The following is a 57671-nucleotide window of genomic DNA, read 5'->3' on the forward strand; positions in this document are numbered from 1 at the left end:
TATGTCGGCGGCGTCATCTACGACGTCATGGCCCACCACGGCGTCCCGGGCAACAGGGCGGAGGTGCTGCGCTCCACCTACCTCCCGCGGTGGCGTGCGGGGGGTCTCGAGGCCGCCGTCGTGCAGGTCTCGAACTGGTCGTCCATCAACGCCTACTTCGCGGAGATCAGCCGGTCCGAGGGCGAGATCACGTACTGCAGGACGCGGGCCGACTTCGACAACCGCCCGGAGGGATCGTTCGGCCTGTTCCTCTCCCTGGAGGGCCACGGGTCGTTCGCGGGCGACTTCGAGGCGCTGCACACGCTGGCCGAACTCGGCATCACCACCTTCACGTTCTCGCACAACCTGCAGAACCTGCTGTGTACCGGCAGCAACGAGCGCTTCGGCGAGGGCGGGTTCAGCCACCTCGGCAAGCAGACGCTCCAGGAGCTCGAGTCGTCGCCGATGATGATCGACCTCGTCCACATGTCGCGGGCGTCGTTCTGGGACGCGTTGGACCTCTACGACGGCGATCTGTTCGTGTCGCACTCCAACGCCGACGCGCTCTGCCCGCATCCGCGGAACCTCACCGACGAGCAGATCAAGGCGGTCGCCGAGCGCAACGGCACAATCGGGCTCAACACCTTCCGCGGCTACGTGTCGCCGGAGCCGCTGAAGGCCACGCTGTCCGACCTGCTCGACCACGCGATGTACATGTACGACATGGTGGGGCCGGAGCACCTCAGCATCGGCGCCGACTACTGCGAGTCGCCGGTCGAGATGCTGCTGCCCGTGCTGGACATGATCGACCCCGACGGCGCCCACGGCATCAAGGGTCGCGGCCGCGAGCTGTACACGTACGGCCCGGAGGGCCTGGAGGACGCCAGCAACCTCGGCGCGATCGCCACCGGCCTCGCCGAGCGGGGCCTGACCCCCGACGAGGTCGACCTGGTCTGCGGGGAGTCCTACCTGCGGATGCTCGAGCGGTCGCGCCCGTCGAAGCCCTGATGGACGCCGCCGACGCCGGCCTGACCGGCCCGGAACTGGGTGCTGGCGGGCCTCGCCCGGAACCCGGTGGTGGCATGCCCCGCCCGGTTTGGGTGGGTGGCCCACCCTACGGGCGGGCACCGACAACCTCGCAGCGGCGGCCGCCGCTGCCGTCGCGGTCACCGAGCGACGAGCCGGCCGTGCTCGACGGTGTGGGATCGCTGCCGGATGTGGGTGCCGTTGCTGTTGTCAGGGCGACAGTGCTGCCACCCATCAGGTGCAGTGATCTCACACCGTTGCTGCTGGCGCGACGGACCGATGAGCCGCGGCATCGTCGTGCTGTGGCCATGTGGAGGCGCGCTGTCGCCGCAGCGACCTCGCGGAAGCTTGGTGCACTGGTTCAGGCACGCCGTTGCGGCTCGCCGCGCCGGATCAAGCCGGACCCTGAATGGTCACCGTTCAACGTGCCGAGGCGTGCCGGGTCAGTGGGCAGTCGCCGCAGTAGGCGCCGGGCCGGGCTCGGTAGAAGAGGCAGCAGCTGCGCCGCCGGTACGTGCTCGGGTCGAGCCGGCCGGCCAGCAGCGGGTGAGCGAGCGCCTCCTCGGCCAGCGACATCGACGCGGGGCCCAGGACGGTGCCTGCGCCACGCACGGCCGACGCGGCGTTGCCCCACAGGGCGCCGGGAGCGATCCAGGCGGCTCCAGGCGCGGACCAGCGGCGTCAGCTGCCGGTCGACCACCTCCTCGGCGGGCGTCGCGCCGAGGCGCGGCGCGCGGCAGTGCAGCGTCAGCGTGCCCCGGGAGCTGGACCAGCCCAGGGCGCCGGGGTCCAGGTCGAGACCGCGGCCGGTGAGCTCGGCGGTGCCGATGGCGAGACACCACAGCCGGGAGGCGTAGCCGAGGAAGAGGGCGGAGACGGCGACGCGGACCTCGGCGGCGCCGATCCGCCGGCCCAGCTCGCCGATCAGCGCGACGGCGACGTCGGGGTCACGCAGGTCAGCGGTGGGGCGGCCGCCGGCCTCGGCTCCGACGCGCACGACGTAGAACGGCGTGCGGTCGCGGACCCGGCGCACCACCGCCTCCGCGTCGCCCATGGGTGTCTCCCTTCAGGCCCACTGCACTAGCTCAATCTAAAGCACACACTATTGACGCTCTATTGCCATAGTCGTACAGTCCAAACACCGCCGATCCCTGGGAGACATCGATGCCGGAAGCCGCGACCACTGAGCCCACCGCCGCCGAGACCGACAAGGTCGCGGACGCCAAGCCGCTGGAGGACCAGCAGTTCGTCAGCCAGCACGCCGTCACCATCGGCGGCGAGCGGATCCAGTACACGGCGAAGACCGGCCGCATGGTCATGCACGACGACGACGAGCAGAGCAAGCCGAAGGTCGCCATCTTCTACACCGCCTACCTGCGCGACGGCGTGTCGTCGACCCAGAAGCGTCCGCTGGTGTTCGTGTGGAACGGCGGCCCGGGCTCGTCGACGATCTGGCTGCACATGTACAGCTACGGCCCGCGCCGCGTCGTGTTCGAGGGCGACCCGCTGGTCGATGTCTCGCGCTGGGAGCTGCGGGAGAACGAGCACTCGCTCCTGGACGTGGCCGACCTGGTGTTCCTCGACCCGCCGAGCACCGGCTTCAGCCGGACCGCCCCCGGCGTGGATCCCAAGGAGTTCTACGGGATCGAGGTCGACGCCGCCGTGGTCGGGGACTTCGTGCTGGAGTTCATCGCGCGTGAGGGCCGCGGCGACAGCCCGATCGTCCTGTTCGGCGAGAGCTACGGGACGCTCCGGGCGCCGGCGGTGGCCGACTACCTGCAGCAGGGACCCGGACTGTTCGTCGACGGCGTCATCCTGCTGTCCTCGCTCATGGACGTGGCGGGAACGACCTTCGGCGTCGGCGTCAACAACGGCCCGGTCGGCCAGCTCCCCAGCTACGCCGCGACCGCCGTCTACCACGGCGTCATCTCCGGCGACCTGACGACGGTCGTCGCGGAGGCCGAGGACTTCGCCCTGAACGACTACTCGGTGGCCCTGCTGAAGGGCAGCCGGCTCACCGCCGCGGAGGAGCAGCGCATCGCCAACCGGCTCCACGAGCTGACCGGCATCTCGGCCGAGTACTTCCTCCGGGCGAACCTGCGGGTGACCCTCTGGCGGTTCATGAAGGAGCTGCTGCGCGACCGGGGACGCACCGTCGGCCGGCTCGACACCCGCTTCACCGGCGTCGACTCCGACTCCGCCGGCGAGGCGTTCGAGAACGACCCGAGCTACACGGCGCCGACCGGCGCGGCGACGGCCGCGCTGACCAAGTACCTGCGGTCCGATCTCGGCTGGGAAGCCGACCGGCCGCTGCTGTACCGGCACATCCGGCCGCGCTTCAAGTGGAAGCACCGCGAGAGCGAGCAGATGGGGATCTGGACGCCCCAGCTCGAGGTCGCCACGCTGCTGCGCGGAGCGATGTACCGCTCACCCAACCTCAAGGTGTTCCTGCTCAGCGGCTACTACGACCTCGGCACGCCGTTCTTCCCGGCCGAGCTGACGTTCGACCACCTGCGTCTGCACCCGGACGTCGCGCGCAACGTCACCAAGAAGCGCTACGAGTCCGGGCACATGATCTACCTGCATGAGCCGTCGCTGGCCCAGACGCGCGCCGACCTGGTGGAGTTCCTCACCTCCGTCCGGACAGGCATCGGTGCATGACGGCCGGCGCGCTGTCCGCGGCGGACGTGTTCGCGCCGGCCAGGGCGTTCAACTGGCTACGCGGTGACGGCGACGCCCTGCTGTGGACCGAGACGAGACCGGCGGAGGCCCGCACGGTCGTGGTCCGCTGGGAACCGGGGGCGGAGCCGGTCGACCTCACCCCGCCGGGGCGGTCGAGCAGCAACATCGTCGGTTACGGCGGCATCCCGTACGGCGTCGCTCCGGACGGCGAGGTGCTGCTGTGCGACAGCGAGGACCAGCGCATCCACAGCGTGCGGCGCGGCGTCGCCGTGACACCGGCGGCGCCCGGCAAGACGGTCCGATGGAGCGACTTCGTGGTGAGCGGCGAGCACGTCTACGCCGTCCGCGAGAAGCACCACGACGACGGCCGCATCGCCAACGAGCTGGTGCGGGTCCGCCTGGACGGCGCCGGGGACCCGGTCGTCCTCGACGGCGGCCACGACTTCGTGGGTTCGCCCCGGGTGTCGCCCGACGGGACCAGGATCGCCTGGATCACCTGGGACCACCCGCAGATGCCGTGGGACGGCACGCAGCTGTGGGTCGCCGATCTCACGTCCGCGGGCCTCGTCACGGCGACGCGCGTCGCCGGGTCCGCCGCCGAGTCCGTCCTGGAGCCCACCTGGACGCCGGACGGCGAGCTGCTCTTCCTCAGTGACCGCACCGGCTGGTGGAACGTCTACCAGCACGGCGCCGCGGGAGTCCTGGCCGGCATGGAGGCCGACATGGGCGGGCCCGTGTGGTTCCTCGGCCTGCGCAGCCTCGACGTCTTCGCCGACGGGCGGCTGGTGGTGAAGTGGACGATCGACGGCGTCGAGCACCTGGGCGTCCGGCACCCCGACGGCCGGCTGGACGAGATCGCGACGCCGTACACGCAGTTCGTCTCGCCGACCGTCGTCGGCGACCGGATCGCCGTCATCGCCGCCGGATACCGGCACGCTCCCGCGGTGGTCCTGCTCGACCCGGCCGCCGGCGGCGCCGGCGAGGTGGTGCGCGACAACGGCACCCAGGCGCCCGAGACCATCGCGGTGCCGGAGGCGATCACCTATCCGACGACCGACGGGGCGGTGGCGCACGCCTTCTGGTACCCGCCCACCGTGCCGGTCGACGGCCCGCCGCCGCTGATCGTCAACTGCCACGGCGGCCCCACCGGCCACGTCGTGCCGGTGCTCGACCTGCGCCAGCAGTACTGGAACAGCCGCGGGTACGGCTACCTGGAGCTCAACTTCCGCGGTAGCAGCGGGTACGGACGCGCCTACCGCGACGCTCTCAAGGGCACCTGGGGCGTGGTCGACGTCGACGACGCCGTGGCGGGCGCCGAGTACCTCGTGGCCAAGGGACTGGCCGACGGGTCGCGGCTGGTGATCCGTGGCCTCAGCGGCGGCGGCTGGCTGACGCTGTGCGCCATGGCCTTCCGCGACGTGTTCGCGGCCGGCGGCAGCATGAACGGCGTCGCCGACGCCTACAAGATGGCGACGGACACCCACAAGTTCGAGTCCCGCTACCTCGACTCGCTGATCGGCCCGCTGCCGGAGGCGAAGGACCTCTATGCCGAGCGGTCGCCGGTCACGGCGGCCGAGCACATCACGGCACCGCTGATCCTGCTGCAGGGAGAGGCCGACAACGTGGTCCCCGCCGACCAGGCCGAGGCGATCGCCGTCGTGCTGCGTGAGCGCGGCGTCGACCACGAGCACCACGTCTACGCGGGCGAGGGCCACCTGTTCGCGAAGGCCGAGAACCTCGTCCACGCGCTCGAGGCCGAGCGTGACTTCTACGCCCGCGTCCTGGCCGCGGCGGGCTCGTCAGCGCCAGAAGGAGGAACGAGATGATCAACATCTACGTCGGCCCCACCATCGCGCACGTGATGTCGGGCCACAGGGCCGACCCGCACGCCCAGATCCTGCGCGAGAACTACCTCGAGTCGTGGCGGGCCGGCGGCCTGACCGGGGCCATCATGCAGGTCTCCGACTGGCCCACGGTCGGCATGCTGCTGTCCGAGGTCCGCGGCTCGGAGGGCGAGATCACGTTCTGTACGTCCAGGGCCGACTTCGACAACCGTCCCGAGGGGTCGTTCGGCCTGTTCATGTCGTTCGAGGGGTACGGCCCGCTGGTCGGCGACTTCGAGGCGCTGGAGACGATGTCCCAGTTGGGCGTCACCACGTTCACGTTCTCGCACAACATGCAGAACCTGCTGTGCACCGGCTGCAACGAGCGCTTCGGCGAGGGCGGGTTCAGCCACCTCGGCAAGCAGGTGCTCAAGGAGCTGAAGTCGCTGCCGCTCATGGTGGACCTCGTCCACATGTCCCGGGGGTCGTTCTGGGACGCGCTGGACATCTACGACGGCGACATCTTCGTCTCCCACGCCAACGCCGACGCCGTCTCCCCGCACCGGCGCAACCTGACCGACGAGCAGATCAAGGCCGTGGCCGCGCGCAACGGCGTCATCGGCATCACCACCTACCGCGGCTACGTCACCGAGGACCCCTACCGGGCGACGCTGTCGGACGTGCTCGACCACGCCATGCACATCTACGACCTGGTCGGCGCCGAGCACCTGGCGATCGGGGCGGACTACTCGGGCTCGCCCATGGAGATGATCTCGGCCGGCCTCAAGCAGGCCGACCCGGACAACGCCTACGGCCTGAACGAGATCGGCCCGGACGTCTACGCCGTCGGGCCCGAGGGCATGGAGGACGCCAGCCGCCTCGGCAACCTCGTCGGCGGCCTCGCCGAGCGCGGTCTGAGCCAGGCCGAGCTGGACCTCGTCACCGGCGGCTCCTATCTGGCGATGCTCGAGCGGGCCCGGCCCGAGACGGCGAGGTGAGCACCTCATGGCCGCACCGAGGGTGATCGACGTCGAGGAGCTGTTCGCCGACCCGGAGTTCTCCGGCGCGTCGATCTCGCCCGACGGGAAGCGCCTCGCCTACCTGGCGCCGTGGAGCGGGCGGACCAACGTCTGGGTCCGCGGCGTCGACGAGGAGCACGAGGACGCCGTGTGCGTCACGCACGACGCGCGCCGCGGCATCAAGACCTACTACTGGACCGACGACCCGCGGTGGCTGCTGTACCTGCAGGACACCGACGGCAACGAGGACTGGCACCTCTACCGGGTGGACCTCGACGCGCCGGACGAGCCGGCCGTCGACCTGACGCCGCTGCCGCCCGGGTCCCGGGTCATGGACGTGTCGCCGCTGTCGTCGCTGCCGGGCACGGTCGTGGTGTCGATGAACCGGCGGCACATGTTCGTCGACGCGTTCCGGGTCGACATCGCCACCGGTGAGACGACCCTGCACCGGGAGAACCCCGAGTCCGCGGGGCACTTCCTGTTCGGCCGGGCGGGCGAGGTCTTCTACTCGCGGATCGCCGAGGCCGGCGTGTGGGAGTTCTCCGCGGTCGACGAGCAGACGGGCGAGCTGCGCCCGTTCCACCGGATCGGCGGCCCGGAGTATCCGATGGGCGTCTACCCGGCGCACGTCGCGGCCGACGGGAAGGGCCTGCTCGTCGGCGTCTATCAGGGCACCGACGACCTGCGCCTGGTCCGGGTCGACGCCGGGACCGGCGCCGAGACCGTGGTCGCCGCGATGGACGGACACAGCCTCTGCACCATGGGCTACGTCTCGCGCACCTATCCGCCCACCCTGTTCACCAGCCGGCGCACCGGCGAGGTCCTGGCCGCGCGGTTCGTGGGCGAGCGGCCGGAGCTCCTGGTGCTCGACCCGCACTTCGCGGACGTGTACGCGGAGCTGTCGAAGCTGTCCGACGGTGTGCTGGCGGCGGTCTCGTCGGACGAGACGGAACAGCGGTGGGTCGCGACGTTCGCGCACGACCGGGAGCCGGGCCTGACCTACTACTACGACCACGGCACGCGGGAGAGCCGGCTGCTGTTCCGGCCCCACCCGCGGTTTGACCCGGCGGAGCTGGCGCCGATGACACCGGTCGCGTTCGCGGCGCGTGACGGGCTGCCGCTGCACGCGTTCCTCACCCTGCCCGTCGGCGTCGAGCCCACCGGCCTGCCGCTGATCGTGAAGGTGCACGGTGGGCCCTGGTGCCACGACTCGTGGGGGTTCGACCCGCAGATCCAGTTCCTGGCCAACCGCGGCTACGCCGTGCTCCAGGTCAACTTCCGCGGCTCGTCCGGGTACGGCGCGAAGCACATCACCGCCGCGATCAAGGAGTTCGCCGGCGCGATGCACGACGACCTGATCGACGCGGCGAACTGGGCCGTCGAGCAGGGCTACGCCGACCCGGCCCGCATCGGGATCTACGGCGGGTCCTACGGCGGCTACTCGACGCTCGTCGGCGTCACGGTCACCCCGGACTTCTTCGCTGCGGCCGTCGACTACGTCGGCATCTCCAGCCTGCCGAACTTCATGCGCACGCTGCCGGAGTTCCTGAAACCGCTCATCGGCAACAGCTGGTACCGCTACGTCGGTGACCCCGAGGACCCGGCGGACGAGGCCGACATGCTCACGCGCTCGCCGATCACCATGGTCGACCGCATCCGCACCCCGCTGCTGGTGGTCCAGGGCGCCAACGACTCCAGGGTCGTCAAGGCGGAGGCCGACAACATCGTCGGCGCCCTCCGTGAGCGAGGGGTCGCGGTCGAGTACATCGTCGCCGACGACGAGGGCCACGGGTTCCAGAACCCCGAGAACCTCGTCGGCATGTTCCGGGCCATGGACCGCTTCCTCGCCGAGCACCTCGGCGGGCGGTCGGCATGAACGCCCCCGGGCTGATCCAGGTCGAGGAGCTGTTCGCCGACCCGGAGTTCTCCGGCGCGTCGATCTCGCCCGACGGGACGCGCCTCGCCTACCTGGCGCCGTGGAGCGGGCGGACGAACGTCTGGGTCCGCGGCATCGACGAGGAGCACGCCGGCGCGGTGTGTGTGACGCACGACGGCCGGCGCGGCATCCGGCGCTACTTCTGGACCGACGACCCGCGCTGGCTGCTGTACCTGCAGGACACCGACGGCAACGAGGACTGGCACCTGTATCGGGTGGACCTCGACGCGCCGACGGAGCCCGCGGCGGACCTGACGCCCATGGCGCGCGGGTCGCGGGTGATGCACGTCGAACCGTTCAAGGCCGTGCCGGGCAGCGTCCTCGTGTCGATGAACCGCCGGCCGCTGGACGTCGACGTGTTCCGCATCGACGTCGCCACCGGCGAGACGGTGCTGCACCGGGAGAACCCGGACCGCAGGGGCGGGTTCGTCTTCGGGCCCGGCGGCGAGGTCGTCGCCCAGTCGCAGGCCGGCGACGGGACGTTCGAGTACCACGCCGTCGATGCCGCGACCGGGCACCGGCGGCTGTTCCACCGGCAGGACGGTCCGGAGCACCCGCTCGGCGTCCACCCGGCCCGGATCACCCCCGACGGCGGCGGCCTGCTCGTCGGGTCGTACCAGGACTCCGACGACCTGCGGCTGGTCCGCGTCGACATCGCGACCGGCGAGCAGAGTGTCGTGGCCGGCTTGCCCGGGCTCAGCCTGTGCGTCGCCGAGGCCGTCTCACCGGCAGCGCCGCCGACCCTGTTCACCAGCCGGCGCACCGGTGAGGTGCTGGCGGCCCGGTTCGTCGGCGACCGTCCCCTGATCCACGTGGTGGACCCGGGGTTCGCCGACGTGTACGCGGCGCTGTCGCGGCTCTCGGACGGGGTACTGGCCGGGTTGTCGTCGGACGACTCGGAGCGGCTGTGGGTGGCGACGTTCGCCCACGACCGCGAGCCGGGCCTGACCTACCTCTACGACCACGGCACCGGCGAGAGCCGGCTGCTGTTCCGGCCGTATCCGCGGCTGGACCCCGCCGCGCTGGCACCGATGACGCCCGCCGCGTTCGCGGCGCGGGACGGGCTGCCCCTGCACGGCTTCCTCACCCTGCCGGTCGGCGTCGAGCCCACGGGCCTGCCGCTGGTGCTGTTCCTGCACGGCGGCCCGTGGTTCCACGACGTGTGGGGCTACAACCCGACCGCGCAGTTCCTGGCCAGCCGCGGCTACGCCGTGCTCCAGGTGAACTTCCGCGGGTCGTCGGGCTACGGCCGGCGGCACATGACGGCGGCCATCAAGGAGTTCGCCGGCGCGATGCACGACGACGTCATCGACGCCGCGGACTGGGCGGTGAAGCAGGGCTATGCCGACCCTGCGCGCATCGGCATCTTCGGCGGCTCGTACGGCGGGTACTCGGCGCTCGTCGGCATCACGGTGACGCCGGACTACTTCGCCGCGGCGGTCGACTACTGCGGCATCTCCAGCCTGCCGAACTTCATGCGCACGCTGCCGGAGTTCCTGCATCCGCAGATGGTGAACAACTTCCTGCTCTACTGCGGCGACCCGGCCGACCCCGAGCAGGAGGCGGACCTGCTGGCCCGCTCGCCCATCACGATGGTCGACCGGATCCGGACGCCACTGCTGGTCGTCCAGGGCGCCAACGACGTCCGCGTGGTCAAGGCGGAGTCCGACGCCATCGTCGAGGCGCTGCGCTCCCGCGGCGTCGCCGTCGAGTACCTCGTCGCCGATGACGAGGGGCACGGCTTCCAGAACCCGGAGAACGTCATGACGATGTTCCGCACCGTCGAACGCCACTTCGCCGAACACCTGGGCGGCCGCGGGGAGGCACAGCCGTGAACGATCCCGGGTACGACGTCATCGTCGTCGGCGCCGGTTCCGCGGGCGCGGCACTGGCCTCCCGGCTGACCGAGGACGACGGCCGCCGGGTGCTCGTCCTGGAGGCCGGTCCCGACTACCGGTCGGCCGACGCGCTCCCGGAGATCCGCAGCATCGAGCCGATGATCGTCCAGCCGACCGCGACCCTGCTGAACACGCACATGTTCCCGGGGCTGCTGGCGGCCCGGACGCCTGCGCAGGACCGGCTGCCGTACGCGCGCGGCCGCGGCGTCGGCGGCAGCTCCGCGGTCAACGGGCTGTTCGCGATCCGGGCGACCGTCGAGGACTTCGACGGCTGGGCCGCGCGGGGCTGCGCCGGCTGGGGCCACGACGACGTCCTGCCGCTGCTGCGCCGGCTCGAGAACGACCTGGACTTCGGCGACGAGGCGTACCACGGCGGCGACGGGCCGATCCCGATCACCCGTCCGCGGCACGAGGACTTCGCCGCCGTCGACGCGGCCGTCGACCAGGCCGCCCGGAGGCTGGGCCACCCGTGGGCGCCGGACCACAACGCGCCGGGCTCGACCGGGGTGTCGCCCTACGCGCTCAACAGCTTCGGCACCGTCCGGGTCTCGACCAACGACGGGTACCTCGAACCGGCGCGCGACCGTCCCGGCCTGCGGGTCGTGGGCGACACGCTGGTCGACCGCATCCTGTTCAGCGGTAGCCGGGTCACCGGCGTGCGGGCCATCGTCGCCGGTGAGCCGGTCGAGTTCCGCGCCGCCGAGGTCGTGGTGGCGGCCGGCGCCATCCACTCGCCGGCGGTGCTGCTGCGCTCGGGCGTCGGCCCGGCCGGCGAGCTGCGCGACGCCGGCGTCGATCCCGTCGCCGACCTTCCGGTCGGGCGCGGCCTGCAGGACCATCCGAGCATCGCGCTGGGCCTCGGTCTGCATCAGGAGGTCGACTACCGCGGTGTGCCCATGCGCGGCCAGGTCTGCGTCCGGTTCACCACCGGCGTCGGGGGCGAGGTCAACGACGCCATGATCGCGGTGACGGGCGCGCTGGGCCTCGGCGTGCCGGCCGCCGGCGTCGTCGGCTGGGTCAACCGGGTCACCTCGACCGGATCGGTCCGGCTGGCCTCCACCGACCCGGCCACCGACCCGCTGGTCGACTTCGACCTGCTGTCCCACCCCGACGACCTGCGCAGGTTCCGCGCCGTGACCGACGAGTTGCGGTCCTTCGCCGCGCAGCCGGAGTTGCGGTCGATCGCGTCGGCGATGAGCCTCAGCGGTGTCGGCTCCGTGAGCGCCGATCCGGCCGAGACCATGTCCGACGACGAGTTCGCGCGGTTCGCCCTCGCCGCCGTGTCCGACACGGTGCACGCGACCGGATCGTGCCGCATGGGCGCGCCCGGCGACCCGGATGCCGTGGTCGACCCACACGGCCGCGTCCTCGGCGTCGACGGCCTGCGCGTGGCCGACGCGAGCATCCTCCCGTGGGTGCCACGGGCGAACACCAACCTGACCGCGATCCTCGTCGGCGAGAAGGTCGCGGCATCGATGCGTGACGGGAGCACCTCGTGAGCGGCCACGACTGCACGATCCGGGAACTCGTGGGCACGACGGCCGCGCTCCCGGCGGACACCCTGGACCCGGTCCTGACCGACGCCGACACCGGGCGGGAACTGCACCCGCAACTGGCCAGCTCCGCCGCGAGCGTCGACGCGGCCCTGGCCACCGCGTGGGCCGCGCACACCGACGGAACCTGGTTCGGGCTGCCGCGTGCGGAACGCGCCGCGGCCCTGCGAGCCCTGCGCCTCGAGCTGCAGGCCCGCGTCACCGACATCGCCCGGGCCGACGCCCAGGACACGGGGGTGCCGCAGGCGACGATCACCGCGTTCGCGGGCGCCGTGGCGATGCTCCTGGATGCCGGCGCGGCGCAGATCGAGGAGGGGTTCGGCCACGCCGAGCAGGCCACGTCGGCCGGTGCGAGCGACCAGTGGCGGCTGCCGTGGGGCCCGGCCGCGGTGTTCCTCCCGTGGAACGCCCCGGCCCACCTGGCGATGGTCAAGACCGCCGACGCCCTGACGGCCGGCTGCCCGGTGATCATCAAACCGTCGGAGTGGGCGCCGCACTTCACCGGGATCTTCGCCGAGGCGGTCCAGGCGACCCTGCCCGCGGGTGTCGTGCAGATCGTCCACGGCGGCAGCTCGGTCGGTGCCTCCCTGGTCAGCGACGAGCGCGTCGCCGCCGTCTCCTACACCGGCGGGGTGGCCGGTGGCACCGCCGTGGCGCAGGCCTGCGCGGCGCAGCTCAAACCCGTCGACCTCGAGCTGTCCGGCAACAACCCGGCCGTGGTGCTTCCGGGTGAGGACCCGGCGACGGTGGCCGAGCACGTCGTCACGGCGATGCTGACGCTGAACTCGCAGTACTGCGTCGCGCCGCGACGGCTCATCGTCCCCGAGGCAGAGGCGCAGGGATACCTGGCCGCGTTCGCGACCGCCCTCGGCGCGGTGACCATCGGTGTCACGGCCGACCCCGCCACCCAGCTGGGTCCGCTGGCACACGAGCCGCATCGCCGCCGGGTCGAGGAGCAGCTCGCCCAGTTCGCCGCGCGCGGCTGCGAGGTGCGCCGATACGGGAAGGTGCCGGAGTCCGGGGGCCACTTCGCCGCGCCGGCCGTGGTGCTCGCCGACGGTGCCTCGGACCTCCGCGAGGAGATCTTCGGACCCGCGCTGCTGGTCCGGACGTATCGGGATCTGGACGAGGCGGTCACCATCGCCAACGACCACTCCTACGGCCTGGCCGGCTACGTGTTCGCCAGTGATCGCGATGCCGCCCGTGCCGTGGGCCGCCGGTTGCGCGCCGGCCTGGTGCGGTTGAACTCGCCCTACGGTCCGCCTGACTCCGACCCCGTGATGGGCATGTGGGGCAGCAGCGGTATCGGGCAGATCGGATCAGGTCAGGGGCCGCAGTTCTTCAGCGGCGCCCGGTACGTCGGATGACCCGAGGAGTGGATATCGTGACCATGGATCTTGCCGCCCGCTACGCCCGGGCCGAGGCACTGCTGCCGCACCACTTCAAGAAGCTGGTCGACGCGCCGCGGGTGAGCCCGGTCTGGATCCGCGACACCGAGACGTTCTGGTACCGCAGGACGACGGCGAACGGGTCGGAGTTCGTCCTGGTCGACGCGGTGGCAGGCACGAAGAAGCCGGCGTTCGACCATGCCCGGCTGGCGAAGTCGCTCAGCGGTGTCGTCGACGACGACGTCGATCCGGCCGCGCTGCCGTTCGTCGCGATCGACCTCGTCGACGAGGCGGTGCAGGTCGTCGTCGGCGACAAGCGCATCGAGGTCTCACTCGACACCTATGCGGCGATCGTCGTCGGGCCGGCCCACCCGGCCGAGGTCCGCTCTCCCGACGGCCGCTGGTCCGTGGGCGCGCGCGACCACAACCTGTACGTCCGCGACACGTCGACCGACGAGGAGCGGTGGCTCACCACCGACGGCGTCGAGTCCTACTCCTACGGCTCGATGAACGACGCGGTCGCGTCGCGGGTGATGCAGGAGAACCTCGGCTTCACCCTGCCGCCGCAGGTGGTGTGGTCGCCGGACTCGACCCGGTTCGTCACCCACCGGCTCGATCAGCGCGGCGTCGAGCTCATGCACCTGGTCCGCTCCACCCCCGCCGACGGCGGGCGTCCCAGGCCGATGAGCTACCACTACCCGTTGGTCGGCGACGAGAAGATCGCCACGGCCGAGTTCCTCGTCGTCGACGTGGCGACGGGGAAGGGGACATGGTCGACGGCTGGACCGATCCCGACACCGTTCGTGCCGACGATCGCCTACGGGTTCCTCTGGTGGAACGACGACGGCACCAAGATCCACTGGGTGTGGGGCGACCGTGGCGACACGACGTCGAGGGTCCGCGAGCTCGACCCGGCGACCGGCGCGGACACCGTGCTCGTGGAGGAGACCAGCCAGACCCAGATCCTGTACGCGCCCCACCACCACGAACGCAACGTCACCGTCCTGGAGACGGGGGAGGTGCTGCTGTGGTCCGAGCGCAGCGGCTGGGGCCACCTGTACCTGCACGCCCCCGACGGCGCGGTCACCACCGTCACCTCCGGTGACTGGCTGGTCCGCCGGATCGTCGGCGTCGACGAGCGGGCCCGGCGGGTCGTCTTCACCGCGGCCGGTCGTGAGCCCGGTGCCGACATCTACCTGCAGGAGCTCTACTCGGTGTCGCTGGACGGTGGCGAGATCACGGCCATCACCTCCGGTGGACTCGACCACGACTGCCTGCCGTCGAGGTCCGGGAAGTACTTCGTCGACGTCACGTCCCGGATCGACGTCCCCGCCGTGTCGGTGCTGCGCGACGGGACCACCGGCGAGGTGGTGCTGGACCTGGAGCAGGCGGACGCGTCGGCTCTCTACGCCGCCGGCTGGACACCGCCGGAACGCGTCGTGGTCAAGGCGGCCGACGGCGTGACCGACATCTACTGCGCCATCTACACGCCGTTCGACTTCGACCCGTCGCAGCGCTACCCCGTCCTCGACGAGATCTACGCCGGCCCGCAGGTGTCGACCACGCCGCTGCGGTTCCCGCTGTCCGGCGGCGCCCTGACCGGATCGCGCAACGGGCACGTGTTCGCCGCGCTCGGCTTCGCCGTCGTCGCCGTCGACGCACGGGGGACCGCGCTGCGGCACAAGGCGTTCCAGGACCACGAGCGCCTGCACGGCGCCGGCCAGTACGTCGACGACCATGTCGCGGCGATCACGCAGCTCGCCGAGACCCGGCCGTGGATGGATCTGGACCGCGCCGGCATCTTCGGCCACTCCGGCGGCGGGCTCGGGTCCACGAGGGCGCTGCTGCAGGCCCCCGACTTCTTCAAGGTCGCGGTCTCGTCCTCCGGCGACCACGACGACAAGACCTACCACGCGTGGTGGGGAGAGAAGTTCTTCGGGCGACCCGGCGAGTTCGACTACGGGGCCCATTCCAACGCCTCGCTCGCCGGCAACCTGAAGGGCAGGCTCTTCCTGGTGCACGGCGAGATGGACGACAACGTCACGCCGCATCTGACGATGCGGCTGGTGGACGCGCTGATCGCGGCGAACAGGGACTTCGACCTGCTCATCGTCCCGAACGCCGAGCACTCCCTGCTGGTGCATCAGGAGTACTGGCTGCGGCGGCGCTGGGACTACCTCGTCCGTCACCTCATGGGCGAGACGCCCCCGGCGTACCGCATCGCGGACATCCCGCTGGACGCCGAGGTCCTGGCGGCCCTGGGCGCCCAGGCCGGTGGCGCCTGAGAGAGCGGCGGCGTCGATGGGTGATGGATGTGTGCTGCCCTGGCTACGCGAATCCCTCATCCACGCGCGGTGGCGTGGGAGACCCGCGACGCCCGGGCGGCGCCTACGGGTGCCGGAGGTGGCGCTCCATCAGCGCCTCGGCGGCCGCGCCGTCGCCCGCCTCGATCAGGTCGACGAGCTCGAGGTGCTGGGCGGCGGCGGGCACGAGGGCGCCCTGCTCGACGAGCGGGGCGAGGGCGGCCAGGCGCGTCTTGTAGCAGAGCTGGGAGATCAGGTCGACGAGGCGCTGGTTGCCCGCGTAGTCGAGGAGCCGGACGTGGAAGCGGTGGTCGCCCTCGTTGTAGGCGATCAGGTCGCCGGCGCTCGCCCGGCCGGCGATCTCCTGGGCGAGTCCGCGCAGGGCTGGAACGTCGTGGCGGGGGATCGACGCGGTCGCGCGGCGTACGGCCGGGGGCTCGAGCAGCAGGCGCAGGTCGGTGATCTCGTCGAGGTCCTGGTCGGACAGCTCGGCGACGCGGAACCCCTTGTTCGGCACCGCCGACACCAGGCCCTCGCCGAGTAGGTCGAGCAGCGCCTCGCGCACCGGCGTCGCGGAGATCCCGAAGCGCTGCCCGAGACTCGGTGCGGAGTACACCGTGCCGGGCTCCATCTCGCCCGAGACGATGGCCTCGCGCAGGGCGCGGGCGACGCTCACCCGCAGCCCTTCCCGTCTGGGGATCTCGGCGAAGGCCGGCATCGACATCACGGCGTGGCTACTTCGGGGGCAGCCGCACGCCGCCGTCGACCCGGACGACCGAGCCGTTCATGTAGGGGTTCGTCAGGCACTCCACCACCATGCGGGCGACCTCGTCGGGCCGGCCGAGCCGCTTGGGGAAGAGCACCGACTGGCCGAGCCGGGCCTTGAACTCCTCGGCCTCCTCGCCCACACCGTAGATCGGGGTGTCGACGAGGCCCGGCGCGATGGTGTTGAGCCGGATCCCGCTGACCGACAGGTCGCGGGCCACCGGGAGCGTGAGACCCACGATGCCGCCCTTGGACGACGAGTACGCGGCCTGGCCGATCTGACCGTCGAACGCGGCCACGCTCGCGAACGCCACGATCGCTCCGCGCGCGCCGTCGGCGTCGGGCTCGTTGCGGCTCATCGCGGTGGCGGCGAGCCGGATCGTGTCGAAGGTGCCGATCAGGTTCACCCCGAGGACCTTGGTGTAAAGCTCGAGGTCGTGGGCCGAGGTGAACTCGCCGTCGCGGCCGATGGTCCGCTGGGCCGGCGCGAAGCCGGCCGAGCAGACCACCGCGCGCAGCGGTGCCAGCTCGACGGCCCGTTCGACCGCGGCCTGGACCTGCTCGGTGCGGGTGACGTCGACCTCGACGAAGACGCCGCCGAGTTCGTCGGCCAGCGCGCTGCCCTTCTCGGCCTGCAGGTCGGCGAGGACGACCCGCGCGCCGGCCGCGGCCAGCTGCCGGGCCGCCGCCGCGCCGATGCCCGAAGCGGCGCCGGTGACGAGCGCGGACGCGCCCGTCAGCACCGTGGCCCCGGGTGCGGCGATGCTGTCACTGGTCATGACTCGATCTCCAATCGGATCCGCGACGGTCGCTCGTCGCCGTGGAAGACGCTGTTGTGCGCCACGCGTGGTTCGGCCTGGGTGGCGATCGGCTCGAACGTGTTGAGGTTCCGGGCGAACCAGGGGAACTCCGAGCTGGCCAGCACCAGCCTGATCCGGTGGCCCGGCCGGATCGTGTGGAACATGGGGGTGAGCTCGATCGGGTAGCGCTCGACCGCGCCCGGCGTGACGGCCTCGGGCGCGGACAGGTCGTTGCGGTGCGACGCGCGCAGACAGCCCCAGGCGACGCAGAGCGCCCGGCCCTCCTCGTCGACGTCGGCCAACTTCACGTGCCACTCCGTGTCCTCGCCGTCAGTGGACGCCCACAGCTCGGCCTCGCCCCAGCCGCGGATGGTCACGGCGCCGTCGAACGGCGCACTGGTCCACGACACGACGCCGGGCTGGGCCTCGAGTTCGGCGAGATCCAGGTCCGGCTCCAGGGGCAGGTTCTCCAGGTCGACGCTCAGGCCGTTGGGCGACAGCGGGTCGTAGTCGTAGCTCCGCGACCCGGCCGCGCCGGGCGACGCGCCGAGGGAGGCGTCGTCGCCGAGGTACAGGCTCAGCTCCCGGGTGCCGCCGGTCCAGGCCGGCCGGACCTGCCACGACTTCGCGCCGGGGTCGTAGATCTGCACCCGCGGCTCGTCGTCGACCCCGTTGTCCTCGCCGCGCAGGAACCGGTCGAAGAAGCGCAGCTGGATGCCGGCCATGTCGACCGTCCCGCCGGGGTACTCGATGCCCTTGTACGTGCTGGTCGGGTAGTACGACGACACGTGGCTCCACGGCCCGACGAGCAGCCACTGCCGGTCGCGGGCGGGCGAGTGCGCCATCATCTGCTCGTAGTGGTGGAACGCGGCCTGGATGTCCTCGCGGTCGTGCCAGCCGGTGACGTGCAGGGTCGGGACGTCGAAGGTGTAGGCGCCGTCGAAGCGGCGGCCACGCCACACGTCGTCGAGGGCGTCGTGCTCCATCCACTCCGCCCAGCCGGGCCCGGCGGTGTCGAGGACGTCGCCCATCGCCTGGACCGGCAGCAGGTCGAACAGGGCGGGCACGTCGAGGCTGGAGTCCATGATGCGGCGCCGCACCGCCGCCCACCACCACACGAAGAACAGCTGGAAGCACCCGTAGGTGTACGGGATCTCCTGCTGCCACCGTCCGGCCGCGGAGAACGGGGTCGCCGCCCGCAGGTGCGGCGGGTTCTGGCTGACGGTGGCCATGGTGGTCCACCCGTCGTAGCTCAGGCCCTCGGCGCCGACCGCGCCGTCGCACCAGTCCTGCGCCGCCACCCACTCGACGACGTCGTGCCCGTCCTGCGCCTCGGTGATGGTGAACGGGTGCCACAGGCCCTCGGACTTGCCGCGCCCACGGACGTCGTACCGGATGTGCACATAGCCGGCGTCGACCTTCCGGCTGACGTCCTCCGGCATCCCGGCGCTCTTGTCGTACGGGGTCCCGCGCACGATCGCGGGCGCGGGCAGCGCCGCGGCCGCCGGAAGGTGCACGGTGGCCGCGAGCTCGACGCCGTCGCGCATCGGGATGCCGGCCTCGAACGATCGCGGCGCCGTCAGGTCGACCTGCCGGTAGGCGTCGAAGACGTCGCGTGGCGGACGGTCCGGGGTCGACGCTCCGAACGGCGCGCGTCCGAGGGTCCCGTACGTCATGGGGTGCTCCTCTGCTTCGGTTGCCGGTGCTCGAGGTCCAGGTCCAGCGGTGGCAGGTCCGTCGCCGCCGCGAGGAGGGTCCGGGTGAAGTCCGCCGACGGCTCGGTCAGCACCTGGCCCACCGTGCCCTCCTCGACGATCAGCCCGTCGGCCATGACGGCGACGCGGTCGCACAGCTGCCTGACGACGGCGAGGTCGTGCGAGATGAACAGCATGGTCAGCCCCAGCTCGCGCTGCAGCTGCTTCAGCAGGAGCAGCACCGAGGCCTGGATCGAGACGTCCAGCGCGGACACCGGCTCGTCGGCGACGAGCAGCGACGGCTCGACGGCCAGCGCCCGGGCGATGCCGAGCCGTTGCCGCTGCCCGCCGGAGAAGGCGCGGGGACGCTGGTCCAGCGCGCTGCGCGGCATCCCGACCAGGTCGAGCAGTTCGGCCGCCCGCCGTTCCGCGGCCTCGCGGCCGGCGGCCAGGCGGTGCACGCGCAGGATCTCGATCAGCGCGGCGCCGATCGTCATGCGCGGGTTCAGGCTGCTGTACGGGTCCTGGAAGATCATCTGGATGGCCCGGCGCTGACCATGGTCGCGGGCCGGGTCCAGCGGGGCGCCCGCGAACGTGATGGAGCCGCGGGTCGGCTTCTGCAGCCCGACGACGCACTTGGCGGTCGTCGACTTGCCCGACCCCGACTCGCCGACCAGGGCGAACGCCTCGCCGGGGCGCACGGAGAAGTCGACGCCCCGGACGGCGTGGATCCGGCCGCGGTCACCGCCCCAGCCCCGGCCGGAGGCGAACGTCACCACGAGGTCCCGCACGTCGAGCAGGGGTTCGGTCATGACGTCCCTCCCGCCATGGCGGCCAGCAGGGGATGGCGCCGGCAGGCGGTCGAGCGGCCGGCGCCGATCGGGACGAACTCGACCTCGCTCCGGCACTCGGGTTCGGCGTACTCGCAGCGGGGCGCGAACGCGCAGCCGGGCAGCTCCTCGCCACGCTGCGGCGGGTTGCCGGGGATCGCCCGCAGGCCGTCGATGTCGCGGTCGCGGGTGGGCACGGCCCGCAGCAGCGCCAGCGTGTACGGATGCCGGGGACGGCGCAGCAGTTGCTCCGTCGGTCCCTCCTCCACGACCTGGCCGGCGTACATCACGGCGATGCGGTCGCAGATCCGCGCCGCCACGCCCAGGTCGTGCGTCACGAAGACGATCCCGATGCCGAGGTCGCGGACGAGGTCCGCCAGCAGGTCCAGGATCTTGAGCGTGACGGTGGCGTCCAGGGCGGTGGTCGGCTCGTCGCACAGCAGCAGCGACGGGTTCCCGGCCAGGGCGATCGCGATGACCACGCGCTGGCGCATCCCGCCGGACAGCTGGTGCGGGAACTGGCGGTAGCGGCGGGCGGGCTCGGGGAAACCGACCCGTTCCAGCAGCTCGACGGCCCGGGTCCGCGCCTGGGACCGGGAGAGGTCGCCGCGGGCCATCGCGGCCTCGGCGATCTGCCGCCCGATCCGCATCGTCGGGTTCAACGCCGTCATCGGCTCCTGGAAGACCATGCCGACGGTGTGGCCGCGCAGCCTGCGAAGCACCTGCGGGCCGGCCCTGACCACGTCGACCCGGTCGACCTCGATGTCGCCGCCGGCGACGGCGACGCCGGTGGGCAGCAGCCCGGCGATCGCCCGCAGGGTCAGCGACTTCCCGGACCCGGACTCGCCGGCGATGCCGACGACCTCGCCGCGGGCCGCATGCAGCGACGCGCCGCGCACCACGTCGTGCGTCTCGTCGCCGACGCGCAGCCGCAGGCCTCGCACCGAGAGCAGGTGCTCGGCCGGCCCGGTCACTGGGCGTTCCACTTCTGCGAGAGGCCGTCGGCGATCAGCGACAGCCCGAGGCCCGCGGCGCAGATGGCCAGGCCGGGGAAGACGGCCAGCCACCAGTGCGTCGTGAAGTACGGCTGGGCGTCGGCGATCATCGTGCCCCAGTCGGGCGCCGGCGGCGGCACGCCCAGGCCGAGGAAGCCGAGCGCGGTGATGAACAGGATGATGGCGACGGCGTCGGACATCGCGAACGTGACCGGCTGCGCGATGATGTTGCGCAGGATGTGCCGGCCCAGGATGCGCCGGGTCGGCAGTCCGCTCACCTTCGCCGCGAGCACGTAGTCCATCGAGCGTTCCCGCCGCACCAGGTCCCTGGCCAGCCGGGCGTAGGAGACCCAGCTCACCAGCGTCACCGCCACGATGATCGTCGGGATGCCGGGCCCGAGGATGAACACGAGGGCGATCAGGAGGACCATCACGGGGAAGGCGAACACGACGTTGACCACCCCGGTGACGACACGGTCGACGATCCCGCCCCGGTACCCGGCGATCGTGCCGACGGCGACGCCGATCGCCAGCGGCAGCAACACGGCGCCCACGGCGACGAACAGGTCGGTCCGGGCGGCGTACAGCATCCGGGTCAGCACATCGCGGCCGAGCGCGTCGGTCCCGAGTGGATGGCCGTCCGTGCCGGGCGGCGCCAGCGCGTTGGGGATGTCCTGGCGGATCGGATCCGCCGGCGACAGCACGCCCGCGAGGAGCGCCGCCAGCATCATGATGCCGATGATGGCCACGCCGATCGCCAGCGACGCGTCGGCGCCGCGCGACGAGCGGCGGCGCCGGGACCGGCGCTCGTACCATGCCGCCACACCGGTGCGGGACAGGCTGCTGCTGATGCTCACTGGACCTCCACGCGGGGGTCGATCAGCGCCTGGGCCAGGTCGCCGAGGATGTTGACGATGACGACCAGGACGGCCAGCACCAGCGTGACCGCCTGGACGAGCGGGAAGTCGCGGGCGTCGATGCCGGTCAGCATGAGGTCGCCGAGGCCGCCCAGCCCGAAGACCCGCTCGATCACGAGCGTGCCGCCGATCAGGAAGCTCACGTTCACCGTGAGCACCGTGACCGACGGAGCCAGGGCGTTGCGCAGGAGGTGCCGCATCCGGATCTGGTGCGGCGTCAGCCCCTTGGCCCGCGCGGTGGTCACGAAGTCGGACTCGGTGACCCGCAGCACCTCGGTGCGCAGGCTCCGGACGATGAGTGGGGTCATCCCGGCGGCGATGGTCAGGCTCGGCAGGAACAGCGACTCGAGGTGGCCGAGGAGGCCCGGCTCGACGCCCGCGGCCGGCAGCAGCAGCCAGTTCACCGACACCACCTCGATCAGCACCAGTCCCAGCCAGAAGCCCGGCACACCCAGGCCGACGACCGAGATGACGCGGACCACCCGGTCACGCAGCGCCGCGGGCCGCGACGCCGCCCACAGCGCCAGCGGCACGGCGAACAGGCAGGCCAGCACGGCCGCGTACGCGATCAGCCACAGGGTGACCGGCAGCCGGGCGGCGATCAGGTCGCCGGCCGACTGGCCGAACCGCAGCGACGTGCCGAGGTCGCCGCCGAGGAGCCGCTCCATGAACAGCAGGTACTGCTCGTGCAGCGGCTGGTCCAACCCCCACTGGCTGTGCAGCGCGTCGACCGCGTCCGGCGTCGCCCGCGCCCCGAGGGCGGTCTGGGCCGGGTCACCCGGCACCAGATGGATCAGGACGAAGACCACCAGCGTCACGCCGAGCAGGACCGGCACGGCCTGCAGCAGGCGGCTGGCGAAGAACCTCGCGAAGGCCATCGCTCACTCCCGGAATCCGGTGTCGGCCAGCCATGGGACGCCGGTCATGGGCACCTCGTAACCGACGACGTCCGCCCGCCAGGCCCAGATCCACGGCTGGTAGCCGAGCACGACCAGGCTGCGGTCGTCGTACACGATCTGCTGGATCCGGGCGTAGAGGTCGCCGCGGGTCTGCTGGTCGACGGCCTGCTTCGCCTCCTCGAGGAGGGTGGCCACCTCGGCCGTCTCGCCGCCGGTCCAGAGGGCGTTCAGGTCGACGTAGTAGCCGATGACCTCGAGGGGATCGATGATGTCGCTGGTCATCGTGAAGAGCGTGGCGTCGTAGCGGCCCGCGCCGACCTCCGCGAGGACGGTCGCGCCGTCGAGCTGCTCGATGGTCACGTCGAAGCCCGCGTCCTCGAGGTTCTCCTGGATGATCTGCGCGGTCAGGTTCGCGTACGTCCCGCCCGCGGCGACCGAGAGGGTGAAGTGCCGCTCCGCGCCGTCGGCGACCGCCTCGTCGAGCAGCTCCGCCGCCCGTTCGGGGTCCCGCTCGACCTGCTCGAGCGACTCGTCGTGGAAGTTCAGGGCGGGCGCGAGGAAGGAGCCGCCGAGCTCGCCCACGCCGCCGCCCGCCGCCTCCAGGATGTTGGTGCGGTGGATCGCGAGGTCGACGGCCTCCCGGATCCGGGGGTCGCCGAAGGCGTCGGACTCCTGGTTGAGCAGCAGATAGTTCGGGAAGGCCATGGCGAACTCGCCGACCACCGTGGCCGGCGCCTCGTCCAGCGCCTCCAACTGCGGGCGGGGCGGCGTCGCGATGATGTCGAGATCGCCGCCGCGCAGCTGCTGGGTCCGGTTGCTGTCGCTGGGCACCGCCTCGAAGACGACGCTGTCCAGGTACGGGCGCCCGGGGACCCAGTAGGACTCGTTGCGCACCAGCGTGATCCGCTGCCCGCTCGTCCACGACTCCAGCCGGAACGGCCCGGTGCCGATGGGGTGCTGCCCGAACTCCTCCGGGGTCATGCCGGCGAGGTCCGCCGGCACGACCGGGGCGAACGGCAGTGAGAGGCTGGCCTCCAGGGCGGGGGAGGGCACCGACGTCGTGACCACGACGGTCGACGGCGAGGCGGCCTCGACCCTCTCGATCTCGGCGAACATCGACACCCACGCTTCGGACTGCCGCACCGTCTCGATGCTGTAGACGACGTCGTCGGCGGTCATCGGGGTGCCGTCGGAGAACGTGACGCCCTCGCGGAGACGGAACGTCCAGGTGGTGAAGTCGGCGTTCGCCTCGCTGCTCTCGACCAGCCACGGCACGACCTGGCCGTCCTGGTCGGTCCGGAACAGGGTCTCGAGGATCTGGGCGAAGACGTGCGCCGAGTTGTTGTCGATCGCCGTGTAGGGGTTCAGGGCGGTCGCCTCGCGCTCGCCGGCGATGTGCAGCGTGCCCCCGGTCGCCGGCGTCGCCGTCGGGTCGGCCGAGACCGGCTCCGTGGCCTCGCCGGCCGAGCACGACGCGAGGGCCAGGGCGGCCGCGACCGCGGCCAGGACTGTGCGGGCATGCCGTGCGACGTGAATCACCCTCATTCCCAGGACAGCCAGTCTTCCCAGAGGCGGCCCGTTCGGGCCGTTCTATTGCCTAGAAGACAGAGTCGATCTGGGCATAATTCACTATCAAGAAGCCTCCGTCAACGATGAATGCTCGGTGGTGCGGCGGATCAGGTGAGGTCTAGCGTGGCTGCTGCAGTTGGGGTAATCTGCGCCTACTTCACTAGGTGGAAGGATGCGCCGTTGAGTGCCGTCGACCTCCCCGGCCTGGTGGCCGGCATCGAGAAGGACGCCGAGGAGTACCTCTCCACCCGCGACGAGGCCACGCTGATGATCGGCCTGTCCGTGCGGGGTGAGCGTCAGGTTCGCAGCTACCGGTCGCCGGGCGCCGAGCAGGCCCGGCTGCCCGACGCCGACACCATCTACGAGATCGGATCCGTGTCCAAGGTCTTCTCGACCACGGTCCTGGCCGCGCTGGATGCCCAGGGGCTGATCGCCCTGGACGACCCGATCGCCGCGCACCTCCCGAAGGAGCTCCGGCTTCCGGAGCACATCGCGTCGATCACGATCGAGCAGCTCGCGACGCACAGCTCCGGGCTCGGCTCCGTCGGGGCGATCCACCAGGCGTTCATCGACGAGGAGCTGCGGGGCACCGAGCCGCCGTTCGCGACGTCCACCCACTACCTGCGCTACAAGAAGGAACACCTCTACGCCGACCTCGAGACCGCCGAGCTGGTCTACCCCACCGGACAGGGTTGGACCTACTCGGTCATCGGCATGGGCACGCTCGGCCACATCCTGGAGCTGGTGGCCGGCAAGCCGTACGAGGAACTCCTGAAGGAGACGGTCTGTGCGCCGCTGGGGCTCACGGACACCGGCTACACGCTCTCCCCGGAGCAGCAGGGCCGGGTGATGCACGCCTACGACGCCACCGGACAGCCGTGCCCGAACTGGTACCACGACGTCATGCTCCCGCAGGGCGGGCTGCGCTCGACCATGACCGACCTGCTCACGTTCGTGGAGGCCAACCTCGCGGCCGGCGCCGAGGACGACGGGCCGGTCCTGTCCCGGGCCATGCGACGCGCCCGTGAGCAGTACTTCGCCGTGCCCGGCGGGTTCACCATGCCCGACGGGAGCGACGCGCCCGACTTCGTCCAAGGGCTGGGCTGGCGCGGGCTGGAGCACCCGGAGGGCCTGGCCTGGTGGCACGGCGGGACGACGCTGTTCTACCTCGCGTCCGCCGGCGTCGACGACCGCGCCGGCGTCGGCATCGCCACGGTGTACTCCGGCCGCCGCGCTCTCGTCGAGCGCGACGAGCTGCATGCCCTCGAGCGGGAGTGGTTCCTCCGGGCCTGTCAGTAACCGACCCTTCTCCCCGAGGAGTTGTTGTGACGACGACCGATCTGCGAGCACGGTACGCCACCGCCGAAGGGCTCTTGCCGCACCACCTCCGAGGGCTGATCACGTCGCCCCAGGTGCAGCCGGGCTGGATCCACGGCGCGGAGACGTTCTGGTACCGGAACGTCACGGGCGACGGGGTCGAGTTCGTCCTCGTCGAGGCGGAGACCGGGTGCAGGCGGCCGGCGTTCGACCACGTGCGGCTGGCCGCCGCGCTCGGCGGCGTGCTGGGGGAGGAGACGGACCCGAAGGCGCTGCCGTTCTCCTCGATCGAGCCGCGTGACGGCGCGGTGCGGGTGGCCGTCGGGGAGCAGCTGATCGAGATCTCCCTCGACACCTACGAGGCGACGATCCTCGGCCCGGTCCGGATGGGTGAGGCACCGTCCCCCGACGGGCGCTGGGCGGTGTTCCAGCGCGACCACGACCTCCATCTCCGCGACACCGTCACGGGCACGGAGCGGCGGCTCACCACCGACGGGGTGGAGGCGTACGCCTACGGCGGAACGAACGACCAGGTCGCGGGCTTGGTGATGCAGGAGAACCTCGGTATCACCCCGCCGCCGCAGGTGGTCTGGTCGCCGGACTCGACCAGGTTCGTCACACACCGGCTGGACCAGCGCGGCCTCGACCTCATGCACCTCGTCCGGTCCGCGCCCTTCGACGGCGGCCGCCCGAAGCTGCTGTCCTACCGCTACGGGCTCCCGGGCGACGAGGACCTCCCGACCGCGGAGTTCTTCGTGTTCGACGCGGCCACCGGCGAGTCGGTCCAGGCGAAGTGCGAGCCGATCTTCATGCCGTTCGTGCCGGCGATCACCTACGGCTGGGTGTGGTGGAGCGAGGACGGGTCCGCCGTCCACTGGCTCGCCAACGACCGCGGTGACCACAACGTCGCCCTCTCCCGGCTCGATCCGGACAACGGCGAGGTGAGCGTGCTGGTCGAGGAGAGCAGCAGCTCGCAGATCCTCTACGGCCCGCAGCAGATGGACCGCAACGTCCGCACGCTCTCGACGGGCGAGGTGCTGTGGTGGTCGCAGCGCTCCGGCTGGGGGCACCTCTACCTCTACGGCGCCGACGGGACGGTCAGCGCGCTCACCTCGGGCGACTGGCTGGTGCGCGACGTCGTCGCCGTCGACGAGGACGCCCGCCGGGTCGTGTTCACCGGCGCCGGGCGCGAGCCGGGGTCGGACCCATACCTGCGGGAGCTGTACTCGGTGTCGCTGGACGGCGGCGAGCTCACGGCCATCACCTCCGACGGCCTCGACCACGACCCGCGGCCGTCGCCCTCCGGTAGGTACTTCGTCGATGTCGCCACCCGCTGGGACGTTCCGGCGGTGTCGGTCCTGCGCGACCGCTCCGGCGCCGTAGTGCTCGAGTTGGAACGGGCCGACGCCTCCGCGCTCTACGCGACCGGCTGGGCCGCGCCGGAACGTGCCGTGGTGAGGGCCGCGGACGGCGAGACCGACCTCTACTGCGCGGTCTACCGGCCCTTCGACTTCGACCCGGCCGGGAGCTACCCCGTTCTCGACTGCGTCTACCCAGGGCCGCAGCTGTCGTGCGCGCCGCTGCGCTTCCCGCTGTCCGGCGGGCCGAACATCGGCGCGGCGATGGCGTTCAACGTCCCGGAGACCTTCGCCGCGCTCGGGTTCGTCGTGGTGATCACGGACGGGCGGGGCAGCGCCATGCGCTCCCGGGCCTTCCAGGACCAGGCCCGGGTGGCCGGCGGCACCGCCTTCGTCGACGACCACGTCACCGCGATCGAGCAGCTCGCGCGGACCCGTCCGTGGATGGACCTGGACCGCGTCGGGATCTACGGGTACTCGGCGGGCGGGTACGCGTCGGCCCGGGCGCTGCTGCAGGCGCCGGACTTCTACAAGGTCGCGGTGTCGTCGGGCGGCAACCACGACAACCGGATCAACCACTCCTGGTGGGGCGAGAAGTACTTCGGCCTGACGGACGACTTCGACTTCGCCGCGCAGGCGAACGAGTCGCTGGCCGAGAACCTCGCGGGCTGGCTGCTGCTGGTGCACGGCGAGATGGACGACAACGCCACGCCGCACGGCACGATGCGTCTGGTCGACGCGCTCATCAAGGCGAACAAGGACTTCGACCTGCTCATCGTGCCCAACGCCGACCACCACATGATGGTGAACCGGGCGTACTTCCTGCGCCGCCGGTGGGACTACTTCGTGCGGCACCTGATGGGCGCGACGCCGCCGCCTTACCGCGTCGAGGACATCCCGATCGAGGTGTACCGGTGATCGGGGTCCGGACCGGAGAGGACGCCATGACCACCGATATCGCCGCGCGCTACGCCAAGGCCGAGGCCCTGCTCGCCCACAACCTGAAGAAGCTGATCCACTCCCCGCAGGTCATGCCGCAGTGGATCCGGGACACCGAGACGTTCTGGTACCGGAACCCGACGGCCGAGGGTGTGCGGTTCGTGGTCGTGGACGCCGAGGCCGGTACGAAGGAGCCCGCGTTCGATCACGAGCGGCTCGCGGCGGCGCTCGGCGGCCTGCTCGGCGAGGAGTTCGACCCGGCCGAGCTCCCGTTCCACGGGATCGAGTTCGCCGGCGGCGCGGTGCGCGTCGTCGTCGAGGAACAGCGGGTCCAGGTCTCGCTGGACGACTACACCGCCACGATCCTCGGACCCGCGCACCCGTCCGAGACGGCGTCGCCGGACGGGCGCTCGGCGGTGGGGCTGCGCGACCACAACCTCTACCTGCGCGACCTGGCCACGGACGAGGAACGGCAGCTGACGACGGACGGAACGGAGGCGTTCTCGTACGGGACGCCGCCGGACGCCAGCGCGAACCGCGTGATGCAGGAGAACCTGGGCATCACCGCGGCGCCGCTGGTCGTGTGGTCGCCGGACTCGACGCGGTTCCTCACGCACCGGCTCGACCAGCGCGACCTCGAGCTGATGCATCTCGTGCGGTCCGCGCCGAAGGACGGCGGCCGCCCGAAGGCGATGACCTACCGCTACGCGATGGTGGGCGACGAGCACGTCGCTACCGCCGAGTTCTTCGTCTTCGACGCCGCCACCGGGCAGGTGACCCAGGCCAAGGGCGACCCCGTCCCGATGGACTACGTGTCGGCGATCGCGCTGGGACACGCGTGGTGGGGCGACGACGGCACGAAGGCCTACTGGTTGTCGGTGAACCGCGGCGGCCGCACGGCCCGGCTGCACGAGCTGGACCCGTCGACCGGCGAGGTCGCGGTGCTCCAGGAGGAGTCCAGCGACACCAACGTCCTGCACGGGCCGCAGTTCTACGATCGCAACGTCAAGGTCCTGGACTCCGGCGAGGTGCTCTGGTGGTCCGAGCGCAGCGGCTGGGGGCACCTCTACCTGTACGCCCCGGACGGCTCGGTCCGCGCCGTCACCGAGGGCGACTGGCTGGTCCGCGCGATCGTGAGCGTCGACCAGCGGGCCCGGCGGGTCGTGTTCACGGCGGCGGGCCGCGGGACCGGCGCGGACCCGTACCTGCAGGAGCTGTACTCGGTGTCGCTCGACGGGGGCGACATCACGGCCATCACCGCCGACGGTCTCGACCACGACCCGCGGCCGTCGCGGTCCGGCCGGTTCTTCGTCGACGTCACCTCGCGGGTGGACGTCCCGGCCGTCTCGGTGCTGCGCGACTCGGCCGGCGCCGTCGTGCTGGAGCTCGAGCGGGCCGACGGGTCCGGCCTGTACGCGGCCGGCTGGACGCCCGCCGAGCGCGTGGTCGTCAAGGCGGCCGACGGCGTGACGGACCTGCACTGCGCGATCTACAAGCCGCACGACTTCGACCCGTCGGCGACGTACCCCGTGCTGGACGAGATCTACCCGGGGCCGCAGGTCTCCACCGCGCCGCTGCGCTTCCCGCTGTCCGGCGGCACCATGACGGCCGAACGGCACGCGGCCACCTACGCCGCCCTCGGGTTCGTCGTCGTGGCCGTCGACGCGCGGGGGACCGCGATGCGTGACCGGGCCTTCCAGGACCACGCGCGCCTGGGCGGCGGGGAGTTCGCCGACGACCACGCCGCGGCGATCCGCGAGCTGGCACAGACCCGCCCCTGGATGGACCTGGAGCGCGTCGGCACCTACGGCCACTCCGGCGGCGGCTACGCGTCGACGCGGTGCCTGCTGCTGGCCCCGGACCTGTTCAAGGTCGCGGTGTCGTCCGCGGGCGACCACGACGACCGCATCTACCACGCCTGGTGGGGCGAGCGGTTCTTCGGCCTCACCGACGAGTTCGACTTCGGCCCGCACTCCAACGTCGGGCTGGCCGGCAACCTCGAGGGCAAGCTCCTGCTGGCGCACGGCGGCATGGACGACAACGTCACACCACACCTGACGCTGCGGCTGGTGGACGCGCTCATCGACGCCGGCAAGGACTTCGACCTGCTGATCGTCCCGAACGCCGACCACCGGATGTTCCATCAGCAGGCGTACTGGCTGCGCCGCCGCTGGGACTATTTCGTGCGCCACCTGATGGGCGAGACGCCACCGGCCTACCGCATCGCCGACATCCCCGCCGACCCCGAGCTGCTCGCCACGTACGGAGGCTGAAACGTCATGACGCAGGACACCGAGAGGGCCGGCTCGATCGCCCGCCTCGCCGACGACTACCTGGAGACCACCAGCTCCGCCAACCCGTTCACCGCCTCCGTCTTCGGCGTTCCCGGGTACGACGACCGAGTCCCCGACCTCGGCGAGGCGGCCGAACTGGCCGCCGGCGAACGGCTGCTGGACCTGGCGGCACAAGCCGAGGCGATCCCCGCCGACGGCCTCGGCGACGACGACCGTGTCACCCGCGATGTGCTGATCCACTCGGCCCGCTCGGAGGCGGCTCCACTGGTGGACCGGCACCTGGAGTTCACGGTCTCCGGGCATGCCGGGCCCGTGGCGGGCGTGCTGGCCACCCTGGCGTACACCAGCCTGCGCACCCCGCAGAGCGAACGCGACTACCTGAGCCGGATGACGGGGATCCGGGCGTACGTGGACGGCATCACGGTGCGCGCATCGGCGGGCGTGGCGTCCGGGCGCGTGCCCACCCGCCGCGGAGTCGAGCAGACGATCGAGCGGGTGCGCGCCTACCTCGCCACGCCCGCCGACGCCGACCTGATGGTGGCGCCCGCCGCGGGCACCGGCGTCGAGGACGACGTCCGCGCTCTCGTCACCGACAGCATCCGCCCGGCGTTCACGGCGCTGCTGGAGACGCTGTCCGGCCCGGTGCTGGCGGCGGCCCGCCCGGACGAGCGCAGCGGGCTGCTGCACCTGCCGGACGGCGGCGAGATGTACGCGCGCGCCGTCGCGGCACACACCACGACGTCGCGGACGCCGGAGGAGCTGCATCGGCTCGGGCTGGACCTGTGCGCGCAGCTGCGCGAGGAGTTCTCCGAGCTGGGGCAGAAGGTGTTCGGCATCAGCGACTTCGACACGCTCGTCGAGAAGCTGCGCACCGATCCGGCCCTGCGCTACGCGTCGGCCGAGGACATCGTCGCCGACGCGCGGGCGGCGGTGGCCCGGGCGGAGGCGGCGCTGCCCCGCTGGTTCGGCCGCATCCCGTCGGCGGACTGCGTGGTCGAGCCGATGAACGCGGTAGTCGCGCCCGCGGCGGTGATCGGGGAGTACATGCCGCCGGCCGGGGGACGGCCCGGCCAGTACAACGTCAACACGTACCAGCCGTGGACCCGAACCCGGTTCGAGTACGAGACGCTGGCGTTCCACGAGGGCGTGCCCGGCCACCACCTGCAGTTCGCCGCCGCCCAGGAACTCACCCGGCTGCCGGCGTTCCGCCGCTACCACTACATCGCCGCCTTCGGCGAGGGGTGGGGCCTCTACGCCGAGCGGCTGGCCGACGAGATGGGGCTGTACTCGGACGACCTGTTCCGCTTCGGCATGCTGTCGTGCGATGCGTGGCGGGCCTGCCGCCTGGTTGTCGACACCGGCCTGCACCACCAGGGCTGGACGCGTCAGCAGGCGATCGACTTCATGCTCGCCAACAGCGCCGTCTCGCCGCCGAACGTCGTCAACGAGGTGGACCGGTACATCGCCTGGCCCGGCCAGGCGCTGGCCTACATGACCGGCCGGCTGGAGATCGACGCGCTGCGCCGGGCCGCCCGCGAGCGCCTCGGTGCCGGCGTCGACATCCGCGCCTTCCACGACGCCGTCCTGGGCAACGGTGCCGTCCCCCTGGCCGTCCTGTCCACCGAGATCCACCGCTGGATCGGCAACCAGACGCGAACGAACAGCCCTGGCGAGATTGTCGGTGGGTGGACCGGCGCTGCCAGACCACTCCGAGACGGTTCGGCGCACCGCTCGGGCAGCTAAGAGTCTCCCCTGGTTGGCCGTAAAGTGGTGCGATAGATAGGTCAATTGTCGTGCTAATCTGATGTGTTCAACGGCGGGCGGTCAACCGCCGGGCCGGGAGTTGGGCATGGCGACTCTGATCATCGGATCGACCACGTTGGTCACAGACCTGGTGATGGCATTCGAATACGGAGACCCGGACTACGTCCGGCTGGTGACTGAGGACAAGCCTGGCCGTGGCGAAGGGATCGTGTACGACGCTCACCCCGAGCCGACCGCGTTGGTGACGATGTTCCAGAGATATGCGGTGGACATGGTGATCAACGCCGCAGAGCCCTATGCAGAGGACATGTCCGCTGCGGTGGCGGCTGCCTGCGACGTTGCCGGGCTACCGCTTCTCCGTGCGGTGCCACCGCCGTTCGACGACGTTGCGGGATCTCCGCGGTGGAGGTGGGTGGCCTCGTTCGACGCAGCCGTGCGCGAGGCATCGCGACACCCGGGCGACGTCATGATCGCGCTGGAACCGCTGCATCTCACGGCGCGGCTGGGCGACCTGGGCGGGCGATCGGCCATCAGCCACCGCAGACGGACCTCCATGGACCCTCAACTCCCTGGCTGGGTGCGGCAACCGGACGCCACTCGATACGGGCTTCGGGGAGCGATTTCCGTCATGGGCGCCGGGAACGTGCGTCTGCTGGTCGCGGCCGATTCCGGTGACACCGGTGTCAGGAACTTCCTGGAGGCCGCCGACCATCTCGGCATCGAGGTGATCATCGTTCGGAGACCGGAGCTGTCGAGCGGCCTCCATCGGCGCAGCGGGCCGGCCGGGCCCGTAGTGACCGACGCCTTGTCCGCTCTGGCCTGGCTTAGCGACGTACGAAGGCGCTCGGCCCAGCGTCGTTGCTGAATCCTGCTCTCGGCACAAATGTCCGCCGCGTGGCCGGCTTCGTGCGTGGGCACGATGAACGCCGGCGACGGGATGTTCCAGCCGCCGGCCGTCGTCACTACCGCGAGCAGGGCGCCGCTGCCGTCGACTTCTTCACCCGGGTCACATCCGTCTACGTCGGACACGACTGAGCACGCCCACGAGCCCATCCCGGGGCACCCGGGAGCCGGCGTCTCGTCCCCGGCCCACCGGAGCCACCCGGTCGCGCTGCTGCCGGGGCCGGAGATCCGGGTGGGGGTCGACTTCACGCACCGCCGGCGTCGCGTGATCCTTCGTGATCATAGGTTGCTGTAGGGACCGCGAGCCCGGCGGCGCCGGGGGCGGACGCCGTCGCTCCCGTGTGGTGCCGAGCGAGGAGGTCCAGTCCGAGCCGCGCCCGGCGCACGCGTTCGCGGCTCAGCGCGACGGCAGTGGCCTCGAGATGGGTGCCGGACGGGTACACGTCGGGCGCGTTGCGCAACCCGAACTTCACGTGCACGGGTGCGGCGACGGTGATGATGCGGCCGATCTCGTGGTGCCGGACGAACCCGCCGATGTTGTCGGGCGCCTCGACGTAGACGTCCAGGGGCACGGACACGGCGGCGCGGATCGCGGCCAGCTGCGGCAGCGTCAGGTCGGTCGGCACGTTGATGGTGTCGGCGCCGAGATCCTCCAGGACCCGCGCCGTCGCCGGGTTCGACGCGGGCAGCATGACCGACGTCTTGGCCTGCATGTCCGGAGGCAGGTCGCCGGACGAACGCAGCCGGCCGAATACCGACAGCACGCCGAGGTCGGCGATGAGCACGCTGCGGAAGCCATGCTCGGCGGCCCGCACGATCTCGTCGACGACGGCGGCCACCTGGTCCTGGCCGTGCGCGGTCGGCGCGACGGCCGCGCCCGCGGCAGCACGCGCCATCGCCGACGTCCCCCAGCCGGCGCACGGCCGGGCGAACAGGCTGACCTCCACGGCGGCAGCGGCGGCCGTCGCGGCCATCCGATCCAGCTCGTCGGCGGTGAGCAGCCCGACGCCGGTGCCCTGGGAGATCCGGGTGACCGGGACGTCCAGCTCGCGGGCCACCTCGAGGACGGCGTCGAGGCAGGCCGGGCCCTCGACGCTGGGGATCTCGACGCGGTACTCGGCGCCGTCGGGGAACCGCAACTGCGACGCCGGCAGGTCGTACGCGTCCGAACCCGGCAGCCCGACGCGGGCCAGCAGCGCCGCCGGGTCCGGAGCGGTGCGCGCGGCGGTCACGACGACACCGCCGACAGCGAGTCGCGCCGCTCCCAGCCCTCACGCATGAGGTTGAAGTGGACGTGGGTGCGCGGATGCTCGGCGCACGCGTCGTGGTCGAGCCGGACGCCGAGCCCGGGCGCCGTCGGCAGCGCGAAGGCGCCGTCGGAGGCGTCGACCGACGGCGCCCCCGTCACCAGGCCGGCCACCCACGGGTCGGCGAAGTCGTTGAAGTGTTCGAGCACCTTGAGTCCGGGAGCGGCGGCCGCGAAGTGCACGTTCGCGGCGGTGCCGACCGGGCCGCAGACGTTGTGCGGCGCGAGCTGCAGGTTGTACGCCTCGGCCCAGCCGGCCAGCTTGCGCAGCCCGGTGAACCCGCCGATGTGGGTGAGATCGGCCTGAATGACGTCGACCAGCCCGCCGGTGATCAGCTCGCGGAACTCCGGCACGCTGTGCACCCGCTCGCCGGTCGCGATCGGCGCCGTCGTGGCCGCCCGGACTTGACGGAGTCCGGCGACGTCGTGCGGCGGGACCGGCTCCTCCAGCCACGCGGGATCGAGTGGCGTCAGCGCCGCGGCGACCCGGGCCGCGGTGGCCGCGGTGAACCGTCCGTGCATCTCGATCATCAGCGCGACGTCGGGCCCGACGGCGTCGCGGACGGCGCCGACGATCGCGACGGCGCGCCGCAGCTCGGACGGCGACAGCTCGGCCGTCGCCGCGCCGAACGGGTCGATCTTCAGGCCGCGGTACCCGCGCGCGACGACGGCGCGCGCGAGCGAGGCGATTTCCTCCGGGTCGCGGCCGCCCTGGTACCAGCCGTTGGCGTACGCCGGAATCCGGGAACGCATCGTGCCGCCGAGCAGCCGGTGCACCGGCACTCCGAGCGCCTGGCCCATGAGGTCGTGGTATGCCATGTCGAGCGTGGCCAGCGCCGTGGCAGTGACCTCGCCGACGCGGCCGTACTCCTCCCACGTCAGCTGCCAGGCCAGCTTCTCGACGTCGAACGGGTCGGACCCGATGACGTAGCGGCGGGACAGTTCGGCGATGCAGGCCAGCAGCGTGTCGGTCTTGTTGAGCATGCGCGCCTCGCCCAGCCCGACGCGGCCGTCGTCGGTGATGACCTCGACGAACGTCAGCTCGCGCCAGGGCGTCCCGACGACGGTGGTGCGGACTTCACTGATCTTCACGCGTGCTCCTGTCGGTCATTCGGGGTGCGTGGTGCCGGCCGCGAGATCCGGCGGCCGTGACAGCGCGGTGCGCAGGTCGTGGCGGGTGTGGACGAGGTGCGAGCGCATGGCCGCGGCGGCTGCCTCGGGGTCGCGGGCGCGGACGGCGTCGAGGATGGCGCGGTGCTCGGCGAGGAGGTCGTCGATGGCCTTGCCGCGCACGAGGTAGGCGCGCAGGCTCTTCAGCCGGCTGCTGTGCAGCGGCTCTTCCATGCCCTCGACCAGGAAGCTGAGCATCTGGTTGCCGCTGGCGGCTGCGACGGCCGCGTGGAACCGGACGTCGGCGAGGTTCAGCGCCTCCTCGTCCTCGGCCCGGTACATGCTCTCCAGGCTCAGCTCCAGCGCGGTGACGTCGGTGCGGCTGGCGTTGGTGGCGGCCAGCAGCGCGGCGTGCACCTCGATGGCCATGCGGACCTCGAGGAGGTCGAGCAGCGTACGCGGGTCGCGGCGCAGCGCGGCGGTGAAGAATCCGCTGACGGGCGCTGCGTTGGGGAACGCGACGGTCGGGCGGCGGCCCTGCCTGATCTCCAGCAGGCCGCGGGCGCTGAGGTTGCGCACCGCTTCGCGTACGGTCAGCCGGCTGATGCCCAGCTGGCCCGCGAGCTCCGCCTCCGACGGCAGGGCCGCGCCGGGCTGCACCTCGCCGGCGAAGATCAGGTCCTCGAGATGCCGGACCGCTCGATCGGTCAACGGCTCGGACCGGCCGTCGCCGTCCTGACTGCTCGTCACTGTGCTCTCCGCCACGGACGTCACTATGGCAGATATCTGATGAGCTTCCAAGACCATGTGGCGAAGATTCGCCGTCGAGCTGCACGTTAGGGGGGAACTGGGCGGCAGCGGGTCACACTGTCGGCACAAGCTCTTGCTAACTCATCTGATAGGTGTCATGGTGTCCCGCAGATAGGTAGACCTGCAATCCGGTCCGGCCGACGGCGGCCGGTGTGATGAGGAGAGACGGGCATGGCGCGACACAGTGGTCGGCGACGGTGGTCTGTCGGGCTCGCGGCGGCGGTGACACTCGCCCTGGCCGCGTGCGGCTCGGGCGACGACGCGGCGGAGATGACGGGCGAGGCCGTCGACGACGGCACCACCATCACCATGTGGGTCCGGGCGGCGACGGCGGCGCAGAGTCAGGCGCTGGTCGACGCGTACAACGCCTCGCACGAGAACCAGGTGCAGCTCACCGTGGTGCCGACCGACAACTACCTGCAGAAGGTGGGCGTCGCGGCCGGCTCCGGCGACCTGCCCGACCTGCTCGCGTCGGACGTCATCTACACGCCGAACTTCACGTCGAAGAACATGTACCTCGACATCACCGACCGGGTCGAGCAGCTGGACTTCGCCGACGCGCTGGCGCCGTCGCACATGAAGCTGGGCACGTACGAGGGCGAGACGTACACCGTCCCGCACAACGTCGCGGTGTCCGCGCTGTTCCAGAACGACGTGCTGCTCGAGCAGGCCGGCGTCGACCCGTCCGTCGCGCCGGCCACGCTGGCCGACCTCGCCGCCAACGCCGAGAAGGTCGCGGCGCTCGGCGGCGACGCCGTCGGGCTCTACTACACCGGCAACAACGGCGGCAGCATCTCGTTCACGCACTTCCCGGCCGTGTGGGCGTCCGGCGGCGAGCCGCTGAACGACGACGGCACCGCGGCGAACCTCGACAGCCCCGAGGTCGTCGAGGTGTTCCAGGCGTTCAACGACATGTTCGCCTCGGGCGCGACGGCCGACGCCGTCCGCAACGAGTCCGGCCCCACCCGTGACGAGGTGTTCGCCGGCGGCAACGTCGGCTACATGCTGGCCAGCAACTCGGTGCTGCAGAACGTCACCGAGACCGACCAGCTGAAGATCGGCGTCAACGGCATCCCGGGCACCACCGGCGACGTGTCGACGTTCGTCGGTGGCGACGTCATCGGCATCTCGGCCAACTCCGAGCACGCCGACGCCGCGTGGGACTTCCTGTCCTGGTCACTGTCCGACGACGCGCAGCTGGAGGTGTTCGCGAAGAGCGACAACCTCACCGTGCGCACCGACCTCGCCGACAACGAGTACGCCGCCGCCGACCCCCGGCAGGTCACGCTGAACGAGCTGATCGTCAAGGGGCACACGCCATACGCGCTCAATTACGGCCAGACCTTCAACGACCCGAACGGGCCGTGGCTGGAGGCCGCCCGCGGCGCGCTGTTCGGCGACGACGCGGCCGGCGCGCTGTCCGCGTCGCTCGACGCCGTGAACTCGTCGCTGGCCCGGTAGCTCCGCGTGGCCGCCACCTCCACCACACCGGCCGTCCGGCCCGGTGCCCCGCCGCGGCGCACGTCGCGGCGGGGCCTCCGGGGCCTGGTCGGCCTGGCCTACGCCACGCCCGCCGCGCTGATCGTCGTCCTGCTGTTCCTGGTGCCGATCGGCATGGCGGTGTGGATGTCGGTGAACGACTGGCCGCTGATCGGCGAGCCGGAGTTCAACGGCGTCGACAACTACCGGGCCATCGCCGACAACCAGCTGTTCCTCGACTCCATCTGGTTCACCGTCAAGTACACGGTGGTCGTGACCGTCCTGTACCTGGTCATCGGGCTCGGGCTGGCGCTGCTGGTGCAGGAGTCGCGGCCTGGCGTCGGGCTGTTCCGGACGGCGTTCTTCCTGCCCTCCGTGGTGGGGCTGGCGTCGGCGTCGCTGCTGTTCTACGCGCTGTACAACAACGAGTACGGCCCGCTCGACGACCTGCTGCGGGCGATCGGGCTGTCCAGCGGCAACCCCGACTTCCTCGGCACCCCGGACAACGCGTTCGCGTCCACCGTCGTGATGGTGACCTGGCGGTTCGCCGGCTTCAACATGCTGATCCTGCTGACCGGGCTGCAGGCGATCCCGGGCGAGGTGTACGAGGCGTCGCGCATGGACGGCGCGTCGTGGTGGCAGACGCTGCGGCACGTGACGCTGCCGCTGCTGCGTCCGTCCATCGCGCTGGTGCTGATCCTGACCGTGACCGGCTCGCTGCTGGCGTTCGAGCCGTTCTACGTGCTGACCGCCGGCGGTCCCGACAACAGCACGGTGACCATGGTCATCGCGATGTTCCGCGAGGCGTTCACGCTGTTCGACCTCGGCCGCTCGGCCGCGCTGGCGATCGTCCTGCTGGTGGTGCTGGTCGCGCTGAACGCCGTCCAGCTGCTGGTGCTGCGGAAGGACAAGACCCGATGAGCGCGACGATGCAGCAGACGGCGAGCGCCCGGCCCACGCCGCCGCCGCCCGCGGCCGCGACGCGGCGCCGCCGCGTCCGCAGGGCCGCCCGCAGCACCGGGTTCTACGGCTTCGCGACGGCGCTGGCGGTGCTGTTCCTCAGCCCGCTGGTGTGGTCGTCGGTGCGCTCGGTCACCGGTGGCCAGGCGACCGGCGGCGAGGGCACCTACGGCACGAAGAACTACGAGCGGCTGGCCGACTACGGCGAGGGCCTGCTCGTCTACCTGTGGAACAGCGTCGCGGTGTCGGCGCTGACGGTGGCCGGCACGCTGGTCGTGGCGGTGCTGGCCGGGTACGCGTTCGCCCGCTACGAGTTCCCGGGCAAGAACCTGCTGTTCCTGTCGGCGCTGGCGATCCTGATGATCCCGCACCCGACCATCCTGGTACCGCTCTACCAGCTGTTCGGCTACGTCGGGCTGCAGAACTCGCTGGTCGGGCTGAGCCTCGTGCTGGTGATGTTCCAGCTGCCGTTCGCGCTGTTCATGATGCGCAACGCATTCGAGGCGCTGCCCAAGGAGCTGGAGGAGAGCGCACTGATGGACGGCTGCACCTCGTTCGGCGCGCTGCGCCGGGTGCTGCTGCGCGCGGTGCTGCCGTCGATGATCACGGTCGGGCTGTTCGCGTTCCTCGCGTCGTGGAACGAGTTCATCGCGCCGCTGATCTTCCTCAGCGACGGCGCCAAGTTCACCCTGCCGGTGGCGCTGGTGAGCCTGCGCAGCGGCGAGTTCGGCTCGGTCGACCTCGGCGCGCTGCAGGCCGGCATCGTCGTGACGGCCATCCCCTGCGTGCTGATCTTCCTGCTGCTGCAGCGGCACTACATGCGCGGGTTCATGTCCGGCGCACTGAAAGGCTGACGATGACGACGGAGAGGACGGAACCGGGCGTGGACGGACGGGGCACGGTGGCGGCGGTGCGGCCGCGGACGGCGGGCCGGTACGAGCCGCTGGGGCTGGGCGAGGTGCGCATCGGCGGGGGCTTCTGGGCCGACCGGCAGCGGCTGAACCGCGACGCGATCATCCCGCACTGCGACGAGTGGCTGGAGCGGGCCGGGTGGGTCGAGAACTTCCGCGCCGCCGTCGCCGGCACGCTACCCGCCGCGCGGAAGGGCCGGCTGTTCACCGACTCCGACGTCTACAAGTACGTCGAGGCCCTGGTCTGGGAGACCGGCCGCGAGCCGGCGCCGTCGTCGGACCAGCGCATTCGCGAGCTGACCGCACTGTTCCGCGCCACGCTGGAGCCCGACGGCTACCTCAACACGTTCTACGGCCGCGACGGCCAGCCGGAGCGCTACTCCGACCTCGCCTGGGGCCACGAGCTGTACTGCTACGGCCACCTCATCCAGGCCGCCGTCGCGCGCGCCCGCACGACCGGCCCGGACGACGACCTCGTCGCGCTGGGCGTCGCGGTGGCCGACCATGTGTGCGCGACCTTCGCCGACGGCGCCAACCCCGGTCTCTGCGGGCACCCGGAGATCGAGACCGCGCTGGTCGAGCTGTACCGCGTCACCGGCGAGCGGCGCTACCTCGAGCAGGCCCGCGTCTTCGTCGACCGCCGCGGCCACGACACCCTCGGCGACACCATGTACGGCGGCGCCAGCTACTACCAGGACCGCCGCCCGATTCGTGAGCTGGACGCGTTCGAGGGGCACGCCGTGCGGGCGCTGTACCTCGCCGCTGGCGCCGTGGACGTCGCGGTCGAGACCGGCGACGACGCGCTGCTCGACGCCGTCCGCCGTCAGTACGACCGCACGCTGGCCCGGCGTACCTTCCTGCACGGCGGCATGGGCTCGCACCACCACGGCGAGACCTACGGCGCCGACTTCGAGCTGCCGTCCGACCGCGCGTACGCCGAGACCTGCGCCGCCGTCGCCTCCGTCATGCTGGCGTGGCGGCTGCTGCTGGTCACCGGCGAGGAACGGTACGCCGACGTCATCGAGCGGGCGCTGTACAACGTGGTGGCCACCTGCCCGGCCGACGACGGCCGCGGCTTCCATTACGTCAACACGCTGCACCGGCGCGCGCCGAGCCTGGTGCCCGACGCCGACAACCCGAGCCTGTTCCGCACCGGCGGTATGCGCTCGCCGTGGTTCACCACGTCCTGCTGTCCGACGAACGTCGCGCGGCTGCTGGCCTCGCTCGGCGGCTATCTGGCGACGGCCGACGACGATGGCGTGCAGCTGCACCAGTACGCGGCCGGCACGGTGTCGGCGGCGCTGCCCGGCGGCGCGGCGGTGCGGCTCACCGTCACGACCCGCTACCCCGACGACGGCGTCGTCGCGGTGACGGTCGACGCGGCGGATCGGCCGGTCGAGCTGTCGCTGCGGGTGCCCGGGTGGGCGTCCGGCGCGACGTTGGCGGCTCGCGGCGGTGCGCCCGACCCCGTCGAACCGGGCCGGGTGACGGTCACGGTCGTGGCGGGCGACGAGGTGGTCCTGACGCTGCCGGTCGCGCCGCGCGTCACCGTCGCCGACCCACGCATCGACGCCGTCCGCGGCTGCGTCGCGGTCGAGCGCGGCCCGGTCCTCTACTGCGCCGAGTCCGTCGACCAGCCCGACGTCGACCTCGACCTGGTCGCCGTCGCTCCCGGCGTCACCCCGGTCGAGGCCGGTGGTGTCGTGGAGCTGGCCGGCCTGGTCGCCCCGGCGCCCGACGAAGCCGGCTCGTGGCCGTACGACGGCGCCGAACCGCGCCCGGAACCGCGCGCCGTGACGCTGCGGCTGACCCCGTACCACTCCTGGGGCAACCGCGGCGTCTCGACGATGCGCGTCTGGCTCCCCGCCGATCCGGCCTGACGGGTCGAGGCCGGCCCGACGGTGCGCGGAGCGTCACGCCGGTCGGTGCCCGTGCCGCGCCAGTGTCCTGAGTGGTTAGTTCGTGGTCGGCGGCGACGACTGATGAGGCGCTCACGCGGGCCGGGCGAGGATGTTGACGGTGGCGCCGAACAGACGTGGGAGAGCGGCCGCGAACGGAACGAGGGCTCGCCGTCCGATGGTGGTCGACGTCGCGCCGACGAGGGCACGGGTGATCACCTCGTAGCGCCAGGTCAGACGCCGCCACGCCAGCTCGTAGCGGGCTGGCGTGTCGGCGACGATCGCGGCCACTGCGGCCCGGGCCTGGGCCATGCCCAGTGCCACTCCTTCGCCGGTGAGCGCGTCGACGTAGCCGGCGGCGTCGCCGACCAGGAGCGTGCGGCCGGCGACCCGGTGCAGCGACCGCTGCCGGAGCGGACCGGCGCCGCGTACCGTCGTCATCGGGCGGCCGGCGATGCGTTCGCGCAGTTCCGGGAAGGCATCGAGGTGCGCGTCGAACTGCGCACGCACCCTGGTCAGCACCGCGACGCCGACGAGACCCGGACCGACCGGCGTCACGTACGCCTCGGCCGCCGGTGCCCAGTGCACCTCCACGTAGTCGGTCCACGGCGCCATCCGGACGTGGGAGCGCAGCCCGAACCGGCGCGCCGACCCGACCGGGACGTCCAGACCGAGGTGGCGGCGGATCGGCGAATGCAGCCCGTCAGCGCCGACGAGGTACCGGGCGCGGACGCCGTCGACATCGACCCCATCGGGTGCCTGGACGACCGTCCCGACGGCAGCCGGCACGACGGGGACACCGGCGTCATCGACCGCCTGGCGCAGCGCGGCGTGCAAGGTCGTCCGCCGGACCCCGCGACCGGGGCCGGCGCGGAAGTCCGCCCCGACCGACCGGGATCCGGACACGTAGCGGATCCCGCGCAGCGACTGCCCCTCCGGGTGCACACCGAGCTGTGTGAGGGCGGCGACGGCGCCGGGCATGAGTCCCTCACCGCACGCCTTGTCGATCGGCGCGGGACGCGGCTCGTACACCACCACCTCGAGGCCGCTGCGCGCCGCGTAGAGTGCCGCCGTCAATCCGGCCGGGCCGCCGCCGGCGACGACAACGTCGATCACGACGCCGTCTCTGGGGTCAGCTCGGTCAACGCGGCGTTCTCCACCGACAGCCGGACGGCGAGCAGGACGGCGTTGAGCGCGGTGAACACGACGGCGGTGATCCAGGCCGAGTGCACGAGCGGCAGGGCGAACCCCTCGATCACGACGGCGACGTAGTTGGGGTGACGGAGCCAGCGGTACGGCCCGCCGTGCACGAGAACGAGGCCGGGCACGACGATCACCCGGGTGTTCCACTGCGGCCCGAGCGTCGCGATGCACCACCAGCGCAACCCCTGGGCCAGCACGACGAGCGCCAGCATCGTCCAGCCGAGCGCGGGCACGAAGTCCGGCCGGCGGATCCACACCTCCGCGACGGCGCCCACCAGCAGGGCCGTGTGCAGGACGACCATGACGGGGTAATGGCCCCGGCCGTACTCGACCCCACCCCGGGCGAAGCTCCAGGCCGCGTTGCGCTTCGACACCACCAGCTCGGCCAGCCGTTCGAGGCCGACCAGTCCCACCAGCACGGTGAACAGCACGTCAGACATCGCTCACCCTCGCAGCAGGACGAGTTCGAGGCAGAATCCCGGGCCCATGGCCAGCATGATCCCGTACGACCCCGGCCGTGGCGGGCGCAGCTCGAGGGTATCGGCGAGCACGTGCAGCACCGACGCCGACGACAGGTTGCCGATGCGGTCGAGCGAGTCCCACGTCAGCGCCAGCGCGTCGTGGTCGACGCCGAGCGCCTCCTGCATGGCCTCCAGCACCTTCGGCCCGCCCGGGTGGCACACCCACCACTCGACGTCCTCGCGGCGCAGGCCGTGGCCGGACAGGAACCCGTCGAGGTCGTCGCCGACCTGGGTGCGCACCAGCTCGGGCACGTCGGCGCTCAGCACGATGCGCAGCCCGGTCGCACCGACGTCCCAGCCCATGGCCCGCTCGGTGTCGGCGTAGAGCCGGCTCCGGCTGGCCAGCACGGCGGGCCGGACCCGCCCGGCCGGTGGGTCGAGGCCGGCGGCGCGTTCGGCGCCCACCGCGACGGCGGCGGCGGCGCCGTCACCGAACAGGCCACTGGCGACGAGGTTGGGGATCGACGCGTCGGCGCGCTGCACCGTCAGCGAGCACAGTTCGACGGACAGCAGGACCGCGACGTCGCCGGGGTGGCCGAGCAGGTAGTCGTGCACCCGCGCGATCCCCGCCGCGCCCGCCACGCAGCCGAGGCCGACGATCGGCACCCGCTTCACGTCGGGGCGCAGCCCGATCCGCCCGGCGATGCGGGCGTCGAGCGACGGGACCGCGAGGCCGGTGATGGTGGTCGAGACGATCAGGTCGACGTCACCCGCCGTCAGACCGGCGGCGTCGAGGGCGTCGGTGATCGCCCGGACGCCGAGCTCGACGGCGGCCTCGATGAACGCGTCGTTGGAGGCGCCGAAGTCGCTCAGGGCGGCGTAGCGCTCCTTCGGCAGCGCGAGGTGCCGAGTGCTCACGCCGGCGTTGGCGTGGAAGCGTTCCAGCAGCGCGTGGTCGTACCGGCCGGCCGGGGCGATCATGCCGGCGAACTCCGCCGTCAGATCCGCCTGCGCGTACTTGTGATCGGGTAGGGCACCGCGAACAGACAGAATGCGCGTCATGGTCAAGTAATACGCCAATTCGGCGGCCTTAAACTTCGGACGGTGGCGGTAAGAATTGCAGCGGCGGGCCTGGTGCGAGCCTGCCACCCGGAGCCGACGGCGGCGGTCACCGCGCTGAGCGGGCTGCTGGCGCTGCGCCTCGGCCACGACGCCGCGACTCTCGCCCTCGTCATGGCAGCCGTGTTCACCGGCCAGCTCACCATCGGCTGGTCCAACGACCTGATCGACGCCGGCCGCGACCGCGCCGTGGGCCGCGCGGACAAGCCGCTGGCCACTGGCCGTGTGTCGGTTTCGGCGGTGCGCGGCGCGCTGGTCGTCGCGGGGGTCGCGTGCGTGGCCTTCTCGTTGGCTCTGGGGTGGGCCGCAGGATCGTTGCACCTGGGCTTGGTCGCCTGTGGCGTGGCCTACAACCTGGTGGTGAAACGTACGGCGCTGTCGTGGTTGCCGTATGCGGTCGCGTTCGGGCTGCTGCCTGCCGTGGTGAGCCTCGCCCTGGACCCACCTGAGTGGCCGCCCGGCTGGATGGTCGCTGCCGGTGCCCTGCTCGGCGTGGGCGCACACCTCGTCAACGTGCTGCCCGACCTCGAGGACGACGCCGCCACCGGCGTGCGCGGCCTGCCGCACCGGCTCGGTCCAGCGCGCGCCCGGCTCACGGCGGTGGTCGTGCTGTCCGTCGCGTCCGCGCTGGTGGTGCTGGGCCCGGGCCGGCCGCCGGCGTGGGCCTGGGGCGGCCTCGGCGTCGTCGGCGTCCTCGTCGTGCTGGCATTGCGTGGCCGCGGGGCGACCCCGTTCCGCGCGGTGATGGCCATCGCCCTTGTCGACGTCGTGCTGCTGGTGTTGCGCAGCTGAACCCGCGTTGGGTAATGGACTCGCATGGACGACCCATGGGACCTCATCGTCGTGGGCGCCGGCCCGGCCGGAGCGGCGGCGGCGCTCGGCGCGCTGACGGCGGCCCCCGGGCTGCGGGTGCTGGTGCTCGACCGGGCCGCCTTCCCTCGCGACAAGGCATGCGGCGACGGCATCTCGCCGGACGTGACGGATGTGCTGGCCGAGCTCGGCGTACCGGGCCTCCTGGACGACTGGGCACCGGTGCGGCGGCTGGAGCTCTCGCACGGCGAACACCGGGTAGCGCGTCCGATGCGGCGACCGGTCCGGGTCGTCCCGCGGGCGGTCTTCGACCACCGGCTGCTCGAGGCCGCGATCACAGCCGGTGCCCGCTTCGAGCGTCACCGAGTGCGCACCGTCCGGCAGGAGGCGGGCGGCGTGGCCATCGACGACGACCTCACCGCGCGGGTCGTGGTCGGCGCTGACGGCGCCTACTCCGTCGTCCGCCGGGCCGCCGGCGTCCCCGCCGTCCGGCAACGGGCCGTCGCCCTGCGCGGCTACGTCGCGACGCCACCACGCTGGTCGGGCCGGCAGATCATCGCCTTCGACCAGGAGCATGCGCAGGCCTACGCCTGGTGCTTCGACCGCGGCGACGGCCTGGCCAACGTCGGCTACGGTGCGTTCGGCACCGATGGGCTGTCGAAGGCGGCGCTGCTCCGGCGCCTGGGCGAACTGCTGCCCGGCGCGGACGACGGGACCGATTGGCGCGGCCACCACCTGCCCCTGTCGTCATGGCGCTGGTCCCAGCCCGACGGCCGCCTCCTGCTGGCCGGCGATGCCGCCGGCCTGATCAACCCGATGACCGGCGAGGGCATCCACTATGCGGTGGCGACCGGGGCGCTGGCCGGCCGGGTCACCGCGGCGGCCGTCAGATCGCAGCGGCCGGAGACGGCCGGTCGCCGGCACCGGACCGAGGTGCGGGCGCTCCTCGGGCGGCACCTGCGACACACGGCCGCGGCGGCTCGGCTGACCGCGGTCCCGGCCGTGTTGACCGGCGGCATCACGGCAGCCGGCAGGGACCAGGGCGTGTTCGACGACCTGGTCGACCTCGGACTGGGGCAGGGACGGCTGACGCGGCGAGTACTGAGTGGGCTGGCCCGCGCACTCGCCGGACACTGACGATGTGGCGCACAGCCGGGCTACTTCTGCTGCGGCTCCTGCGGCCCGCCCTAGGACGCCGACCCGGCGACGTCAACAGTCCTCTGCGCGGGCGCGGCGTAGCGTGCGGCGATCGTCCGAGCTGCTTCGTCGACCACGTGGAACGTCTCGTCTTCGCTGAGCGACCAGTTGCCGTGGACGAGGCGGGGCCAGAAGACGACAGTAGCGATCATGCCCAGGAACTGCGCTGCCGCCACGTCCGGGTCATCCACGTCGGCGGTTCCCGCAGCGTTCTCCGCCAGGAGGTAGCGCCGAAGTGCCGCGAGCACGGGTAGCGTGCCGAAATCGAAGGTCCGCTCGCGTAGTTCCGGGAACCTCGGGGACTCGGCGATCACGGCCCGGATCAAGTCCGCCATGCGAGGCCGGGACAGCAGCTCCGCGTACGCGAGGCCCAGGACGACCAGGCCCGCTCGGAAGTCTCCGGACGGCGGGTCGACGAGCTTTCCTTCAGACGCGTCCCCGGCCGCGAGCACCGTCGCCTCGAAGAGCTCTGCCTTCGTCGGGAACTGCTTGAACAGCGTCGCCCTGGAGACTCCGGCGCTCTCGGCGACGCGCGCCAGCGAGGTCCGGTCGTAGCCGAACTCGAGGAACAGGCCTGCCGCCGCGTCGAGGATGGCCGAACGGTTGGCCGCAGCGACCTGCCGGTGGTACGCCGAGAGTTCGCGTGGCATGCCGCCAGTGTGGCACAGAGGTGAGTCGGTTGACTCACGACCCAAGGGTCAATACGGTCAGCTAGAGGTGAGTCACCTGACTCGCCACAAGCAGAAGGAGCCGAACATGGCCAAGCTCATCTACTCGATGATCACCTCACTCGACGGCTACGCCGAGGCGGCGGAGGGTGACCTCGGACGGGGGGCCGAGGACGAGGAGGTGCACACGTTCATCGGCGACGTCTTCCGCCACGTGGGCACGTTCCTCTACGGCCGGCGGATGTACGAGACGATGGTCTTCTGGGAGACCGCGCACGCCGAGCCGGAGGTGCCGCCGCACATCCTGCAGTATGCCCGCGACTGGCAGGCCGCGGAGAAGATCGTGTACTCCACGACGCTGGAGTCGGTGTCCAGCGCGAAGACCAGGATCGAGCGGACCTTCGATCCGGACGCGGTGCGCAAGCTCAAGGCCGAAGCCGATCACGACCTCAGCGTCGACGGCCCGAACCTCGCGGCCCAGGCGATCGCTGCCGGACTGGTGGACGAGTACCACCTGTTCATCACCACGAGCGTGGTCGGCGGCGGCAAGCGGTTCTTCCCCGACGGGGTGCGCCTCGATCTCGACCTGGTCGAGGAGCGTGCGTTCGACAGCGGACTCGTCTACGCGCGTTACCGGACCCGTTGATCCCACCCCCGACGCCAGCGATCGCCGCTGACAGGTCTCGAGCCGCGCGGCGTCAGATCATGGGGACCCGGCCACGCCACGGGCGCGCCCGTTCCAGTTGCCCGGCGAGTGAGAGAACGACGTCGTCGCGTTGTGGTCCTCCGATGAGCTGGGCGCCGAGCGGCGTCGGCACGGCGTCGATCACGGGGATCGAGATGGCGGGCAGACCGAGCAGGTTGGCCGGAAATGTCATGGCAGCCAGGGCTTCGACGCGATGCAGGCCCTTGATCGGATCCTCGCCGGGCGCCGTGCCGACCTCGCCCACGCGGGGCGCCGGGATCGCGCTGGTGGGCGTCAGCACCACGTCGACATCTCGCCACAGGGCGTACATCGGGATCGACTGGGCGACCAGCGAGTCCAGTGCCGAGACATAGGCGAGCGTGTCGGTCTGCAGTGCTCGTTGTCGGAGATAGGCGTTGAGCGGATCGAGGCTGTCCTCGTCCTCGATCGTGTAGCCCGCGGAGATGCAGCTCCAATAGGTCTCGAACGGCTCCTGCAGACGGGCCGGATCGAGACCCGGGATGTCCCGGCGCACGAGGTCGTGCCCAAGATCGGCGAGAAGGTCGGCCACCGCCTCGACGACCCGGGAGGCTTCGGGGTCGACCTCCACCGGGAGCGCCGGCATGGTGCTCACCGCTACCCGCAGGGGCGGCGGATCGGTTCGGGCTGCTTCGAGGAAGGACCTCGACCGCTCCGGCGGCCGGTACCAGTGGGGAAGTTCCGCCGCGGCAAGGGCGTCGAGAGCGGCCGCCGTGTCCTCGACCGTCCGGGTCAGCACGCCCTCGGACGCCCACCCCACACCGTTGCTCGGGACCCGGCCGCGGCTGGCCTTCATCCCCACCAGACCGCAGTAGCTGGCAGGTTCCCTGATCGACCCCGCCCCATCCGAGCCGTGGGCGACGGTCAGGATGCCGGAGGCCACGGCCACCGCCGCTCCACCGCTGGACCCGCCGCTGATCCGCTCGGCGTTCCACGGGTTGATCGCCACGCCGTGGAGAGGTGACTCGGTCACGGCCGAGACCCCGAACTCGGCCGAGACGGTTGCGCCGATCGACACCAGCCCGGCGTCACGCAACGCTCTGATGGCCGGAGAGTCCGCGTCCATCACCGGATGCTTGATGGCGGCAGACGAACTGCACAGCGGTTTGCCGCGCTCTGAATGGAGATCCTTCATCGCCGTCGGCACGCCGGCCAGCGGCCCTGGCATCGCGGCGCCCTGAGCGACCCGCTGATCGAGCTCTGCCGCAACTTCGAGCGCCTCGTCGTGGTCGACCCGGCAGAAGGCATGGGTCAGGGGATCGAGGCGCCGCGCCGCTTCCAAGGCCGAAGTGACGAGCTCGGCGGCGCTGACATCTCCTGCGCTGACGCGTGCGCCGAGTTCCAGAGCGGTGGGCCAAGCGCTGGGCGTCGTCACTCGCAGACGGTAGCATTTTTTGTCGATCGATTGACAAACTTTCGGTGCCGTTGCGACACTCCGCTGGTGAGCGATCCACCGGTTCCCCGGCCGCTGCGCCGGCCGCGAGTCGTCACGCGTCACGGCGAGGTGTTCGTCGATCCGTACGCATGGCTGGCCGACCGGTCGTCGGGAGCGGTTCTCGAGCATCTCGCCAGCGAACGTGCGTATTACGACGCGCGTCTCACGACATCGGCCGCGGAACGGGCGGCGCTGTTGACCGCGATGCACGAAGGACTGCCGAAGCGGGTCGCGCGGCCCGTGGGCTGGTGGGGTGCCGACGAGCTGTGGCATCGCTGGGACCGGGGCGACGAGTTCGGGCGAATCGTCGCCGGTCGGAGCGAACGGGTGGTGCTCGACCTCGATGCGATCGCCGACGGCCACGGCCACGTCGCCCTGGGCACGTTCGAGATCAGCCCGGACGGTCGCTGGCTCGCCTGGTCGATCGACCGTCGTGGCGACGAGGGGTTCCGTCTGACCTTCCGTGATCTCGTGACCGGGACGGATCACGACGTGGTCGATCGGGCCACGGCGCCCGGTGGGGCCTGGGATGCAGCCTCGGAGAGCTTCCACTACGTCACCATGGACGCGGCGGCCAGGCCGTTCCAGGTGTGGCGTCACCGACTCGGGGCCGGCGATGACGAGCACGTCCTGACGGAGAACGATGAGCGTTTCCGCATCACCACGCGACGCGCTCGGGATGGGACGGCCGTTCTGATCGAGAGCCACTCGCGCGACACCGGAGAGTGCTGGCACGTCGCTGCCGAGCCGCCCGCCGCGCGGAGCATCGGGGGGCGCCACCACGGGGTGGACTACACGGCAGAGTCGTGGACGCGTGCTGGCGTACCTGGATTCGCCCTCGTCACCGACTGGCGGGCCCGCGAGTTCCGTCTGATGTGGACACCGATGAGCGACGGCGCTGCCGCACCCCCGACCTGGGTCGAGGTGCGGCCGGAAGAGCCGGGAACCCGCCTGTACTCGGTTCACCCGTTTGCCGGGCACCTTGTGCTCGACGAGCGCTCCGGCGGCCGGCGTCGGCTGACGGTGGCCCGTGACGCTGCTCCGGCCGTCGCGACGCAGGTCATCACGAGCCGCCATCCTGCCGGCACGGTGTGCCTGGATCCGAAGACTCCGTGGTCGAGCGACCAGCTGTGGGTCCGCGACGAGTCACGCGTCGACCCGGCCGAGTGGCGGCGGATCGCGCTGACCGCCTCGGAGCCGATCGCTCCGGGGCCGCCGGCTGTCGCCGCTCCGGTCCACGCGTACGTGTCGCGCCGCCTCCGGGTCGGGAGCCCGTCCGTCCCGGTCACGGTGATCGCGCACTCGAGCACACCCATGGACGGCACCGCACCGGCGCTGATCTACGTCTACGGGGCGTACGAGCTGGTTTTCGAGCCGCACTACGACCCGGCCTTGTCCGCGCTCCTGGATACCGGGATCGTGTTCGTCCACGCGCACGTCCGGGGAGGCGGCGAGCAAGGTCGCGCCGGCTGGCTCGACGGACGGCTCGGCCTCAAGACGAACACGTTCGACGATGTCCTGGCGGTGGCTGACGCGATCAGCGACGGATCCGCCGCACCCGCCGTTCACGTGGACGGATCTCGTCTCGTGCTTCGTGGCATGAGCGCGGGTGGGCTGGCGGTAGCTGCTGCCATGAGCCGGCGACCAGGCCGGTGGCGCGGGGTCATCGCCGAGGTGCCGTTCGTCGACGTCCTCAATAGCATGAGCGACCCCACCATTCCGCTCATCGTCAACGAGTACGACGAGTGGGGTGATCCGTCGGACCCGGAACAGTGGGCGTGGATGCGGACCTACTCGCCGTACGAGAATCTGCCGCCCGCCGGTGATCGACCGGACGTGCTGGTGACCGGAAGTCTGCATGACGCCCGCGTCCCGGTGCACGAGCCGGCCAAGTGGGTGGCGGCATTGCGCGACAGTGCCCCGGAGTGGGGCAGCCGCTGCCTGTTCCGCTGTGAGCTGCAGGCGGCTTCCCACAGCCGTCCCACCGGCCTCCGGTCGCGGCTCGAGTACGAGGCCGAGCTGGCAGCATGGGTCGTGAACCTGGTCGGGCGCAGGTGATGGTCACCGCTGCCGCGCTGCCGGGCCCAGCGGACGTCATCGAGCTGGCACGTGACCTGATCCGGCTCGACACGAGTCGTGCGAACGAGACCGCCGCCGCCGAGCTGCTGAGCGACTACCTCGGTTCCCACGGCGTCAGCTGCGAGCTGGTCGCCCGCGACCCGGCCCGGGCGAACCTGGTCGCCCACCTTGCCGGCGGCGACGGCGACTCGCTGGCGTTCGTGGGGCACACGGATGTCGTTCCGGCGAGCCCGGAAGGCTGGACGTACCCACCGTTCGAGGCGGTGGTGGACCCCGACGGCTTTCTCCACGGACGGGGCGCACTCGACATGCTGGGCGAGCTCGCCGCCCGGGCGGTGGCCATGGCGGCCATCGCAAGGTCGGGTACCGAGCTGTCGGGCGACCTGTGGCTGCTGGCCGTGGCGGACGAGGAGGACGGCTCCGCCGACGTCGGCATGCGCTGGCTGCTCGAGACTCGTCCCGATGTCCGGCCCACGTACTCGGTCAACGAGGGCGGCGGCGAGCGGCACGTCGACCGCGCCGGCCGGACCGTCGCGCTCCTCGACATCGGCGAGAAGGGATCGTTCCCCGTGCGGATCACCGCTCGGGGGGAGGCCGGTCATGCGTCCATGCCGACGCTGGGCCGGAACGCGGTGACGATGCTCGCCCGGTTGGTGCAGAGGCTCGGCGACCACACGCCCGAGCCGTCGGCGCCGTCGCCCCTGGTCGACCTGGCGCCGTCGAGCCCGATTCTCGCGCACCGCGCCAGGGCTCTTGCGGGCAGCACCCTGGCGCCGACGAGGCTCCGCGGTTCGGCCGCCATCAACGTGATGCCGGCGCGAGCCAGTGTCGATGTCGACTGCCGGGTCCTGCCGGGAACGACCGGGGCGCAACTCCTCGCGGAGCTGGACGCGGTCCTGGGCGACGACCTGCCGTGGGACGTCGAGGCGCTCACGCCGTGGGTGCCGGGCAGCAGCTCGCCTCCGGGAGGCCGTTTCGTCGAGGCGGTCCGGCGTTCCCTCGTCGAGTGCGGCGATCCCGTCGACGTTCTGCCCACGCTGATCACCGGATTCTCGGACTCGGTTCACCTACGCCAGGTGGGCACGCACGCCTACGGCTTCACGATCCTTCGCCACACGTCCGCGGAGCGGGTGCTCACGGGGCTCCACAATGTGGACGAGTCGATCCATACCGCCGATCTCCTCGAAGCCAGCCGATGGCACCAGAGCCTGGCTCGTCACCTGTTGGTACCGGCCTGAGCGACTCGCTCACCCCAGGGTGGGCCGTAGTGGGCCCGCATGACCTCGGTCAGGTGCTGAACCACGCCCTCGGGTGCGGTTCGCACGCTGCCCGCGTCGAACGGCGGCTGCGGGTCGTACTCGATGCTGAGTTGTGTCGCCATCGCGTACTCCTCGTCGACGAGCTGTGCGACAACCGTCAGCGCCATGTCGATGCCGGCGGAGACACCAGCACAGGTGATGACCTTGTCCGAGGACACCACCCGTTCGGACACCGGTTCGGCACCGAAGGCCCGGAGGCTCTCCAGCTCGTACCAATGGGTCGTGGCTCGCCGGCCCTCGAGGAGCCCGGCGTCGCCCAGGATGAGAGCCCCCGTGCAGACGGACGAGACGACCCGGGAGTTCTCCGCACACGCACGCAGCCACTCGCGCAGATCCTCGCGGCCGAGCTGGTCGTGGGTCCTGCTCCCGCCTGCCACGACGACGACGTCGGGCGGCGCCGTGTCCGCCATGGCATCGCTCGGCAGCCGGAACGTCGGGTAGTCGGCGACCACGTCGCCGCCATCAGGTGAGATGAACGTGATTTCGGCCTGCGGGAGCCGGTTGAAGACCTCGAAGGGTCCGGTGGCGTCGAGTGCGGTGAATCCGGGGTAGATCAGGATCGCGACCTTCACGCTTCCTCCAAGGCAGTCGTCCAGGCGTGGTGACAGCGCACTTGGTGCGCGGGACCGACGAGCGCGGGCTGATCGGTGGCACATTCGTGCGTTGCCAAGGCGCATCTCGGCCGGAACCGGCAACCGGTGGCCGCGGCGTCGTCGGCTCGCGCGTCGTCGTCGCGGAGCACCGGTCCCGTGGTCCGTCGCTCGACGCTGGGAACGGAGTCGATCAGGGCCCTGGTGTAGGGATGTCCCGGCTTCTCGAAGAGATCCGCGGTCGGTGCCTGCTCCACGACCTGGCCCCGGTACATCACGATCGTCCGGTGACACAGGTTTCGCACGACCGACAGGTCGTGCGAGATGAACAGGACGCCCGCGCCGAGCTCGGTGCTGATCATGCGCAGGAGGTCGAGTACGGCGCCCGCGGCGGAGACGTCCAGCGAGGACACGACCTCGTCCGCGATCACGACGTCCGGCTCGGCCGCGAGGGCGCGAGCGACGGCGACGCGCTGGCGTTGCCCGCCCGACAACTTCGCGGGCCGCTCGCCGGCCACCTCGGGCGGGAGTCCCACCTGGCGCAGCAGGTCCGCCACGGTTTCGTCGGCGATATCGCCGGCCCGCAGACCCGGAGAAGCCGCCCAGGCGAGGGTGCGCGCCACCGTCAGCCGTGGGTCCAGCGAGGTCCCGGGGTCCTGGAACACCATCTGGATGCGGCGGCGCTCGGCCGAGGACCGGCGAGGTCCCAGCCGGTGGCCGTCGAGGCTGATCACACCGGAACCCACGGGCACGGCGCCGACGATCGCACGCGCGATGCTGGTCTTGCCGCATCCGCTCTCGCCGACGAGCCCGACGATCTGGCCTCTGTCGACGCGGAACGTCACGTCGTCCACCGCGGGGACAGCGGCCCGTCGTTCCCTCCGGGAACCGTAGGTGACGCTCAGCGAGTCAACCTCGAGCATGGGTCCACTCCCGGCTCGGCGTGTCGTCTTCGTGCACGCAGTCGCTGCGGTGTTCGAGGCTGAGGCCGTCGAGCCCGACGAGTGGGAGGTCGCAGCCCGCGTCGTGGTGCGGGCAGCGGCTGGCGAATCGGCACCCTTCGACGTACGCCGCCGGGGCCGGTGGCAGGCCCGGGATCGATCTGAACGCTCCACCGGGCGCGGCGTTCGCCGGCATCGACTCCAGCAGCATCCGCGTGTAGTGATGGCGTGGCCGATCGATGACGTCCTCGGTGGATCCGGTCTCCACGATCCGGCCCGCGTACATCACCGCAACGCGGTCCGCGACCTGCCTGATCACACCCATGTCGTGGCTCACGAACACCATCGCGAGCTCTCGGGCGTCCATCCGTTCCCGGAGCAGGCGCAGGATCCGGGCCTGGGTGCTGACGTCCAGCGCGGTCGTCGGCTCGTCGCACAGGAGCACGGCCGGTGCCGTGGCGAGCGCGAGCGCGATGGCCGTCCGCTGCCGCAGTCCGCCGCTGAGCTGGTGGGGAAACGCGTTCATGTGGACCTCCGGGTGCGAGATCCCGACCTCGGACAGCAGGAGCAGCGCCGCCTCCCGCGCGCTCCGGGCATCATGCCCAGCAGCACGGCGCAGGACACGCACGAGGTACGAGCCGACACGCATGGACGGGTTCAGGGACGTCGCAGAGTCTTGGAACACCATCGCGACTCCCGGAGGCGGTGTGCCGTCTCCCAGCACCTCTCGCCCCGCCACGCGCAGCGCCGACAGGTCGCGCTCCACTCCCAGGGGCACCAGGCCCATCACACTCCGCAGGGTCAGCGACTTCCCACACCCCGACTCACCGACGATGCCCAGGCAGCGGCCCGCCTCGATGCCCAAGGTGATGCCGTCGACCAGTACGACCTGCCCGTCCTCGTGCGACAGCCGGACAGTGAGTTCGGACACCTCCAGACCCGTGGTCATCGTCGCCTCTCTCTCATCGCGTCGCCGATGGACGCCATCGACAAGCCGAGGAGCACGAGCGCGACGCCCGGGAACAGGCCCAGCCAGAGGTTGGTCTGTATGTAGAGGCGCGCGTCGGCGATCATCGCGCCGAGCTCGGGGGTTTCCTGGGAGACACCGAGGCCGAAGAACGACAGGCCGGCGATGATCTGTAGTGCCATTCCCATGTCCGTGACGAAGTACGCCATGAGCTGGGCTCTGCTGTTGGGGATCACATGGCGGAAGAACACGAGCATCCTGGGTGTGCCCGACAGATACGCGGCGAGGACGTAATTGTCCTCCCGTACCCGGCGCACCTCGGTGCGAGCGATGCGGGCGTAGACGATCCAGCCCATGAGGGTGAACGCGATCAGCAGACTGCTCGCTCCGTTCCCGAGGACGGCGACGAGCGCCACGAGCAGCACGTACGCCGGCATTCCCTGGAACACGTCCAAGGCCCATCGCACCCCCGTGTCGAAGATCCCGCCCACATAAGCCGCGGCGCCGCCGATCAACCCCCCGAGGAGGAGCGGGATCCCGGCTGCTGGCACGACCAGCGCCAGGTCAGTGCGCAGGGCGTACATCATCCGGGACAGCACGTCGCGACCGAGCGGGTCCGTCCCGAACCAGTGCTCAACCGATGGTGCCTGGTTGATCGCCGTCAAGTTCTGTTCGCCCGGGGGGTACGGCGCCAGCCAGGGTGCGAGCAGCGCGGCGGCCACCGCTGCAGAGATGATCACGACGCCGAAGGGCCACAGACGCACCCTCCGGGACCTCTCACGCGAGCGATGGGTGAGCCTTGCTTCCGGGGCGACGAGGAGGCCGGCCATCAGTCCCACCGCGTCCGTGGATCGAGCACCGCGACGGCGACATCGCCGGCGGCGTTGACGAGGATGATCGCGGCTCCGAGGACGAGCGTGAGGCCCTGCACCACCGCGAAGTCGCGGCTGGCGGCTGCTTCGAGCAGCGCCGACCCGAGTCCCGGCAGCGCGAACACCTGCTCGACCACGACGGCGCCGAACAGGAGACTGCCGGCCTGCAGGGCGAGCAGCGTGACGGTGGGCGGCAGGGCGTTGCGCAGCAGGTGGTGCAGGAACAGCGACCATCCCGAGAATCTCAGGGATCGTGCCGTGGTGACGAAGTCAGACGCCAAGATGCCGCCGATGCTCGTGGCCACGCTGCGCGCGACCCACGGGGCGGCGACCAGCCCGACGGTGAGACAAGGCAGGATCATGGAACGTATCCAGCCGGTCACCCCCGGCTCGAGACCCCCGACGGGGAGCACGCCCCATCGGAGGCCTACCAGGATCGAGAGCATCAGGCCCAGCCAGAACGCGGGCACGTTGACCACGGCGATGAGCACAGCCGAAGCGGCGTCCGCATCCGCCCGTCCCCGTCTGAGCGCCAGGTACCAGCCGAGCGGGATACCGATCAGGAAGGTGGTCGCCACGGCCCCGATGGCGATCGACAACGTCACCGGCGCGCGCTGCACGATGAGCTCGGCCACCGGTTGGTGGGTCCGGTTCGATACGCCGAGTTGACCCTGGGTCACGTCCTCGAGGAACGACGCGAACGCGACCGGGAGCGGTTCGTCGAAACCGAGGCGATCGCGCACCTCCTCGACCTGTGCCTCGGTTGCCCGGGGTCCCGCGATCGACCGCGCCGGGTCGCCCGGCAGGATCGCGCGCAGTGCGAACACGGTCAACAGCAGGAGGAGGAGTACAGGCAGAACCTGTGCCAGCCTCCGCAGCGCCAGTTGGGCTCGTCCCGACATCACTGACCTGAACGCCAGAGCTGGTCCGCCGGATACATGAGGTAGGACGTCGCAGCGAAGCCGTGGATCTCCGGCCCCAGCGCAACGATGCGGTCGGGGTTGGCGATCGGGACGTACGGCTGCTCTTCCGCCCACCACTGCTCGAGGCGCTGGGTGGCCGCGACTCCGCTCGCCTGGTCGGTCGCCGCGTCGAGGTCCGCGAACCCGTTGTTGATCGTCGCGGTGGCTTCCTCGTCCAGCCCGGGGATCATGTAGGGCATCAGGCTGAACACGTCACCGACGCTCGGGGACACGCTGCTCATGTCGGCGATGTTGAGGTGGTACTCACCGTTCATCAGGAGGTCGTTCATCACTTCGAGCTCGACCGGCTGCAGGGCAATGTTGATACCGACGTCCTCGAGCATCTGTTCGACGATCTGACTCCCTCGGTTGAGCACGGGGTTGTCGCCCGGTGCGAGCATGACGATCTCCTCGCCGTCGTAGCCCGACTCCGCGAGCTCGGCACGAGCCCGCTCCGGGTCGAAGGAGTAGTCGTCGCACTCGCATGCCGCCGAGCCCTCGACACCCTGTGGCAGAGCGGCGCCCGCCACCTCGGCGAAGCCGCGGTAGACAGCGTCGACGTAGGCGTCACGGTCGATCGCGAACGACACCGCGCGCCGGAACCGGACGTCGTCGGTGGGGGAGCGTTGGAGGTTGAACCACGCACTCTGCACCGTCGACGCCGGGTGGACGACGTACCTGTCCGATTCGGGAATGACGTCCGCGACGTCGGCGGGCACCGCCTCGATCACATCGATGTCGCCACGCTGGTACTGAAGCAGTCTCTGGTTCGCGTCGGCGACGATCTCGTAGGTGATCGAGTCCAGGTAGGGGCGCTCGTCGTCGTAGTAGTGCGGGTTCCTGACCATCGTCAGCGTCTGGCCGGGCTTGTACTCGTCGACCATGAACGGGCCGGCACCCACCGGCGAGGCGTAGAAGTCCTCACGCGTGCGTCCACCGAAATCCTTGGGGACGATCACCGACGCGCCTGCGCCGATCCAGCTGAGCGTCACCGAACTCGGCTGCTTCAGCTCGATGGCGACTGAGTCGTCGCTCAGCGCCGTGGCTCCGGTGATGCTGGCGTACAGCGGGCCGTACCCGACGTTCTGCTGCCACTGCTCGACAGAAAAGACCACGTCAGCGGCCGTGACCGGGGATCCGTCGCTGAAGGTCGCACCGTCGCGCAGGTGGAACGTGATGGTGCGACCGGACTCCTCGAC

General features: G+C 71.4%; 46 protein-coding genes (2 of these 46 cut by a window edge). 23 read left to right on the forward strand and 23 right to left on the reverse strand.

Annotation, left to right across the window (positions count from 1 at the left end; genetic code table 11):
- Positions 1-987: the 3' portion of a dipeptidase gene (locus tag ACW62_RS10640; protein ID WP_053204091.1), read on the forward strand. It extends 12 nt beyond the left edge of the window; 987 of the gene's 999 nt are visible here — the last part of the coding sequence; the start codon falls outside the window, past its left edge; it ends in the stop codon at positions 985-987.
- Between the two features lie 379 nt (positions 988-1366).
- On the opposite strand, the gene ACW62_RS36740 is transcribed toward ACW62_RS10640, so the two are convergent.
- Positions 1367-2059 (reverse strand): hypothetical protein, encoded by a 693-nt coding sequence (locus ACW62_RS36740; protein ID WP_053204092.1) that lies wholly within the window; start codon positions 2057-2059, stop codon positions 1367-1369.
- Positions 2060-2169: 110 nt separating this feature from the next.
- Between ACW62_RS36740 and ACW62_RS10650 the strand changes: the two genes are divergently transcribed.
- The 8 genes from ACW62_RS10650 to ACW62_RS10685 are packed head-to-tail and all read left to right on the forward strand — an operon-like array spanning position 2170 to position 15589.
- Positions 2170-3666: a S10 family peptidase gene (locus tag ACW62_RS10650; RefSeq protein WP_053204093.1), complete on the forward strand. Its 1497-nt coding sequence runs from the start codon at positions 2170-2172 to the stop codon at positions 3664-3666.
- Complete coding sequence (locus ACW62_RS10655) at positions 3663-5513, forward strand: S9 family peptidase (RefSeq protein WP_053204094.1); 1851 nt, start codon at positions 3663-3665, stop codon at positions 5511-5513. The genes ACW62_RS10650 and ACW62_RS10655 overlap by 4 nt, the downstream gene beginning before the upstream one ends.
- Positions 5510-6508: a dipeptidase gene (locus ACW62_RS10660; RefSeq protein WP_053204095.1), complete on the forward strand. Its 999-nt coding sequence runs from the start codon at positions 5510-5512 to the stop codon at positions 6506-6508. Before ACW62_RS10655 ends, ACW62_RS10660 begins: the two co-directional genes overlap by 4 nt.
- A 7-nt stretch (positions 6509-6515) precedes the next feature.
- Positions 6516-8405 carry a S9 family peptidase gene (locus ACW62_RS10665; RefSeq protein WP_053204096.1) on the forward strand — a complete coding sequence of 630 codons (1890 nt, stop codon included), beginning with the start codon at positions 6516-6518 and terminating at the stop codon, positions 8403-8405.
- Entirely contained in the window at positions 8402-10300 is a 1899-nt protein-coding gene (locus tag ACW62_RS10670; protein WP_053204097.1) for a S9 family peptidase, read from the forward strand. The genes ACW62_RS10665 and ACW62_RS10670 overlap by 4 nt, the downstream gene beginning before the upstream one ends.
- A complete protein-coding gene (locus ACW62_RS10675) occupies positions 10297-11862 on the forward strand; it encodes a GMC family oxidoreductase (RefSeq protein ID WP_053204098.1) in 1566 nt (521 codons plus the stop codon). Before ACW62_RS10670 ends, ACW62_RS10675 begins: the two co-directional genes overlap by 4 nt.
- Positions 11859-13283, forward strand: a complete 1425-nt coding sequence (locus ACW62_RS10680; RefSeq protein ID WP_053204099.1) for an aldehyde dehydrogenase family protein — start codon at positions 11859-11861, stop codon at positions 13281-13283. Before ACW62_RS10675 ends, ACW62_RS10680 begins: the two co-directional genes overlap by 4 nt.
- A gap of 23 nt (positions 13284-13306) precedes the next feature.
- The gene (locus ACW62_RS10685) at positions 13307-15589 is read left to right on the forward strand and encodes a S9 family peptidase (RefSeq protein ID WP_240477291.1); all 2283 of its coding nucleotides are present in this window, start codon (positions 13307-13309) and stop codon (positions 15587-15589) included.
- 103 nt (positions 15590-15692) lie between these two features.
- On the opposite strand, the gene ACW62_RS10690 is transcribed toward ACW62_RS10685, so the two are convergent.
- From ACW62_RS10690 to ACW62_RS10725, 8 genes are read right to left on the reverse strand one after another with little or no spacing between them, the layout of a single operon-like run.
- On the reverse strand, positions 15693-16331 hold the full coding sequence (locus ACW62_RS10690; RefSeq protein WP_053204332.1) for a GntR family transcriptional regulator: 639 nt from the start codon (positions 16329-16331) through the stop codon (positions 15693-15695).
- Between the two features lie 10 nt (positions 16332-16341).
- Positions 16342-17151, reverse strand: coding sequence for an SDR family oxidoreductase (locus tag ACW62_RS10695; protein ID WP_053204101.1), 810 nt, complete (start codon positions 17149-17151; stop codon positions 16342-16344).
- Entirely contained in the window at positions 17148-18848 is a 1701-nt protein-coding gene (locus ACW62_RS10700; RefSeq protein ID WP_053204102.1) for a CocE/NonD family hydrolase, read from the reverse strand. The genes ACW62_RS10695 and ACW62_RS10700 overlap by 4 nt, the downstream gene beginning before the upstream one ends.
- Entirely contained in the window at positions 18845-19678 is an 834-nt protein-coding gene (locus ACW62_RS10705; RefSeq protein WP_053204103.1) for an ABC transporter ATP-binding protein, read from the reverse strand. Before ACW62_RS10705 ends, ACW62_RS10700 begins: the two co-directional genes overlap by 4 nt.
- On the reverse strand, positions 19675-20670 hold the full coding sequence (locus tag ACW62_RS10710; RefSeq protein WP_205629272.1) for an ABC transporter ATP-binding protein: 996 nt from the start codon (positions 20668-20670) through the stop codon (positions 19675-19677). Before ACW62_RS10710 ends, ACW62_RS10705 begins: the two co-directional genes overlap by 4 nt.
- Positions 20667-21548, reverse strand: coding sequence for an ABC transporter permease (locus ACW62_RS10715; RefSeq protein WP_053204104.1), 882 nt, complete (start codon positions 21546-21548; stop codon positions 20667-20669). Before ACW62_RS10715 ends, ACW62_RS10710 begins: the two co-directional genes overlap by 4 nt.
- Positions 21545-22486: an ABC transporter permease gene (locus ACW62_RS10720; RefSeq protein ID WP_053204105.1), complete on the reverse strand. Its 942-nt coding sequence runs from the start codon at positions 22484-22486 to the stop codon at positions 21545-21547. The genes ACW62_RS10715 and ACW62_RS10720 overlap by 4 nt, the downstream gene beginning before the upstream one ends.
- A gap of 3 nt (positions 22487-22489) precedes the next feature.
- Complete coding sequence (locus ACW62_RS10725) at positions 22490-24046, reverse strand: ABC transporter substrate-binding protein (protein ID WP_053204106.1); 1557 nt, start codon at positions 24044-24046, stop codon at positions 22490-22492.
- Positions 24047-24256: 210 nt separating this feature from the next.
- Between ACW62_RS10725 and ACW62_RS10730 the strand changes: the two genes are divergently transcribed.
- The 5 genes from ACW62_RS10730 to ACW62_RS10750 all read left to right on the forward strand — a co-directional run bounded on the left by ACW62_RS10730 (position 24257) and on the right by ACW62_RS10750 (position 32613).
- Positions 24257-25375, forward strand: coding sequence for a serine hydrolase domain-containing protein (locus ACW62_RS10730; protein WP_053204107.1), 1119 nt, complete (start codon positions 24257-24259; stop codon positions 25373-25375).
- A 26-nt stretch (positions 25376-25401) separates the two neighbouring features.
- Entirely contained in the window at positions 25402-27669 is a 2268-nt protein-coding gene (locus ACW62_RS10735) for a DPP IV N-terminal domain-containing protein (RefSeq protein ID WP_053204108.1), read from the forward strand.
- Between the two features lie 26 nt (positions 27670-27695).
- Positions 27696-29963, forward strand: coding sequence for a S9 family peptidase (locus ACW62_RS10740; RefSeq protein WP_157574670.1), 2268 nt, complete (start codon positions 27696-27698; stop codon positions 29961-29963).
- 6 nt (positions 29964-29969) lie between these two features.
- Entirely contained in the window at positions 29970-31727 is a 1758-nt protein-coding gene (locus ACW62_RS10745; protein ID WP_053204110.1) for a DUF885 domain-containing protein, read from the forward strand.
- A 106-nt stretch (positions 31728-31833) separates the two neighbouring features.
- Positions 31834-32613 carry a precorrin-6A/cobalt-precorrin-6A reductase gene (locus ACW62_RS10750; RefSeq protein WP_053204111.1) on the forward strand — a complete coding sequence of 260 codons (780 nt, stop codon included), beginning with the start codon at positions 31834-31836 and terminating at the stop codon, positions 32611-32613.
- Positions 32614-32896: 283 nt separating this feature from the next.
- Here the strand turns inward: ACW62_RS10750 and ACW62_RS10755 are convergent, their stop codons facing one another.
- Genes ACW62_RS10755 through ACW62_RS10765 form a run of 3 tightly spaced genes read right to left on the reverse strand, consistent with a single transcriptional unit; the run spans position 32897 to position 35817 of the window.
- Positions 32897-33883, reverse strand: coding sequence for a U32 family peptidase (locus tag ACW62_RS10755; RefSeq protein ID WP_205629273.1), 987 nt, complete (start codon positions 33881-33883; stop codon positions 32897-32899).
- Positions 33880-35049, reverse strand: coding sequence for a mandelate racemase/muconate lactonizing enzyme family protein (locus ACW62_RS10760; protein ID WP_053204112.1), 1170 nt, complete (start codon positions 35047-35049; stop codon positions 33880-33882). Before ACW62_RS10760 ends, ACW62_RS10755 begins: the two co-directional genes overlap by 4 nt.
- 15 nt (positions 35050-35064) lie before the next feature.
- Entirely contained in the window at positions 35065-35817 is a 753-nt protein-coding gene (locus tag ACW62_RS10765) for a FadR/GntR family transcriptional regulator (RefSeq protein WP_053204113.1), read from the reverse strand.
- A 231-nt stretch (positions 35818-36048) separates the two neighbouring features.
- On the opposite strand from ACW62_RS10765, the gene ACW62_RS10770 reads away from it, so the two are divergent.
- Genes ACW62_RS10770 through ACW62_RS10785 form a run of 4 tightly spaced genes read left to right on the forward strand, consistent with a single transcriptional unit; the run spans position 36049 to position 41107 of the window.
- On the forward strand, positions 36049-37338 hold the full coding sequence (locus tag ACW62_RS10770) for an ABC transporter substrate-binding protein (RefSeq protein ID WP_053204114.1): 1290 nt from the start codon (positions 36049-36051) through the stop codon (positions 37336-37338).
- A 6-nt stretch (positions 37339-37344) separates the two neighbouring features.
- Positions 37345-38277: a carbohydrate ABC transporter permease gene (locus ACW62_RS10775; protein WP_053204115.1), complete on the forward strand. Its 933-nt coding sequence runs from the start codon at positions 37345-37347 to the stop codon at positions 38275-38277.
- Complete coding sequence (locus ACW62_RS10780; protein WP_083459614.1) at positions 38274-39170, forward strand: carbohydrate ABC transporter permease; 897 nt, start codon at positions 38274-38276, stop codon at positions 39168-39170. Before ACW62_RS10775 ends, ACW62_RS10780 begins: the two co-directional genes overlap by 4 nt.
- Before the next feature lie 29 nt (positions 39171-39199).
- Complete coding sequence (locus ACW62_RS10785) at positions 39200-41107, forward strand: glycoside hydrolase family 127 protein (protein ID WP_205629274.1); 1908 nt, start codon at positions 39200-39202, stop codon at positions 41105-41107.
- Between the two features lie 111 nt (positions 41108-41218).
- Here ACW62_RS10785 and ACW62_RS10790 read toward each other — a convergent pair whose 3' ends face one another.
- From ACW62_RS10790 to ACW62_RS10800, 3 genes are read right to left on the reverse strand one after another with little or no spacing between them, the layout of a single operon-like run.
- Positions 41219-42241, reverse strand: a complete 1023-nt coding sequence (locus tag ACW62_RS10790) for an NAD(P)/FAD-dependent oxidoreductase (RefSeq protein ID WP_205629275.1) — start codon at positions 42239-42241, stop codon at positions 41219-41221.
- Positions 42238-42768, reverse strand: a complete 531-nt coding sequence (locus ACW62_RS10795) for an isoprenylcysteine carboxyl methyltransferase family protein (RefSeq protein ID WP_053204117.1) — start codon at positions 42766-42768, stop codon at positions 42238-42240. Before ACW62_RS10795 ends, ACW62_RS10790 begins: the two co-directional genes overlap by 4 nt.
- Positions 42769-42771: 3 nt before the next feature.
- Positions 42772-43851: a type III polyketide synthase gene (locus tag ACW62_RS10800; protein ID WP_053204118.1), complete on the reverse strand. Its 1080-nt coding sequence runs from the start codon at positions 43849-43851 to the stop codon at positions 42772-42774.
- A gap of 42 nt (positions 43852-43893) precedes the next feature.
- On the opposite strand from ACW62_RS10800, the gene ACW62_RS10805 reads away from it, so the two are divergent.
- Positions 43894-44700, forward strand: a complete 807-nt coding sequence (locus tag ACW62_RS10805) for a UbiA family prenyltransferase (RefSeq protein ID WP_053204119.1) — start codon at positions 43894-43896, stop codon at positions 44698-44700.
- 24 nt (positions 44701-44724) lie between these two features.
- Complete coding sequence (locus ACW62_RS10810) at positions 44725-45855, forward strand: NAD(P)/FAD-dependent oxidoreductase (protein ID WP_053204120.1); 1131 nt, start codon at positions 44725-44727, stop codon at positions 45853-45855.
- 50 nt (positions 45856-45905) lie between these two features.
- Here the strand turns inward: ACW62_RS10810 and ACW62_RS10815 are convergent, their stop codons facing one another.
- Positions 45906-46565, reverse strand: coding sequence for a TetR/AcrR family transcriptional regulator (locus ACW62_RS10815; protein ID WP_053204121.1), 660 nt, complete (start codon positions 46563-46565; stop codon positions 45906-45908).
- A gap of 106 nt (positions 46566-46671) precedes the next feature.
- On the opposite strand from ACW62_RS10815, the gene ACW62_RS10820 reads away from it, so the two are divergent.
- On the forward strand, positions 46672-47229 hold the full coding sequence (locus ACW62_RS10820; RefSeq protein WP_053204122.1) for a dihydrofolate reductase family protein: 558 nt from the start codon (positions 46672-46674) through the stop codon (positions 47227-47229).
- 52 nt (positions 47230-47281) lie between these two features.
- On the opposite strand, the gene ACW62_RS10825 is transcribed toward ACW62_RS10820, so the two are convergent.
- Entirely contained in the window at positions 47282-48589 is a 1308-nt protein-coding gene (locus ACW62_RS10825) for an amidase (protein WP_169792032.1), read from the reverse strand.
- Here ACW62_RS10825 and ACW62_RS10830 point away from each other — a divergent pair.
- Together ACW62_RS10830 and ACW62_RS10835 are read left to right on the forward strand one after the other, a co-directional pair.
- Positions 48554-50800, forward strand: a complete 2247-nt coding sequence (locus tag ACW62_RS10830) for a prolyl oligopeptidase family serine peptidase (protein ID WP_157574671.1) — start codon at positions 48554-48556, stop codon at positions 50798-50800. The genes ACW62_RS10825 and ACW62_RS10830 overlap by 36 nt on opposite strands.
- Positions 50770-52059, forward strand: a complete 1290-nt coding sequence (locus ACW62_RS10835; RefSeq protein WP_157574672.1) for a M20 family metallopeptidase — start codon at positions 50770-50772, stop codon at positions 52057-52059. Before ACW62_RS10830 ends, ACW62_RS10835 begins: the two co-directional genes overlap by 31 nt.
- On the opposite strand, the gene ACW62_RS10840 is transcribed toward ACW62_RS10835, so the two are convergent.
- The 6 genes from ACW62_RS10840 to ACW62_RS10865 all read right to left on the reverse strand — a co-directional run.
- Positions 52038-52712: a DJ-1/PfpI family protein gene (locus ACW62_RS10840; protein ID WP_053204126.1), complete on the reverse strand. Its 675-nt coding sequence runs from the start codon at positions 52710-52712 to the stop codon at positions 52038-52040. The genes ACW62_RS10835 and ACW62_RS10840 overlap by 22 nt on opposite strands.
- A complete protein-coding gene (locus tag ACW62_RS10845) occupies positions 52709-53584 on the reverse strand; it encodes an ABC transporter ATP-binding protein (protein ID WP_053204127.1) in 876 nt (291 codons plus the stop codon). The genes ACW62_RS10840 and ACW62_RS10845 overlap by 4 nt, the downstream gene beginning before the upstream one ends.
- A 55-nt stretch (positions 53585-53639) precedes the next feature.
- Positions 53640-54536: an ABC transporter ATP-binding protein gene (locus ACW62_RS10850; RefSeq protein ID WP_205629276.1), complete on the reverse strand. Its 897-nt coding sequence runs from the start codon at positions 54534-54536 to the stop codon at positions 53640-53642.
- An 80-nt stretch (positions 54537-54616) separates the two neighbouring features.
- A complete protein-coding gene (locus ACW62_RS10855) occupies positions 54617-55468 on the reverse strand; it encodes an ABC transporter permease (RefSeq protein ID WP_053204129.1) in 852 nt (283 codons plus the stop codon).
- On the reverse strand, positions 55468-56412 hold the full coding sequence (locus tag ACW62_RS10860) for an ABC transporter permease (protein ID WP_083459617.1): 945 nt from the start codon (positions 56410-56412) through the stop codon (positions 55468-55470). Before ACW62_RS10860 ends, ACW62_RS10855 begins: the two co-directional genes overlap by 1 nt.
- Positions 56412-57671: the 3' portion of an ABC transporter substrate-binding protein gene (locus ACW62_RS10865; protein WP_053204131.1), read on the reverse strand. Its footprint extends 291 nt past the window's final position; the window shows 1260 of its 1551 coding nt (coding positions 292-1551); its start codon lies off the right edge, out of view — the gene reads right to left on this strand; the stop codon is at positions 56412-56414. The genes ACW62_RS10860 and ACW62_RS10865 overlap by 1 nt, the downstream gene beginning before the upstream one ends.

The sequence above is a fragment of the Jiangella muralis genome (assembly GCF_001270745.1).
GTDB lineage: Bacteria > Actinomycetota > Actinomycetes > Jiangellales > Jiangellaceae > Jiangella > Jiangella muralis.

What these genes read in the sequence shown, in the direction of transcription:
- ACW62_RS36740 (WP_053204092.1), bottom strand. Translation starts at nt 2,059, where the DNA reads ATGGGCGACGCGGAGGCGGTGGTGCGCCGGGTCCGCGACCGCACGCCG.
- ACW62_RS10650 (WP_053204093.1), top strand. Translation starts at nt 2,170, where the DNA reads ATGCCGGAAGCCGCGACCACTGAGCCCACCGCCGCCGAGACCGACAAG.
- ACW62_RS10655 (WP_053204094.1), top strand. Translation starts at nt 3,663, where the DNA reads ATGACGGCCGGCGCGCTGTCCGCGGCGGACGTGTTCGCGCCGGCCAGG.
- ACW62_RS10660 (WP_053204095.1), top strand. Translation starts at nt 5,510, where the DNA reads ATGATCAACATCTACGTCGGCCCCACCATCGCGCACGTGATGTCGGGC.
- ACW62_RS10665 (WP_053204096.1), top strand. Translation starts at nt 6,516, where the DNA reads ATGGCCGCACCGAGGGTGATCGACGTCGAGGAGCTGTTCGCCGACCCG.
- ACW62_RS10670 (WP_053204097.1), top strand. Translation starts at nt 8,402, where the DNA reads ATGAACGCCCCCGGGCTGATCCAGGTCGAGGAGCTGTTCGCCGACCCG.
- ACW62_RS10685 (WP_240477291.1), top strand. Translation starts at nt 13,307, where the DNA reads ATGGATCTTGCCGCCCGCTACGCCCGGGCCGAGGCACTGCTGCCGCAC.
- ACW62_RS10690 (WP_053204332.1), bottom strand. Translation starts at nt 16,331, where the DNA reads ATGTCGATGCCGGCCTTCGCCGAGATCCCCAGACGGGAAGGGCTGCGG.
- ACW62_RS10695 (WP_053204101.1), bottom strand. Translation starts at nt 17,151, where the DNA reads ATGACCAGTGACAGCATCGCCGCACCCGGGGCCACGGTGCTGACGGGC.
- ACW62_RS10700 (WP_053204102.1), bottom strand. Translation starts at nt 18,848, where the DNA reads ATGACGTACGGGACCCTCGGACGCGCGCCGTTCGGAGCGTCGACCCCG.
- ACW62_RS10705 (WP_053204103.1), bottom strand. Translation starts at nt 19,678, where the DNA reads ATGACCGAACCCCTGCTCGACGTGCGGGACCTCGTGGTGACGTTCGCC.
- ACW62_RS10720 (WP_053204105.1), bottom strand. Translation starts at nt 22,486, where the DNA reads ATGGCCTTCGCGAGGTTCTTCGCCAGCCGCCTGCTGCAGGCCGTGCCG.
- ACW62_RS10740 (WP_157574670.1), top strand. Translation starts at nt 27,696, where the DNA reads ATGACCACCGATATCGCCGCGCGCTACGCCAAGGCCGAGGCCCTGCTC.
- ACW62_RS10745 (WP_053204110.1), top strand. Translation starts at nt 29,970, where the DNA reads ATGACGCAGGACACCGAGAGGGCCGGCTCGATCGCCCGCCTCGCCGAC.
- ACW62_RS10750 (WP_053204111.1), top strand. Translation starts at nt 31,834, where the DNA reads ATGGCGACTCTGATCATCGGATCGACCACGTTGGTCACAGACCTGGTG.
- ACW62_RS10770 (WP_053204114.1), top strand. Translation starts at nt 36,049, where the DNA reads ATGGCGCGACACAGTGGTCGGCGACGGTGGTCTGTCGGGCTCGCGGCG.
- ACW62_RS10780 (WP_083459614.1), top strand. Translation starts at nt 38,274, where the DNA reads ATGAGCGCGACGATGCAGCAGACGGCGAGCGCCCGGCCCACGCCGCCG.
- ACW62_RS10795 (WP_053204117.1), bottom strand. Translation starts at nt 42,768, where the DNA reads ATGTCTGACGTGCTGTTCACCGTGCTGGTGGGACTGGTCGGCCTCGAA.
- ACW62_RS10800 (WP_053204118.1), bottom strand. Translation starts at nt 43,851, where the DNA reads ATGACGCGCATTCTGTCTGTTCGCGGTGCCCTACCCGATCACAAGTAC.
- ACW62_RS10810 (WP_053204120.1), top strand. Translation starts at nt 44,725, where the DNA reads ATGGACGACCCATGGGACCTCATCGTCGTGGGCGCCGGCCCGGCCGGA.
- ACW62_RS10815 (WP_053204121.1), bottom strand. Translation starts at nt 46,565, where the DNA reads ATGCCACGCGAACTCTCGGCGTACCACCGGCAGGTCGCTGCGGCCAAC.
- ACW62_RS10820 (WP_053204122.1), top strand. Translation starts at nt 46,672, where the DNA reads ATGGCCAAGCTCATCTACTCGATGATCACCTCACTCGACGGCTACGCC.
- ACW62_RS10830 (WP_157574671.1), top strand. Translation starts at nt 48,554, where the DNA reads ATGGGTCAGGGGATCGAGGCGCCGCGCCGCTTCCAAGGCCGAAGTGAC.
- ACW62_RS10835 (WP_157574672.1), top strand. Translation starts at nt 50,770, where the DNA reads ATGGGTCGTGAACCTGGTCGGGCGCAGGTGATGGTCACCGCTGCCGCG.
- ACW62_RS10855 (WP_053204129.1), bottom strand. Translation starts at nt 55,468, where the DNA reads ATGGCCGGCCTCCTCGTCGCCCCGGAAGCAAGGCTCACCCATCGCTCG.
- ACW62_RS10860 (WP_083459617.1), bottom strand. Translation starts at nt 56,412, where the DNA reads ATGTCGGGACGAGCCCAACTGGCGCTGCGGAGGCTGGCACAGGTTCTG.